Source organism: Blastocatellia bacterium (assembly GCA_035275065.1).
In the GTDB taxonomy this organism is placed as follows: domain Bacteria; phylum Acidobacteriota; class Blastocatellia; order UBA7656; family UBA7656; genus DATENM01.
Map to the genome: position 1 here is coordinate 57,672 of DATENM010000002.1, position 57,671 is coordinate 115,342.

Consider the following 57,671-nt stretch of genomic DNA (forward strand, 5'->3'; position numbering starts at 1 on the left):
GCCAAGCGGATTGACGCCGACATGATCGTCATTGGCCGGCACGGCGAAGGCGTCTTGAGCAACATCATCAGTGCCGTGCTCGGTCGTGTCGCCGAAGTCATCATTCGCAAATCGCCCTGCCCGGTCCTCGTCGTCCGCCGCGACCATAGGTGAAGGCAAAAGGCAAAAGTAAAAAGGCAAAAGGTCGGCAGGGGAATGCATAGATAGGATCGGGTACTTTCGCCGGTGCCTCTTCCTATCTATTGATCCGGCTCCACACTTTTGCCTTTTTACTTTTGCCTTTTGCCTTCTCTCAGCCTCTGATCTTCAACTTATAGATTGACCACGCGGCGCGGTTGTTGTGATTGGCTGTCGCCGTGATGCGCACGAAGCGGGCGCGCGCTGGCGTGAAGGCCGCCACCGAGCGGTCGCGTTCGCCCGCGCCTTCAAAGACCGTCTGCCAGCGGTTGCCGTCGGCGCTCACTTCGACGCGATAGCGGCCCGGAAAATCCCGTGGTTCCGGCTCGTGAACCTGGACGACGCGCGACACCGTGTATGTGCCGCCGAGGTCAACCTGCACCCACGCGCCCGCGTAATTCCCTGTCGTCGTCGTCGCTCGCGTCGTGTTGTTGTCGTCAACCACGGCGTTGATGTTCGTGATGCCTTGCGCGGTGATGCTGCGAATGGCGCGCGCCGTTAGCTTGTCGTCTTCCGTATCGGGCTTGCCCGGCGTTTCTTTGTTGTCGGGCTTCGGCGCAGTCTTCGGCGCGGGCTGCGAAGTCGGCGGCTGCGGGCTCGGAATCGTGCGCGCCTTCTGGCCTGGATCGATGCCGGCCGTCAGCTCGGCGATTGACCACTCCTGGTTGTACACGGTGTTTACCGCCGTGGCGGTGACGCGAATGAAGCGCCCGCGAATGGCCTCGAACTTGGCCTTGCTCTCGCCGCGCTGCCCCTCGCCTTGCCATGCCAGCATCCACGGGCCTTGCGCGCTGGTGCCGACTTCGACTTTGTAAGCGCCCGGCGCGTGCGTCGGCCAGCGCCCGTGATCCTGTGCGATGCCGATGATGTTCTGTTCACTGCCGACGTCAACCGTGAAGCTCAGGCCGACATAATCCTTGCGACCCGAAGTCGCCCGCGTGTCCACGCGCTCGTCGTTGGCGTTGGCCAGGTCGAGCAGGTCACCGGTAATCGCTGCCGGCCGCACCGCGCGCGACTGCACGGTCTGCTGCGCGGTAACGGGTGTGCCGAGCGCCGCGATCAACAGCGATGAAACGAATGACGCGATGAATCTTTTCATAGCCCTCCTCCTGATTTGCCGCCGGTCGTCGCCTGCGGCGCTGCTTGTCTCTTGAAGTGCGATGGTCTGCGCACGGTCTGCGTTGCTCAGGCGAGTTCGGAGCTGACGACGCACAATGGCGGTTATAGCCACCCGTTTCGTCACGCGTCTACAGAGGTCTACAGGTTGAATGTTAACATGGCCCGCCGCCCGCCGCCGAGCATCCGCGGCGCGCCGATAATAAGTCTTAAATTGACAGAGGGGGTCGGCTAATATACTTTTGGGGCAGTAGGCAGGCAGGCCCAATCGGGAGGGGATGAATGAGAAAGGCTTTTATCTGTGCGGCGCTCTCTGCGTTGATGGCCCTTGTGGCCTGTAAACCCGGTGGGGTTGGCGGACCGAGCGGCACACCAAACCCGCCGTTTGCCGGCGACCTGCCGCAGGACGCCTATGTCTTTCAGGGCGAGCCGGGTGTTTACGGCGGCCAACTGGTGCTTGATCTCAAGAACGACCCGGCGACTTTCAACATCATTAACATCACCGACGAGAACAGTGCTTACCTGCTCTATTATCATGTCTTCCGCTGGCTGATCGATTTCCGCAACGGCGGCGATCCGCCCGATTTCGACTCCGGGCTCTGCACCGGCTGGGAAAACTCGCCCGACCTCAAGCAATGGACTTTCCACCTGCGGCGCGGCGTCCGCTGGTCGGACGGCGAGCCGTTCAATGCCGACGACGTGATGTTCACCTGGGACGTCATCCGCGACCCGAACGTGCAAAGCGCAATCGCCGACGTCTTCAAGGAAGGCGCTGATGGCGGCCATCCGCTCTACCCGCAGCTCGATAAGCTCGACGACGTGACGGTGCGGTTTACATTGCACGCACCGAACGCGATGTTCCTTGACCAGATCGTCAACTTCTTCCCCATCCCGAAGCACAAGTGGGAGTCGGCCTGGCGCGCGGGCCGCTTCAATGAAGTGATGAAACTTACCGACAACCTCGACGACATCGTCTCGCTGGGGCCGTTCCGCTTGAAAGAGTACACGCCGGGACAGCGCGTCGTGCTCGAACGCAACCCGTACTTCTGGAAGGTTGATAAGAAGGGCCAGCGACTGCCCTACCTGGACCGCCTGGTCTTCCTCATCGCCAAAGACTTCACCACGGTGCAGGCGAAGTTCGAGGCCACCGAGATCGATATGCTGGCGCGCGTGCGCGCCGAAGATTACGCCCAGGTCAAGAAGTTCGAAAGCGCCGACATCGGCGTGCAGGACATCGGCGTCGTCCTCGACACCCAGTGGATCGTCTTCAATCAAAATAATCTCGACAACCCACAGACCCATAAACCTTACCTCGCGCCGTGGAAGCAGCGTCTCTTCCGCGACACGCGCTTCCGCCAGGCGGTCTCTTACGCCATTGACCGCGAGGGCCTGGCCAAGACGGTCTACGCGGGCCGCGCCGTGCCGCTCTATTCGTTTATCACGCCGGCGGACAAAATCTGGTACAGCGACGAGGTGATGAAGTACCCCTACGACCCGGAGCGCGCCCGCAGGATGCTGGCCGACATCGGCTTGAAGGACAATGACGGCGACGGCGTCCTCGAAGACGGTGAAGGGCACCGGCTCGAATTCAGCGTCATCACCAACTCCAGCAATTCGCAGCGCGTGCGCACGGCGGCGTTTATAGCCAAGAATCTCCAGGATATCGGCATCAAGCTCAACCCCGAATCGGTGACGCTCAACGCCGTCGTCACGGCCATGCAGTCAACGTTTAACTTTGACGCGCTGGAACTCGGCTGGCAGGGGGCTGTGCCCCCCGGCCCGACCAACACGAAAAACATCACCTTGTCGTCGGCGCTCAACCACGCCTGCTTCCCGAGCCAGCCCAAGCCGTCAACCGAATGGGAGGCGCGCATCGATCAGCTTGTGCATGAGATAGACGGCGAGCCGGACGCCGGCATACGCAAGCAGAAATTCGCCGAGGTGCAACGCATCTGGTCCGAGCAATTGCCGGAGATTAACCTGGTCGTGCAGGAAGAGGCAGTCGCTTTCAAGAAGAAGTTCGGCAACCTGCTGCCCTCGACCATGTCGCCGCGCGTTAGCTGGAACGCGGAAGAGATTTACATTAAGCGATGAAGTCAGGAGTCAGAAGTCAGGAGTCAGAATGAATTTAGAAGGCGCAGCAAGTGGACTCACTGCCGCCGACTTCCTTTTCCATTCTGTCTTCTGACTCCTGACTTCTGACTCCTGACCCCTGAAGTCCTATGCGCACCTTTCTCATCAGGCGCGGGCTCGCGGCGGTGCCGCTCATCCTCTTTGTGACCTTCTTCACAAAGGTGATGCTGGTACTGTCGCCGGGCAACTTCCTCGACGAGCTGCGCATGAAGCCGAACATCTCGCGCGACTACCTTGAGCGCATGGAGCAGAAGTACCACCTCGACAGCCGCAACGTCTTCGAGCGCTACTGGTACTGGCTGAAGCCGGCGCTCAAGGGCGACCTCGGCGATTCGTTTATCACCGCCGCGCCGGTGACGACGCTGATCGGCCAGCGCATGCTCAACACGCTGATGCTGACGGGGGCGGCGCTGGTCTTCTCATGGGCGCTGGCCATCCCGCTCGGCGTACTCGCCGGCGTCAACCGCAACCGCTGGGTGGACAGGCTGTGCAGCTTCATCTCGTTCTTCGGGCTATCGATCCCTAGCGTCTTCTTCTCGCTGCTGCTCATCTTGTTTGCCGTCAAGACCGGCTGGTTCCCGGCGGGCGGCATTCACGACCAGGTCAACTGGGACTACATGAATGGCTGGCAGCGCTTCACCGACACGCTGTGGCATCTGGTGCTACCGACCGTGGTGCTCGGCACGCTGGGGATGGCGCAGTACATGCGACAGATGCGCAGCGAGATGATCGAGACCTTATCGCAAGATTACATCCGCACGGCGCGCGCCAAGGGCCTGAGCCAACGCCGCATCGTCTTCCGCCATGCGCTCGGCAATGCCATCAACCCGCTGGTGACGCTGTTCGGGTTGTCGCTGGCTTACCTGCTGGCTGGGGCGCTGCTGACCGAATATGTTTTCGCCTGGCCGGGACTCGGCACGCTGGTGTATGAAGCATTACGCGACAAAGACGAGCCGCTGGTGATGGCGGCGGTGACCATGCTGGTGGTGATGCTGGTTGTCGGCAACTTGATCGCCGACTTGCTGCTCGCCGTCATTGACCCGCGCATCCGCGTCGAATAATCGCCATGCCCGACCGCCGCCAACTCGAAGAAGCCAGCCGCGAAGAAGCCGCCGAGCGCGCCCTCGACGCGCAGCCCGTGGTGATCGAGCGCGGGCCGGGCGAAGCCATCGTCGAGCCGCTGGCGCCGACGGCGCAGGGCCTGACCGACGCCTTCCATGAGCCGGCGGTGACGCGGGCGGCGCGCGGGCGGTCGCCTTCGCAGCTCATCTGGCTGAAGCTGCGCCGCAACCGCACGGCAATGTTCGGCCTCTACCTGCTCGCGGCGCTCTACCTGGCCGCCGTGCTGGCCGGCTTTCTTGCGCCATACAAGTATGACGACGCCGACCACGACCTGCCGTTCCACCCGCCGATGCTTACGCGCATTCACTTCTTCGACGATCAAGGCAAGCTCTCGCGCCCGTTCGTCTATGGCATTGCGCCGGTCGCCGGCCAGCATGCCGTCTATAACGAAGACCACAGCAAAAAGTACCCGCTGCGCCTGTTGGTCAAAGGCGACCGCTATCACATTCTCTGGCTGCTGCGCTCGGATGTGCATCTGTTCGGCGTCGAGCAGCCGGGGCGCTTCTTCCTCTTCGGCTCGGACCTCGTCGGCCAGGACATCTTCTCGCGCATCCTCTACGGCGCGCAGGTGTCGCTGTCCATCGGCCTGCTGGGCATCCTGATCTCGGCGAGCATCGGCATGATCGTCGGCGCCATCGCCGGCTACTTCGGCGGCGCCACCGACTTCCTGCTGATGCGCGGCGTCGAAGCCTTGCTCGCGGTGCCGAGCCTCTACTTCATCCTCATCATGCGCCAGATGTTCGGCGGCGGCCTGAGCAAGATGCAGCTCTACGCGATCATCGTCGTCATCCTGGCGTTCATCGACTCGGCAGCCGAGGCGCGGGTGATTCGCGGCATGGTGCTATCGCTTAAGGAGCAAGAGTACGTGCTGGCGGCGCGGGCGCTGGGCTTCACCGACGCGCGCATCATCACCCGCCACATCCTGCCGAACACGCTGTCGTTTGTGATCGTCACGGCGACGTTGTCCGTGCCGTTTTATATCCTCGGCGAAGTCGCGCTCTCATTCCTGGGCGTCGGCATACAAGAGCCGGAAGCGAGCTGGGGCAACATGCTGACTGCGGCGCAGAACCCGCGCTACCTGAGCGATTTCCCCTGGATGCTGGCGCCCGGCGTCTTCATCTTCATCGCCGTGATGGCGTGGAATTTTTTGGGCGACGGCCTGCGCGACGCCACCGACCCGCGCACCTTGAGCTAGAATGCGGTATTCTAGAACTTGACACTATGCAAGAACGACGGATCAATATCAGCAACCGCCTCGGGCTGCACGCGCGCGCCTCGGCGCGGCTCGTGCGCCGCGCCACCCAGTTCACCAGCCGCATCGAGCTAGAGCGCGACGACACAGGCCAGCGCGCCGACGGCAAATCGATCTTGAGTGTCCTTTTGCTTGCGGCGGCGCGCGGCACCTGGCTTATAATCCGGGCGGAAGGCGAAGATGAGGCGCGCGCCGCCGATGCGCTCGCCGAATTGGTAGAACAGAAGTTCGGAGAGGAGCTTTCGGATGGCGTCTTCTAGCCATCGCGATGTGCGGCTGCATGGCGTCGGCGCTTCGCCCGGCGTCGCCGAAGGCAGCGCGCTGCGCCTGGACGAGCGCGGGCGGCATCAGTTCTATTACCTCGACGTCTCGCCGACGCAGGCGCGCCGCGAAGTCCGCCGCCTGCACGAAGCCTTCGAGCAGGCGCGCGCCGAGCTGCTGGAGATCAAAGCCCGCCTGACCCACGAGCTCGGCTATGAACACTCCTTCATCCTCGACGCCCACCTGTTGATGCTCGAAGACGAGCGCTTGCTTGTCGAGATCGAAAACGAAATCGGCACGCGCCGCGTCAATGCCGAGTGGGCCGTGCGCTCGGTGATTGATCGCCTCGAAGAAGCCTACCGACAGGTCAATGACGCCTACCTGCGCGAGCGCACCTCGGACCTCGAAGACGTCGCTATGCGGCTGCTGATGATCCTTTCAGGCCGCGACAAGTTCGACCTCTCGGAGCTGGACGCGCCGGTCATCCTGGTCGCTAAAGACATCTGGCCTTCGACGGTCGCCGAGCTCGACTTTAACCGCGTCCTCGGCTTTGCGACCAACTCGGGCGGCATCACTTCGCATGCGGCCATCATCGCCCGCGCCTTAGGCATCCCGGCGGTCGTCGGCCTGCGCGACGTGACCCGCAGGGCGCGCACAGGCACGCCGCTCATCATCGATGGCGCGGCGGGCGAAGTCATCCTCAGGCCAAGCAAAGCGCTGGCCCGCAATTACGCCCGCCGCCAGCAGCAAGACAACGCCCGCCTGGCGCGCGAGAGCCAGGCGACCGAAGCGGCAGAGACCGCTGACGGCGTGCGCATCACCTTGCGCGCCAATGTCGAGCTGCCGGCGGAGATCGATGCGCTGGCGCGCTTCGGCGCCGAGGGCATCGGCTTGTATCGCTCGGAGTTCATCTTTCTGGCGGGACTGCCGCAGCTACCGGGCGAAGAAGAGCAGTACCAGATTTATCGCCGCCTGGCCGAGGCCACGGGCGATGCCGGCGCCAGCATTCGCGTCTTCGATCTCGGCGGCGACAAGCTGACGCTCGAGGGGTTTGAAGAGGAGATGAACCCGGCCCTCGGCCTGCGCGCCATTCGCCTGTCGCTGCGAGTTGAAGGGATTTTCCGCACGCAATTGCGCGCCATCCTGCGCGCCAACCTGCATGGCAAGCTGCGTGTCGTGCTGCCGCTGATCTCGACCATCTCTGAGCTGCGCGAGGCCAAGCGCATCATCTCTGAAGTCAAGCAGGAGATGGCCGAGGCCGGCATCGAGCACAACGCCACGCTGCCGATTGGCGTGATGATCGAAGTGCCGGCAGCCGCCTTGATGGCCGATCTGTTCGCTAAAGAGGCCGATTACCTGAGCGTCGGCACCAACGACCTGACCCAGTACATGCTGGCGGTTGATCGCGCCAACGAGAACGTCGCGCCCCTTTATCAGCCCTTACACCCGGCGATCCTGCGCGCCCTGGCGCACCTGGTGCGCGCCGCGGCGGCAGCGCCTGTGCCGCTCGAAGTCTGCGGCGAGATGGCCGGCGACCCGCTGCAAGCCGTGGCGCTGGTCGGCCTCGGCGTGCGCGTGCTGAGCCTGCTGCCCGCTTCGATCCCGCTGGTCAAGCGGGCCGTGCGCGCCGTCAGCCTTGAGCGCATCACGGCGCTGATGAAAGAAGCCCTGAAGCTGACAACGGCAGAGGAAGTCGAGCAGTTGCTCGTACGCGAGCTGCCGCGCCAGGCCCCGCAGTTCTTCGCCGCCTGGGCGTCGCCGTCTTAAAGGACGGTGCCGACGCGTCCCGCTCAGCCGCATTTCAATCCGCTATCAATCGCGTCTTCAATTCAAAGGCCACGACTGCGGCTAGAAAGACCTTCGTGTTCGGCGTTTCAATCCGCTATCAATCGCGTCTTCAATTCAAAGACGAAGTAGGAGGTCCGATCTTGAGAGAATTAGGCGTTTCAATCCGCTATCAATCGCGTCTTCAATTCAAAGGATAACGCAACTTCGCCACAGGGAGAAGCTCTCGGCCAGTTTCAATCCGCTATCAATCGCGTCTTCAATTCAAAGCACCTGATCTTTTGGTTAGCCCTAACGCTATGGTTGTTTCAATCCGCTATCAATCGCGTCTTCAATTCAAAGTCGCTCCAGGAACCCTTTGTACGCCAATAGCAGTATCTCGTTTCAATCCGCTATCAATCGCGTCTTCAATTCAAAGATGGCTGATTGGTGGCTTGATCACGACACTGTTTATGGTTTCAATCCGCTATCAATCGCGTCTTCAATTCAAAGTTCTGATCGCTCTTTTCGTTGTAAGTGTATTAGGCTGGGTTTCAATCCGCTATCAATCGCGTCTTCAATTCAAAGACCGCTCGAAGAAGGCGAACTTCGTTGTACTCAATGTGTTTCAATCCGCTATCAATCGCGTCTTCAATTCAAAGCAGTTCGGCGATCTGACCAACCGAGTCATCGGCCAAACAGTTTCAATCCGCTATCAATCGCGTCTTCAATTCAAAGCGCGCCTCGGGGAGGATGATGGGCGGCTGCGCCAATGGTTTCAATCCGCTATCAATCGCGTCTTCAATTCAAAGGCGAGTATGATGGCGGACATTGAGGAGCGGTTCCGGTTTCAATCCGCTATCAATCGCGTCTTCAATTCAAAGCTGGCGAACTGCGTAGCGAACTGGCGAAAATCTATCGTTTCAATCCGCTATCAATCGCGTCTTCAATTCAAAGCGTTACCGACCAAAGCGCGGTCGCGTGCGGAAACATCGCGTTTCAATCCGCTATCAATCGCGTCTTCAATTCAAAGAGCCAACAAATGGCTTCCTGACGAGCAAGGCAAGAGAAAGTTTCAATCCGCTATCAATCGCGTCTTCAATTCAAAGTGGGAGTCCCCACTGAGTTTCGCCGGTCAAGTTTACGTTTCAATCCGCTATCAATCGCGTCTTCAATTCAAAGCTCCTGATTAGCATCTTCATCTTCTTCGTCAACGCGGGTTTCAATCCGCTATCAATCGCGTCTTCAATTCAAAGCGAACGAAGAAGGTCTGGAACGGTCAATAAGGTTTTTGTTTCAATCCGCTATCAATCGCGTCTTCAATTCAAAGGCAAGGCTTCACCCGCGAGCAGGCGGAGGGTGAGTGGTTTCAATCCGCTATCAATCGCGTCTTCAATTCAAAGGGCGATTGGCAGTCTCTTCATTGGGGTAATCGTAATGTTTCAATCCGCTATCAATCGCGTCTTCAATTCAAAGGCAAGGCTTCACCCGCGAGCAGGCGGAGGGTGAGTGGTTTCAATCCGCTATCAATCGCGTCTTCAATTCAAAGGGACATGTACCTCGGGAATTTCAACCCTACGTTGACGGTTTCAATCCGCTATCAATCGCGTCTTCAATTCAAAGCCATTTTAGTTCGTTTACAGAAAGGCGGAGAATCACGTTTCAATCCGCTATCAATCGCGTCTTCAATTCAAAGTGAACGTGTTAGTTAATAGGTCACCTTAAGTGGCCTTTGTTTCAATCCGCTATCAATCGCGTCTTCAATTCAAAGGCCATCCGATTTCACGGATCGGCGTCGAGGTGAAGGCGTTTCAATCCGCTATCAATCGCGTCTTCAATTCAAAGAGACCACTATTCCCTTGCCTGACCACCCGCAGTACGGGTTTCAATCCGCTATCAATCGCGTCTTCAATTCAAAGGGCGATTGGCAGTCTCTTCATTGGGGTAATCGTAATGTTTCAATCCGCTATCAATCGCGTCTTCAATTCAAAGGGGGGCGAGCGCCAGAGGGGTGCTCATAACAGAGGCGGCGTTTCAATCCGCTATCAATCGCGTCTTCAATTCAAAGTGAGCCGGGAAAGGACGGGGTTTTCCTCGAAACAGCGTTTCAATCCGCTATCAATCGCGTCTTCAATTCAAAGTGGCGGAGACTGTCTCTGTCATTACAACACTCCCGTCATGTTTCAATCCGCTATCAATCGCGTCTTCAATTCAAAGTGGGTAATTGGTGGAACAATGGCGACCGAATCTTCGGTTTCAATCCGCTATCAATCGCGTCTTCAATTCAAAGCCCATAAGGCCGCCAGGCGCGCACGTCGACAGCGCAGTTTCAATCCGCTATCAATCGCGTCTTCAATTCAAAGTTCAATGAGAGGTAGATCCATAGCCATCACGGCCATGTTTCAATCCGCTATCAATCGCGTCTTCAATTCAAAGGCAATGAAGCAGGCGCAAGCTACGACGGCTGTCCCGGGTTTCAATCCGCTATCAATCGCGTCTTCAATTCAAAGGGAAGAAAAATGTCAAATTTCCAGTTCATTAACATTGTGTTTCAATCCGCTATCAATCGCGTCTTCAATTCAAAGACTACATCTTTCGCTTGGGAGGGCAAATGAAACTATGTTTCAATCCGCTATCAATCGCGTCTTCAATTCAAAGCTTGTGTTTGATTGGCTGCGGGAGTTCATTGGACCGTGTTTCAATCCGCTATCAATCGCGTCTTCAATTCAAAGACTCTGGTGCGGTATGGACACAGCCCCGCTGTGTATAAGTTTCAATCCGCTATCAATCGCGTCTTCAATTCAAAGCCACGGCGAAACTTCCGGAAATGAGTTTGATGGTAATGTTTCAATCCGCTATCAATCGCGTCTTCAATTCAAAGAGCGGGCCATTGGGGGCCTTTATTTTCAGTCGCTTACATGCCCATTTGGGCTAACCTCACAAATTTGGCCTCAAATCCGCTCGTTGAATCGTCAAAAATTATCGAGAAAACTATTCGATTATCAATGATCAGAACAATTAGCCACTTTGGGCTAACCTCCCCCCTTTTTTCGCTTCATGGGGGTTAGCCCAAACTGGTTTCAAGGTGCGCCTACTCTATGACGATTTGACAGTCATGTCAACGGCTTTCCGTAACCAGCTCGGTGGCTTGCAGGCTATGGCTGCGCCGCTCGTTGATCAGATAGCGTTGCGCCAGGCGATGCAATTCGCGCTCGACGAGTGGGGCCAACTGCTCCAGCGCCGCTGGATCGCCATCACTCCATGCCAGCAGCAGTTGGGTAATCGTATGAGAACCTGAGGCCATCGGATCGACTGCTTTCAGAATGAATGAATGATAGCCAAGATGAGCGAAATCTATCACACGTCCCCGCGCCGCTACTAAAAACGCCCCGCGCTAATTTTTTTTACTTCTCCTGGCGGGCTTTGCCCGCGCTTTCGCGCCTTAAGTAATGAGGCGCAAATTCGCCGCGCCGCAAAGTAGTGGTGAAGCCGATAGGAGGAGTTATGGACCCCCTGACCTCGACGACCATGCAAGAGAGTATGTATCGCATTATGCAGACGCTGATCGAATACCTGACGCTGGCGGTCGGCCTCGTCATTGCGCTGTTCGTCATCGTCTGTATCGTCAGCGCGCTGTGCGATCACCTGGCAGAGAAGACGCGGCTCGCACGGCGGCGTTCGCTATTGGCGCCGCCGCCGCTGAAGCCCGCGACTGAAGAGGTGCTGGCCGTGCTGAGCACTCTGGATGAGTCCGGCAATCGCGCGATCAACCGCGTCGCTCGCGCCTAGAGCAGTTTTAAATTGTGTGTGGCGCAATCTGTGAGAATCGTTCCCGCCGCTGACTTGCCTGAGGGCGCGGCGGACGCTAGAGTGTTTGAACGAGCAAGGGACACGCTCGATCAAAGGTCAGCCGATTCATTTGAGGTGATCCGCATGCCGTTGCCACGCACTCTCGGCGAGTTGAAATCATCCGAATATAACGAAGCGCGGGTGCGCCGCTCGTCAGTCAAAGACGAGATGCGCCGCAACCTGATCGCCCGGCTCGAACGCAATCAGCCGGTCTTTTCGGGCATCATCGGCTATGAAGATTCGGTCATCCCGCAGATCGTCAACGCCATTCTGTCGCGCCACAACTTCATCCTGCTCGGCCTGCGCGGTCAGGCCAAGAGCCGCATCTTGCGCGCGCTTGCCAACCTGCTCGATGAACAGATGCCGGCGGTCGCAGGCTGCGAGATCAACGACAACCCTTACCAGCCGCTGTGCAAGGCTTGCCGCCTGCTGATCGAAGAACACGGCGAGCAGACGCCCATCACCTTCGTGCCGCGCGGCAACCGCTACGTCGAAAAACTGGCGACGCCTGATGTCACCATTGCCGACCTGATCGGCGACCTCGATCCCATCAAGGCGGCGCGCGGCGGGCATCTTTTAGCCGACGAATTGACGATCCATTACGGCTTGCTGCCGCGCGCCAACCGCGGCATCTTTGCCATCAACGAACTGCCCGATCTGGCCAGCAAAGTGCAGGTCGGGTTGTTCAATATCATGCAGGAAGGCGACGTGCAGATTAAAGGCTACCCGGTGCGGCTGCCGCTCGATGTGCTGCTGGTCTTTTCGGCGAACCCCGAAGATTACACGGCGCGCGGCAAGATCATCACGCCGCTCAAAGACCGCATCGGCTCAGAGATCGTCACCCACTACCCGGCGACCGTCGAAGAGGGCATGGAGATTACCGGGCAGGAAGCCTGGACGGCGCGCGACAACAGCCAGGTCTTTGTGCCGGAGTTCATCGAGCGCGCCGTCGAAGAGATCGCCTTCGAGGCGCGCGCCGACCAGCGGGTTGACCGGCGCTCGGGGGTCAGCCAGCGGTTGCCGATCTCGGTCATTGAAAACGTCGTCTCGAACGCCGAGCGCCGCCGCCTGCTGGCGAGAGAGGCGCGCGCCGTGCCACGCATCAGCGACATCTACGCGGCGCTGCCGGCGATCACCGGCAAGCTCGAACTGGAGTACGAAGGCGAACAGAAGGGCGGCGCCGCCATTGCCCGCGAGCTGGTGCGCGCGGCGGTCGGCAAAGTCTTTGAAGCTTACTGCGGCCATCTCGATTGCTCGGAAGTTGTCGCCTGGTTCAACGGTGGCGGCACGCTACGCGTCGGCGACTCGGATAGCACGGCGCTCTGCCTGAAAGGCTTTCGGACGATTGACGGACTGCTGGAGGCCGCCGCCGAGTCGCACCTGGCCGACTCAGCGCAAGCTGACTCGATGGTCGCCGTCTGCGAATTGATCCTCGAAGGGCTGCATGCGCAAAAGAAGATCAGCCGCAGCGAAGAACGTGGCTACGCGGCAGTCAAACCGGAACCGCGCGGCTACGGCTACGAAAGCTTCAGCCGCTCGCGCAAAATCAATTAGGAGGCAGGAATCACATGGGAATCGCATGGCACGCACCGTATGAGATATTGAAGCCGGAGACGCGCGACATGGCGCGAGCGATTCATTCGCTGATGGAAGAGCTTGAAGCCATTGACTGGTACGGCCAGCGCGCCGACGTCAGCGATGACCCGGAATTGCGCGCCACCTTGCTGCATAACCAGGACGAAGAGAAAGAACACGCGGCGATGGTGCTGGAATGGATTCGCCGCCACGACCCGGCCTTTGATCGCTACTTGCGCGAGTACCTGTTCACGGCGGGCAACCTGCTCGCCATCGAGGAAGGCGGCCAGTCAGAACCGGCAGGCCACGCTGCCGCGCCGACAATCGCCGCGGTGCCGGCAGCCGCCGCGCCCGCGTCGGCGACGACCGCCGACGAATTCCCCCACACCTTTACGGTCGGCAGCCTGCGGCAGAAAAGATAGGAAGCAGGAAGCAGGAGCCAGGAGGCAGGTTGAGTTTCGCTCAGTACTGCCTACTGCCTACTGCCTACTGCCTACTGATTTCTATGCCTTTTACGAAGTACAGCAAATGGAGCGGCGTTGATTGGCAGTCGTTGAGCCTTGAAGATTTGCTCGACCGGCTGAGCGATTTTCTGCTCGAAAGCGGTTTCAACGATCCCTATTTCATGTATGGCAACGAGGGCGATGATTCGCTCGACGCCTTGCGCGAAGCCATCATGCGCGCGCTCATGGATGGCCTGCTCTCCGACGAAGAGCTAGAGGCATTGAGCGACGAACAGGGGCGGATAAACGCCGAGGCGATGAGTGAGCTGATTGATCGCCTGATCGAGCGCTTGATCGAAGAAGGCTATCTCAACCTCCGTGAGGAGCCGGGCGAGCAGCCGCCACCGTCGGGCTTCAGCAAGCAAGCCGGCAAGACCGACAAGCCCGTCGAGCAGAGCGTCAAGTTCGAGCTGCGCGACAAGGGGCTGGACTTTCTCGGCTTCAAATCGCTGCGGGACCTGCTCGCCTCGCTCGGCAAGTCGTCATTCGGCAGGCATGACACCAACCATCTGGCGACCGGCGTTGAAGCAAGCAGCGCGTCGAGACCTTACGAGTTCGGCGACACGCTCAACCTCGACGTCAATGCAACGCTGAAGTCGGCGATTCAGCGCGAGGGCCTCGGCGTGCCGCTCAACCTTGAGTACGCCGATTTAATGGTGCATCAGACCGAGTACCAAAGCTCGTGCGCCACCGTGCTGCTGCTCGATTGCTCGCACTCGATGATTCTCTATGGCGAAGACCGCTTCACGCCGGCCAAGCGCGTGGCGCTGGCGCTGACCCACTTGATGCGCACGCAGTTTCCGGGCGATAGCCTTCGCGTCGTGCTGTTTCATGATTCCGCCGAAGAGATTCCGCTGTCGCAGGTGGCCCGCGCCCAGGTCGGCCCCTATCACACCAATACCCGCGAAGGCTTAAGGCTGGCGCGCCGCATTCTGATGTCGCAACGCAAAGACATGCGGCAGATCATCATGATTACGGACGGCAAGCCGTCGGCGATGACTCTGGAAGACGGGCGCATTTATAAAAACCCGATGGGGCTTGACCCGCGCATCCTACAAGAAACTTTCAGAGAAGTCGCGCAGTGCCGCCGCGGCGGCATCATGATCAACACCTTCATGCTGGCGGACGATTATTACCTGGTTGACTTTGTTAAAAAGGTAACGGAGATCTGCCAGGGCAAAGCCTACTTCACGACGACCATGTCGCTCGGCCAGTACATCCTGATGGACTTCCTGCGCCGCCGCACCAAACACATTCATTAAGCCCTCGTTTGTCTTCGTTCCGATGATAAGAATTTATCTCGACTATAATGGCTTTCAGCGAGGGTTCGACGATCCGCAGCATGTGCGCATTCAAATGGAGGCGCTCGCCTGTCAGGAAATCTTTAACCGCGCGGCCCACGGCGAAGTTGAGCTGGTCTGGTCTTTCATGCATCAGGATGAAAGCTTGCAGTGTCCTTTCCCTGACCGCCAGCTTGAGGCTTTTCGGCTCGCCAGCCTATGCCGGGTTCGTATCGGTCCGGAAGAAGCGATTTATAATCTGGCTCAGTCCTACATTCAACAGGGCGCCGTGTCTGCTAAAGATGCGATCCATCTGGCCTGCGCGATTCATACCGGCGCAGAGGTTTTCTTGACCTGGGATGATAAACTATTGAAGCAAGCCGCACGGCTAGGGTTAACGATGCGCGTTCTGAATCCGGTGGACTTCATCAGGCAGCGAGGAGAATGATGGCCAGCACAGACCCAATGAGTGATGCGGAATTGCGAATGATCGGCATCGAAGCGTTGAACAAGGCGCTCGGCCCGGCGGCGGCGTTGCGCTTCCTGTCTCTCTTGCATCGCGACCCGACTGACTACGTCGAAATTTCACGCCGTCTATACGAGGGACAGTCTATTGACGATATATTCGCGCGCGCTAAAGAGAATTGGAAAGAGTGACCTATAATGCAGTCCATCCTGATGGACTTCCTGCGCCGCCGCACCAAACACATTCATTAAGCCGTCACCCTGGGAGCGCGGGCGTCTCGCCCGCAAGGCTTGCGATTCGTAGAGCAGCGGGCGAGACGCCCGCGCTCCCAGGGCGAATCAGTTGTAGCGCAGCCAGCGGCCGAGCTCGGCCAGGCTCGGGCGCTTGCCATACATCAGGATGCCGACGCGATAAATCTTTGCCGCCAGCCATACCGCGCCGAGGATCGTCACCACCATGATCGCCATCGACAACAGCACTTGCCAGAGCGGCGGGTTGATCACCGCGATGCGCAGCATCATCAGCGTCGGCGCGAAGAACGGAATCATCGATAAGGTCACCGCCAGCGGCCCATTCGGGTTCGCGACCACGGTCGTGAAGATCGTCATCGGAATGACAATAAGGATCGTTACAGGGAACTGCGCCTGCTGCGCTTCTTCTTCGCTGCCGACGGTGGCGCCGACCAGCGCGTACAGCGTCGCGTAGAGGAAGTAGCCGAGGACGAAGTAGATGACGAAGTAGACGAGCAGGATAGGCGGCAGGTGCGGCAGCGCCACGCCGCGCGAGGCGAAGATCGACAGGCCGACGGTCGAAAGCAAGGCGACGCTCGTGACCCAGATGCCGATCTGCGTCAGCCCGACCAGGCCGATGCCGATCAGCTTGCCGAGCATCATCTCGTGTGGCTTCACCGACGAGACGACGATTTCGACGATGCGCGATTGTTTCTCTTCGATGACCCCGCGCATCACGAACAGCCCGTAGAACAACACCGTCATGTACATGAAGAAGAGCATGACGAAGGCCACAACAAAGCCCGTGCCGCCATCTTCTTGCGCGCCGCCTTCCGAGGTCAGCTTCTTGGTGTCGAGTTCGAGCCGCCGCGTGATGCCCTTCGCCTTGTCGCCGCCGAGGCCGGCGCGGTCGAGCTTGCGCTCGATGACCGCCTGGTTGATGGCGGATTCCAACGAGCGCAGGCCGAAATCGCTGGTATTCTTCGAGCGGTATTCGGGCCGCGTCCCGTCGAGTAGGCCGGCGGGCAAAATCAAGTAGGCTTTATCTTCGTCCTTCTTGCCGCCCGCCGTGTAATCGTTTCGGATGATCTCGTCAATGTTATCGCTCGGGCTGACGGCGCGGCGCTCCAGCACGTAGTTTGTCAGCCGTGGCCCGCGGTCGCCCGCGTCGTCGCGGCCCGCGCCGGGCGTGTCGAGGCGATTCTTGATGGCGGGAAAGAGCTGTTCATCGCCGCTCTGATCGAGCACCACGACATGCCGCTCGCCGCCGCCGCGCGTCGCCAGCAAGCCCGGCAACAGCGCCAGCGCCAGCAACAACAAGGGGCTGGCAATCGTGCTGATGACAAAGGCGCGCGTGCGGACGCGCACCACGTATTCGCGCTTGATGATGGCCCAGGTTTTTTTCATAGCGCCTCCGCCTCGACGCGCCGGCTGGCCAGTTCCTGAGTGCCGGTGACGCTTTCGATGAAGATCTCGTTGAGCGACGGCTCGACCAGCTCGAAGCGATGGATACTGACGCCTGCGGCGACCGCCCGCCGCAGAATCTCCTGCGCGTCGGCGCCATCCTGCAAGAGAATCTCGCTGTAGCTGGCGTTGCGGTTGTGGCGCTTAACCAGATCGGGGGTGAGAAAATCGTCCGGCCCTTCGTAGTCGAGGATGACGGTGTTGCGGCCATAGCGCCGCTTGACTTCTTTCAGGCCGCCGCCGAGCACCTTGGTGGCGTGGTTAATCAGACAGATGTCATCGCACATCTGCTCGACCTGTTCCATCTGGTGTGTCGAGAAGATGACGGTTTTGCCTTGCTTCTTCAGATCGAGGATGGCCGCCTTGAGGACGCCGACGCTCACCGGGTCGAGGCCGGAAAACGGCTCGTCCAAAATCAGGATGTCGGGATCGTGAATGACGGTGGTGATGAACTGCACTTTCTGCTGCATGCCTTTCGAGAGGTCGGGCGGCTTCTTGCCCTTCCACGCCGACAGCTCCAGCCGGGCGAGCCATTCGTCGGCGCGCTGCGCAGCGGTGCGCGAGTCGAGTCCTTTGATGTTGCCGAAGAAGACCAGTTGATCGCCGACCGTCATCTTCTTGTAGAGGCCGCGCTCTTCCGGCAAGTAGCCGATGTGCGATTGCAGCTCGGCGTTCATGTGGCGGCCCATCACCAGCACTTCGCCTTCGTCGGGCGCGGTAATATTGACGATCATGCGAATCGAAGTCGTCTTGCCGGCGCCGTTCGGGCCAAGCAGCCCGAAGACGCTGCCCTGGCGCACCGCAAACGATAGGTCGCGGACCGCGACAAACTCATCAAAGCGTTTGGTCGCATCCTTCAGCTCGATCACGTTCATCCGTTATCCTCCAAGGGGTGGTCAGTCAGCTTGAATGAAGCCCGCAAGACGCGAGGGGAGCCAATCGTCTGACACATGCGAGATGCTTGAGCCGCCGACGTGCCTTCACACTTCGTTGGTGTCGCGGCTGGCCTGTCGGGCGCGAATCTTTTTTTCGTACTCGTCGAAATTGCGCGTCGTGTGCTCGGTGACGCTGCCGACGGACGAAGGCGGCGCGCTAAGTTGCGGCGGCGTGAATTCCTTCGCCGCATCCGTGCGCGAAGACGGCGCGCCCGCCGCGCTCGCCGGGTGGTAATAAATCTTCACCAGCCGGATCAGCAACCACACCAGCAGCGCGTCAATGCCGAGCCCCACGAGCGGGCCGAGAATCATCACCGGCAAGAACTCGCCCGGCGGGATGTTGCGCATCGCCATGTCCGAGGCCATGGCGAGCGGACCGATGATGCCAACCGTTGAAATGATGCCGATGATGAGTAGAAACGTGATGGTCAAGGCCATCGGGAATTTTCCCTGCACGGTCGCCTCTGCCGGCCCATTCAGATTCGCGCCGCACTGCTTGCAATACCGCAGCCCTTGAATTGATTCGGCGCCGCAATTTGGACAATACATATTCACCCCATCGATTGCCGAACATTCGGGCTATTGCTGCTCTCTGGCATCGCGGTATGCCGCTTCAAAATTGCGCGTCGTGTGCTCGGTGACGCTGCGGAAGGCCGGCGGCGGCGCGGCGACCTGCTGCGGGTTGGGCGCGCTCACACGCCCCGACTGTCGCCGGGCGCTGCTGTCCTGTTCCATCAGCTTGATCAACCGCGACAGCTGCCGGATCAGCATCCCGGCAATCAGCACGACCGCGGGCGAGCCAAACAAGTAGAGCGGCACGACGATCTCTTTGGGCGCCTGGAGAACGGTCAGCGGCACCGCAAGGCCGAACAACGTCAGCAGCGACACCAGGCTGAAGACCGCCACCGCCCAGAAGACGCCGGCCAGCCTTTTGCCGCTCATTCCCGGCGCTTCGCTCTTCTCGATGTCCCAGCCGTGTTCGGTCTGGCGGACGCGCTCGAAGTCAACGCCCGGCGTCGGCTGATACAGATTGCCGCCACAGCGCGTGCAATAGCGCAGCCCGGTCGTGTTGGCCGCGTCGCAGGTTGGACAATTCATGGCCGCCTCCAATTCACTTCGTAACCTTTTTTACAATCACCGCCGAAGCCATCGGCTATTCGCGGGCGTGCAGCTTGTCATAGATGCCCGGCTCGAAGTTGCGCGTCGTATGCTCGGTGACGCTGCCGACGGACGAGGGCGGCGCCGGCAACTGAACGAGCGGCGGCGCGGCGTGAATCGCCTTGTCGTTTTTAGCCGGCTGCCCCTGCGGTCGCGGCGCAACCAGATGGCCGAACAAACGCATGAGCATGGCAACGACGCCGGTGATGGTCAGCGTGCCGAAGATCAGCATCACGATGGCTACAGGTGTCGCGTTACCGGTGACGATCTCGCCGGGAAACCTCTGCCGCATCAGATCAAAGGCATGGGTAAAAACAATCCCTAGCCCGCCGAGCGTAATCGCCACGGTCGCCAGTGCCAGGGGCCAGGCGGCTACCGTCACTTTCGGAGCGGCGGGCGGCGCGGGCGCTTGCGGGGTTGGGGCTTCCAGGAGATTGGTGCCGCACTGTTTGCAGTATCTCAAGCCGTAAACGTGCTCAGCGGCGCAATTCGGACAAAACATGATGCCTCCGTGTCTGGCGGCCCGAGAACCTTGGCCGCTTATTTTCTTCGTTTGCATTATAACTGATTCTACGGAAGAACTCAGTTGGACTACGACGCACGGCGCTGACAGGTTCAGCCGACCTTTCCCCATTGCCATTTGCATTCGCCGGGTGCTAGATTGAAAGTCACTGTCATACTTCGATTTTTCGTCCGGAGGTCAACATCATGTCACAACCTGCGACCGCTTCTGAAACCGCGCCGCGCGCGCTCACTTCATTAACCGACGAAGAGCAATTATTCCGCCAGTCGGTCGGCGAATTTGCCACCAGCCAGCTGCGCCCGCTCGCCGCCGAGATGGACGAGCAGGGCAAGTTCTCGGCTGACCTCATCAAGCAGTTTTTCGACCTCGGCTTAATGGGCATCGCCATCCCCGAACAGTACGGCGGCCAGGGCGGCAACTTCTTCACCTCGATCATCGCCGTCGAAGAGTTGTCACGCGCCGACGCGTCGGCGGGCGTCATCGTTGACGTGCAGAACACCCTGGTCAACAACGCCCTGCTGATGTGGGCCAACGAAGACCAGAAGCGCCGCTACCTGCCGCGCCTGGCGACGGACACCGTCGGCGCTTACGCGCTCTCTGAGGCCGGTTCGGGCAGCGACGCCTTCGCGCTCGCGACAAAGGCCGAAGACAAAGGTGACCACTACCTGCTCAACGGGCGCAAGCTGTGGATCACCAACGGCGCCGAAGCCGGGCTGTTCATCGTCTTTGCCAACGTCGCGCCCGACAAAGGCTATCGCGGCATCACCGCTTTTCTGGTCGAGCGAGACTTCCCCGGTTTTTCGGTCGGCAAGAAAGAGAACAAGCTCGGCATCCGCGCCAGCTCGACTTGCGAGCTGATTCTGGAAGATTGCGCGGTTAAGAAAGAGAACATTCTCGGCGAAGTGGGGCGCGGCTATAAGATCGCCATCGAGACCTTGAACGAAGGGCGCATCGGCATCGGCGCGCAGATGGTCGGGCTGTCGGCGGGGGCGCTCGATTACGGCATCAACTATGTGAAAGAGCGCCGCCAGTTTGGCAAGGCGATTGGCGCATTTCAGGGCGTGCAGTTTCAGATCGCCCAGGTGGCCACCGAGCTTGAAGCGGCGCGCTTGATGGTCTACAACGCGGCGCGCATGAAAGACAGTGGCGAGAACTTCGTCATGCAGGCAGCGATGGCCAAGCTGTTTACCTCACAGGTCGCCGAGCGCGTCACCAGTCAGGTTGTCGAACTCTACGGCGGCTATGGCTACACGAAAGATTACCCGGCGGAGAAGTATTACCGCGATGCCAAGATCGGCAAGATTTACGAAGGCACCTCGAACATGCAGCTACAGACCATCGCCAAGCTGATCCTCGGCGACGTGTAAACCGAATCACCTTGCAACCCCGACGGCGCGCGGCCAAAGGCGGCGCGCCGTTGATCATTTCAGCGCAGCAGCGCGACGGGAAAGTCCTGGCCCTTTGACGAGCTGACCGGGTATTGCGCGACCGACTTGTACTTCTTTGACACCTCCGGCAACTGGTCTTCGATGTAGGCCAGCAAGCCGCGCACGGTGATGCTGCGATTGGCCGCGCCGACGACCGCTTCGCCTTTCAAGCCGTTTAACAGCACGTAGGTGAACAGGCCGTGATGCAGCTCATCGATCTCTGCCGCAAGCTGGCTCGCTCCTGACGCGGCGATGATGTGGACGCCGGCAGAGCGCGCCAGTTGCGCCAGACTCTTGCGGTCTTCGTAACCGCGGAACGACACCACCGCGCCGCCCGACCGGCAGGCGTCGAGTAACAGCAAAACCTTCTGCGAGCGAATCTTCACCAGCGCTTCATTGATCGCCGCCGACGAGATGCCGCCAGCGGTCAACTGCTCGTCGCGCTCGGGCTGCGTGATCTCGTGCGGGATGAAGTACCACTGATCGAGGCGGCTGTCGCCGTGGCCTGCGAAATAGATAATCACCACGTCTTCGGGCCGCGCCGTCTCGCTCAACCGCGCAAAGGCTTTGACGATGTTGGCGCGGCTGGCGTCGGCGTCGTACAGGCGAGTGATCTCGACTTCGCGGAACAATCGCCCGCCGCTCTGCTGAAAGTAAGCGGCGACGCCTTCGGCGTCCTGCACCGAGAAGTTCAAATTCAATGCCGGATTCTGATAGCGGCTGATGCCGACGACGAGCATGCGCAGCGCCGCCTGCTTTTCGGGCGCGGCCAGTTGCACGCTGATCTCGTCGGCGCGGCTTTCGGTGCGGTCGCGGCTGTAAGCGACGGCGCGCAGTGCGTTGCCGCCTTCGGCGAGCAAGACGCGGTAGGTCGCCGCCACCGTGCCGCGCGCCGCCGCCTTCAAGCCGCGATTGCCGGGATTGACGAGCTTGCCGTTCTGGTAGAGCCGCAAGTCTTCGGCGCCGCCGCCGGTGTCGCGCGCTTCGACCGTCACCTCGATCTCTTCGGCGGTGAAGCGCTCGTCTTTGCGCGGCGACGTGATGCGCACTTCGGGCGGCGTCGCGAAGCCCTTGGCGATGGTGTCCGCGGGCTTGGCGAGCGGTTCTTGCAAGGTCTGCGGCACGACCTGCGGCTTGAAGAAACGGTCGAAGAACTGGTCGAAGTCGAAGACCGTATCGGCCAATCGCCAGGCGACATACTGGCCGCCTTTGTCCGAGCCATCGTAATAGCCTTCCGGCGTGAAGGCGATCCAGTTGCCGTCCTTGAAAGCTAGCAAGGTGACTAAAGGCGTGCCGAGTTCGAGCGACCATATCTTCGTCGTCGTATCCCAGCTTCCCGACAACAGCCACTTACGGTCCGGGCTGAAGGCGAGCGACGAGACAGGGCTCGAATGGCCGGCGAGCGTGCGCACGAGGCTGCCGCTTGTCGTGTCCCACAGCTTGATGGTTTTATCGTAGCCGCCTGATGCCAGCAGCTTGCCGTCACCGCTGAAGGCCAGCGACAGCACGTCATAGGTGTGGCCTTCAGCCGTGCGCAGCAGCGCGCCGCTCGTGGCGTCCCACAGCTTGATCGTCTTATCGGCGCTGCCCGAAGCGATGACGCGGCCATCGGGGCTGAAGGCGACCGCATGCACCTGTGAGCCGTGACCATTGAGCGTGCGAATCAATGCGCCGCTCTCCGCGTCCCACTGCCGCACGGTCGTATCCACGCTGGCCGAGACAAGCTGGCGGCTATCGGGGCTAAAAGCGACCGACTCGACAAGACTGAAATGGCCGGTGAGCGTGCGCAGCAAGCGGCCCGAGGTCGCATCCCACAGCCGAATGCTGCGGTCTTCGCCGCCCGCCGCGATCCGTTTGCCGTCAGGGCTATAAGCGACCGAGCTGACCTCCGAGGTGTGGCCGGTGAGCGTGCGCAGCAGCTTGCCGGTTTCGACCTCCCAGAGCTTGACCGTCTTGTCCCAGCTTGCCGAAGCCAGGGTGCGGCCATCGGGGCTGAAGGCGACGGCGCTGACTTCCGACGCATGACCCGCGAGCGTCCGCACCAGGCGCACGTTCGGCGCGTCCCACAGCTTGACGGTCGCGCCGCTGGTTGCGGCAAGCGTGCGCCCGTCGGCGCTGTAAGCGATGCGGCGCACCTCTGAGGAACGGCCTTCGAGGGCGCGCAGTGGTTTGCCGCTGGCAGTCTCCCAGAGCGTCACGGCGCGATAGTTGGCGGCGGCGATGATCGAGCCGTCGTTGTTGAAGGCAATCGAGCTGACCGGATGGGCATGGCCGGCGAAGGTGCGCAGCGGCTTGCCGGTTTCGCTGTCCCAGAGGATGACGCTTTTGTCCTGACTGCCGGACGCCAGCGTTTTGCCATCTGTATGGAAGGCTACAGAGACTGCGCCGCTGGTGTGGCCGGTGAGCGTGCGCAGCAATTTGCCGCTTTCTGTCTCCCAGAGCTTGACCGTCTTATCGAGGCTCGCCGAGGCGATCATCTTGCCGTCACGGCTGAAGGCGACGGCGCGGACTTCTGCCGCGTGGTCTTCGAGGGTGCGGACGAGCGCCCCGGTCTCGGTGTTCCACAGCCTGACCGTCTTATCCGTCGTGCCGGCAATCATCTGGCCATCGGGGCTGAAGGCGACGGCGCGCACAGCTGACCGCGCTTCGATGGTGAGCAGCTCGTCGCCGCTCTTGACCTCCCAGACGATGATATTAGCGTCGCCGCTCGCCGAAGCCAGCTCGCGGCCATCGGGGCTGAAGGCGACGGCGAGGACTTCGGCCTCATGACCTGTGAGCGTGCGCAGCAGCTTGCCGGTTTCGACCTCCCAGAGCTTGACCGTCTTATCGAGGCTCGCCGAAGCGAGCGTCTTGCCATCGGGAGAAAAAGTAAGGCCGGCTACATCATCGAAATGGCCATCGAGGACGCGGCGCAGGCGGCCCGTCCCGGCTTCCCAGAGACGTATGGTCTGGTCTGCGCCGCCCGAAGCGATCAGCCGCCCGTCGGGGCTGAAGGCGACCGTGCGGATGTTGTCGAAGTGGCCGTTTTGAATAACCAGCTCAGGCTTCGGCGGTTGCAGCGCGGGCGTCGGCGGGCGCACAGGCGGGCGCACAGGCGGGCGGCGCTGGCGTTGCGCCGCCAAGTCGCCGGCCAGTAAAGCGGCAATTGCCGCGATCATAAAAAACAGCCCTACGGCTCGTCGCCAACCTCTCTTGGTCATCGCAAACTCCGCATCATTTCAGATTCAAATGGGAAGAAGACGGAAAGGATTACCTTGTGCGTTGCCCCTTGTTGCCTCCGGCCTCAGGTCATCGCTGGGGAAGACTAGCTGGCGCAAACTGCCTTGTCAATCAAGCCGCCTGAGCGCCGCGGTGGCAACTCACCCGCCCGTCAAAGGGCCATTGAGTTCTCGACATACATAGAGATGAGATAAACACAGAGACACAGAGACACGGAGGGACACAGAGAAGACTCCGTGCCTCTGTGCCTCCGTGTCTCTGTGTTTGTTTCTCATCCCTTTTTGCAGAACTCAATGGCCCTGCGCCTGTCAACTTCGGGTTTGCCTCTGACGCGCGAGCTGATTTACAATGATCTTCGATTTCGCTGCGTTCATTATCGTCGTCCACCTCGTTCAGTCTCGACCATCACCCATGATCTGTGCGAAGGACTTCTCCGCGAAGCCGCTTCACCACCGAGCGAGGTCGTATGTTGTATCGAGCCACCCGACGCGCCGTCACGCTGGCCTGCCTGTTGATTCTGCAACTGACTTTGATGCCGCCGGCTCCCCATGTCGATGAGGCAAAAGCCGCCGCGCTCGCGCAAAGCGCCGGCAGCCGCAACCTCTGGGCAGGGCCGTCCACGCTGGGAACGTTCGCGCAGCGCATGAAGGGCGGGCGCGTCGCCTGTGTCGAAGCCAGCTCGGAGCAGGCGCATCGCCTCAAAGACCGTGACGCCAACCTGCCATTGACCGCGCTCGCGGCGAACGCCGAGCCGCCGACGGGATTAAAGATCATCCTGCGCGGCACGGCGCAATTACAGGGCAACGCCGCAGCGCGTGCCGCCTTCGTGCGCGCCGCCGCCCGATGGGAACTGCTGGTGCGGACCCGCCTGACTGTCATCATCGATGTTGATTTCGGCCCGACTCTCTTCGGCCAGCCGTTCGACGCCGATGTCGTCAGCAGCGCCGATGCTCAGGTGATCGCGGGCAATGCGCTCTACACGGCGGCGCGCGCCGGCTTGCTCAGCGAAGCCTTCGCACAGGAAAAGCGCGCGCTGTTTAACCTGCTGCCCGCGAAAATGGTGCCGACCGACAGAGGCGAGTCTCAGGGGCTGGCGGCCTCGTCGGCGACGCTCCGCGGCCTGGGCTTGCTCGACCCGGTTGCCGACCCCGAGCGCGAGTCGGCTTACTTCGGCCCGCCGCCCGCCATCGGCTTGAATTCAAACTTCAGTTTTGATTTCGAATCCGGCGATGGCATCGAAGCCAACAAGCTCGACTTTGAAGCCCTGGCGCTGCATGCAATCGGCCATGTGCTGGGATTCGTTTCGGCGGTCGGCCAGCAAGAGATGAACGATGCGGCAGACACGCCGCCAACCGTCTGCGACCTGTTCCGGCTACGGCCCGAAGCGATCAAAGGTGACTTTGCCGCCGCCACGCGCATCCTCTCTTCGGGCGGCGAGCAGGGCTTTTACACGGGCGGCTCGATGCTGGCGCTGTCGAGCGGGCGGCCCGATGGCACAGGCGGCGATGGGCAGTCGCCATCGCACTGGAAGGATGAGCGGGCCACCGGGCAATCTCTCGGCGTGATGCGCCCGACGATTGCTGCCGGGGAATATCAAACGGTCACGGACAACGATCTCACGGCGCTTGAAGCGATTGGTTATCGAACCCAGAGCGTCGTCGATGTGACGACCGTCATCCCTTTGACCTCTGGGCAGCCGCAACCGGGAGGCATGACCGCGCCGCCGCCAAAACTGGGCGTCCTCAGTCATACGCAGTACGCGATTGTCGTCCCGGCGGGCGCGACTCAACTACAAATCGATTTAAGCGGCGACCAGGACGTTGATCTTTATGGGCGCTACGGCCAGCCGGTCGTGCTGCAAGGTCACAACCCGACAGTTGAATACCGGTCGGACACCGAATCCTACGTCGAAGCGATTACCATCACGCCGTTCAGTTCCCTGCCCCTGCGCCCCGGGGTTTATTACATCGCGGTGGCGAACTGGGGACCGGGCGATGCCAACTTCATGGTGACGGCGACGGTCACCGGCGGCGCTCCCGGCAATCAGAGTCATGCGCCGGCTATCTTCAACCTCGCGGCGCGGCTTGAAGGCGACGGTTTGCAGATTGATGTCGCGGCGCTGGATCGTGACGGTGACCTGGCGGCGGCAGAGGTCAGCCTCTTTGATGAAGTGGGCCGCATCGTTCGCCCACCCCTGACGCTGGCGATCAACGCAGAGGGCGCGGTGCCGGTCGCCTCTCAAGTGATCGTCAACGGTCTGGGCGCGCTGCCGACGGCGTGGCGCGCCAGTGTCGTTTTGATAGACCGCGCCGGCAACCGCGGCCCCGAAGCGGCGGTTGATTTCAACCGGCCCAATAGCGGCGCGTTGAGCGTGACGGCGGCTTCATTCAGCGGCGCGCAGTTGACCTTGAAAGCGCGCGGGATGGCCGAAGGCTTGGCCATAGAGATCAACGGTCGCATCGTCGCGCCGCCGCAAAAGATCAAGATCAAAGGCGGCGGCAACAAGCTGCTCATCACAGGCAATGCCAATCAGTTGGCGCTGCGCGCCGGGGCCAATCGCATCCGCGTGCGCAACACGAACGGCTGGTCAAACATTTTGATCTTCAATATGTGAGCCGCTTCATCGGCAACGTCTCAGCCCGACAAATCAGGCTGAGACGTTGCCGTCCGCCCAACCGCTGCTGCTTTTGTCAAAACCCCGCCGCAAAGGGTAAAATAAGTTTCGTGGCCAGATGAGCTTTTGCTCATCGGCTGCGAGGATTTCATATCCTTATTGAGGTATCCTGAATGATTCAAAGCCTGTTGAACCGCAAGGTCGAGAAGCGCCCCGACCGCGTCCGCCTCGAAGGCCGCATCCTCTTCCTTGCCGAAGACGCTGCCACCGTCCGCGCACAACTTGAAGGCACCGATTTAGACCCGTCACAGATTCCGCCGCTGCGCAACGACATCTCGACAGACGAGATCACTCCGGCTTACATCTGCTATCACTTCGACGAGCGCCTGGGGGAATTCGTCTACCTCGGGTTGAAATGCGGCGACGAGTTTCCCATCAAGCAAGGTGATGTCAAACGCGGCGGCTTCGTCGTTTCGGTCTCCGGCAAGCGGCGCGGCAAAGGGTCGAGCCGCGAGCAATCGCCTTATGCCGAAATCGCCGCCGGCCTGCGCTGTGTCATCGCCGAAAACATCGAGCGCATCTATCGGCAAAACTGCCAGAACCTCGGCCTGCTGACTTCGACCAATTTTGATCTCATCCGTCGCATCAAGGATGGCGAAGAGATTCCGCTCGCCGAGTTCACCGAGGGCGAAGACGAGATCACCCGGCAGATCATCGAATATGGCGGGCTGTTCCCATTCAACGTCGCCCGCTTGCAAGGCCATGTGCAGATTCCGCCGGTCACGACCGCAAGCCGGGCGATGACGCTGGCAGAAAAAATCTTTGCGCGCCACTTTGTCACAGACCTCTCGAAAGACGCCACCGGCGTCGAAGCGGTCAAGCCGGGCGACGCCGGCTTCGTGCGCACAGACATACGCTTCAGCCACGAGTACGTCACGCCGATGGCGGCCATCTTTTATGAGCAACTGGTCGGCGACGAGCCGGTCAACGATCCGGCGTCGGTCTACTTCTTTCAAGACCACCTGACTTTTCTCGACGACGTGATGCCGCCGGAGCGCAAGGCGATGGGCTTACTCGACCTCGCCCATGAGCTGATTCGCAAGCAGGCCGAGTTTGCAGGCAAGCAGGGCATACGCCTGCACGGCGGCTTGAAAGATCGCAAAGGCTCGGAAGCCATCTGCCACAGCTTGATCTTGCAAAACTACGCGCTGCCCGGTCAGGTCATCATCGGCAGTGATTCCCACACGCCGCACGCCGGCGCGATTGGCGCGGTCGCCTTCGGCGTCGGCACGACCGACGTCTTCAATTCGTGGATCACCAAAGACGTGCGCGTCCGCGTCCCCGAACAGGTGCGCGTGCGGGTCAGCGGTAGACGGCCCGACAACGTTACCGCCAAAGATTTCATGCTCGAAATCCTGCGCACAGACTTTGTCCGCAACGGCCAGGCCATCGGCAAGATCATCGAATACGCCGGCGAAGCGGTCGCCGAGTTGAGCATCGATGAGCGCGCCACCATGACCAACATGGCCGCCGAGGTCGGCGGCTTCACGGGCATCGTCGCCGCCGACAACAAGACGGTCGATTTCCTGGTCGAGCGCGGCCTGTCGCGCACTGAAGCCGAAGCGCTGTGCGCCGGCATGCAGAGTGACCCGCAGGCCGAATACGCGCTGACGATTGACATTGACGCCAGCCGCCTGCGCCCGATGATTGCCACACCGGGCGACCCCGGCAACGGCCTCTTTGTTGATGAGATGACTGATCCGGTGAAGATCGATATTGCTTACGGCGGCTCTTGCACGGCGGGCAAAAAGGAAGACATGGACATGTACGCTCGCGTCTTCCGCGAGGCGCTGGCTCAAGGCCGTCGCGTCCACGCCGACGTGCAGTGCTTCATCCAGTTCGGCTCGCAGGAAGTGCGTCGCTACGCCGAGCAGCAAGGTTACATCGACATATTCAATCAAGTGGGCGCGCAGATCATCGAGCCGAGCTGCGGCGCTTGCATCAACGCCGGGCCGGGCGTCAGCACCTTAAAGACGCAGGTAGTCATCAGCGCTCAGAACCGCAACTTTCCCGGCCGCAGCGGCCCCGGACAAATGTATCTCGCGTCACCTTATACGGTCGCCGCATCGGCCATCGCCGGCCAGATCACCGAGTTTCGCCCGGCGTCGGCAGCAACAACAAAGTGATTTTGGATTTTAGATTTTAGATTTTGGATTGAGCAACAGCCTGCCCTGCTTGTTGCTTCAGCTCAGCAATCTAAAATCCAAAATCCAAAATCCAAAATCGAGAGGTGTTATGGCTGTACAGCCGCAGATTGAAAAGTATCACGGGCTTGACCGCGAGGCGATGATTCGTATTTATCAGTTGATGTATACGTCGCGGCGCGTTGATGACAAAGAGATTCAGCTCAAGGCGCAGAATAAAATCTTCTTTCAAATCTCAGGCGCGGGGCACGAAGCCATCTTAGTCGCCGCCGGGCTGGCCTTGAAGCCGGGCTATGACTGGTTCTACCCCTACTATCGCGACCGCGCCCTCTGTCTGACGCTCGGCGTCACGGCGGAAGAGATGCTGAAGGGCGCGACCGGCGCGGCAGACGACCCGGCGTCGGGCGGGCGGCAGATGCCGAGTCACTGGGGCAGCACCAGGCTCAACATCGTCAGCCGCTCGTCGCCGACGGGGACGCAGTTCCTACAAGCCGTCGGCTGCGCCGAAGCCGACTATCGCGCCGCGCTGATCGGCAACACAGAAATGATCCGCGGCTATCAGGCGGACGGGGTCACTTATGTTTCTGCCGGCGACGGCACGACCAGCGAAGGCGAGTTCTTTGAATCGCTCAACTCGGCTTGCAATCTCAAGCTGCCCGTCCTCTACCTCATCGAAGACAACGGCTACGCCATCTCTGTGCCCGTCGAAGTGCAGACCGCCGGCGGCAAGATTTCCGAGCTGGTCAAAAACTTCCCGAACCTCTACCTCGAAGAGGTGGATGGCTGCGACCCGCTGGCCAGTTACGCGGCGATGAAGCGGGCGGTCGCCCACTGCCGCGAGCGGCGCGGCCCGGCGCTGGTTCATGCTCACGTGATCCGCCCGTATTCGCACTCGCTGTCGGACGACGAACGCCTCTACCGCCCCGAAGAAGAGCGCGCCGCCGAGGCCGAGCGCGATCCGCTGCGCACCTTCGCCGGCTACCTGATCGCCGAAGGGCTGTTGAGCGAAGACGAGCTTAAGCGCATCAAGCAGGAAGTAGACGCCGAGGTCAGCGCGGCAGCCGACGCCGCCGTGCAGGCGCCCGCGCCCGCCAAGGAGACGGCGACGCTCTACGTTTATTCGCCCGACGTCGATCCGACTTCGGCGGCCTTCGACACCGAAAGCGCCACGGTCGAAGGCGACCCGAAGACCATGCTCGATTTGATCAACGCCTGCCTGCTCGACGAGATGGCGCGCGACGAGCGAATCGTCGTCTTCGGCGAAGACGTTGCCGACGCCAGCCGCGAGCAGTACCTTGAGCGCGTCAAAGGCAAGGGCGGCGTCTTTAAGGTCACCTACAACTTGCAGCGCAAGTATGGCAGCGCCCGCGTCTTCAATTCGCCTCTTGCCGAGGCGACGATCATCGGGCGGGCGCTAGGCATGGCGACGCGCGGCATGAAGCCTGTGCCGGAGATACAGTTCTTCGATTACATCTGGCCGGCGATGCATCAACTGCGCAACGAAGTGTCGGTGCTGCGCTGGCGCTCGAATAACGCTTTCAAGTGCCCGATGGTGATTCGTGTCGCCTGCGGCGGTTACCTGAAGGGCGGCGCGATCTATCACAGCCAGTCGAGCGAGGTGCTGTTTACGCATACACCGGGCATCCGCGTCGTGATGCCGTCGAATGCGCTTGATGCCAATGGCTTGCTGCGCACCGCGATTCGCTCGGACGATCCGGTGATGTTCCTTGAGCACAAACACCTCTACCGTCAGACGCACAACAAGGGCGCTTACCCCGGCGCCGATTACATGGTGCCGTTCGGCAAGGCGAAAGTCGTGCGCGAAGGCTCGGACGTAACGATCATCACATTTGGCGCGACGGTCTTTCGCTCGATGGTCGCCGCCAAGAAGGCCGAAGAGGAGAACGGCGTCAGCGTCGAGGTGATTGACCTGCGCAGCCTGAGTCCCTTCGACATGGAGACGATCAGCCGCTCGGTGCGGAAGACCAGCAAAGCCATCGTCGTTTACGAAGACGCGCGCTCGTGGGGCTACGGCGCAGAGATCGCGGCGCGCATCGCCGACGAGTTGTTCGAAAACCTCGACGCGCCGGTGCGCCGCGTTGCGGCGACCGATACGTTCGTCGCTTATCATCCCGATTTAGAGGACGAGATTCTGCCGCAGGTGGATGACATTCTCGCAGCGATCATCGCCCAGGCCCGCTATTAATCCGCGAAGACAACCGAAGAAAGCAGAAACGGCAGCCACTCGCGTGAGTGGCTGCCGTTTCTTCGATATCGCGCCGCCCGGCTGAAAGCCGTATAATGAAGATCAAGTTGTTTTATATTTTTCAACAGGGTTATCTTCGGAGGCCGAACCATGACGAACTGGCAACAGAATCTCATCAACAATGGCGAACAGATCAACGCCTTGTTACGCAACACCCGGCGCATCGCCGTGCTGGGAATCAAGACCGAGCGGCAGGCGGGACAGCCGGCTTTCTATGTCCCCGACTACCTTCAGAAGGCTGGCTTTGAGGTCATCCCGGTGCCGGTCTACTACCCGGAGGTCACAGAGATTCTCGGGCAGAAAGTCTATCGGCGGCTGGCAGACGTGCCCGTCGAGCTGGATATGGTCAACGTCTTCCGGCGCAGCGAAGACATCGAGCCGCACATCGAAGACATCCTCGCGAAAGCGCCCCGCGCCGTCTGGTTTCAACTCGGCATCCGCAACGACCGGGCCGCCGAGCGGCTCGCCCGCGCCGGCATTCAAGTCGTGCAGGATCGCTGCATCATGGTAGATCATATGCGGCTCGGCAGATGACCGGGCGCAGCGAAGATTTGCCTTTGTGCAATCGAATGCCGGTTGTGATAAACTAGCGGGCCGTTGGATAGTCTTTCAGTTTCTCAGTTTGCAATGCATCCTAAACAGGCGGAGCCCCGTTAACCTCGCCGAATGATTTCGGCTTATCTGTGTAGGCTCCACCCATGCGGCGGGAGCTTAAGGAGACAAGTGTATGGCAGCAACAGTTATGCGGGTTGACGACAAAGCACAGGGCCGGGCGGCGGCGGGCTGGATCATCAGCCGCAAAGACGATCTCATCTGGTTCATCGGCAGCGTCGTAGCGAGCTACCTGTTTCTGGCGGCAAACCTGGCGCTGGTGAAACTGGGGATGTCGGTCATGCTGATGGTGTGGGTGTGGGCGCTCGGCTTCGATGGCCCGCATGTGTTCGGCACCGTCTCGCGCACCTACGCCGACAGCGACGAACGCCGCAAGCGCGCTCGCCTCTACTACGGCACCTTGTCGCTTTTCCTGCTCGGCCCTTCCATGCTGCTGCTCGACATGGCCTTGCGCACCAGCACCTTCGGCCCGGCCTTCTTCTTTTTCGCCTCGCTGTGGGCCTATTACCATCTGGTGAAGCAGCACTATGGCTTCATGATTCTTTACAAGAAGAAGAACCATGATCTGGCCGAAATCGATAACCTGATTGACCGCGCCTTCATCCTGCTTGGCATGACCTACCCGTTTGTGAGATTCCTCACACACAGCTACGCCGCCCGCGAGCGGCTGGAGGCGATGCGGTTGCCGGTCGAATCGGGGCCGGCCTGGTGGGTAGAAACTTTCGTCTTCTCGGCCTTCTTAATTTCGCTGGCGCTGTTCGTCGGACGCCAGGCGCAGCGGCTCTACCAGCGTCAGCCGATCAACCTGCCCAAGCTGTTGCTGCTGGCCGCCTGTATGCCCATGCACTGGATCGTGCTGCGGCTGCTTGAGCCGGTGCAGCCGGCTGCCGCCGGGGCGCTCTCCGCGGTCGCGACGCTGACGATCTATCACAACCTTCAGTACCATCGCATCATCTGGTTTCACAACCGCAACAAGTATGCGCGCGCCGGCGCGACAAGCTATGGCGCGGCTTCGGTCATCAGCAAGAACGTCTGGCGCTACATCGGCTTCGCGCTGCTGTTCGGCGCCGCTTATCACATCCCGCATTACACCGTGGTCAAGCCTGACAGCTTCTGGATGGCGTTCATCTGGGGCGGCGCTTTCACTCATTATTACCTCGACAGCAAGATCTGGCGCGTGCGCCGCGACAAACAGTTGAACGACAACTTGCAGATGAGCGACGCCCAGGCGCGCGCGTGAGCCGTGGAAGCCATCAGCCATGAAGTGCTTCAACCACGCCACGGCGGACGCCGTCGCGATCTGTAAGAACTGCAACAAGGCGATCTGCCATGCCTGCGCCATAGATGTCGGCAATGGCATCAGTTGTCGCGGCAGTTGCGAAGACGAAGTGCGCGCCGTCAACGCCCTGATCCAGCGCAACAAGACGACCTCGCAAAAGACCAGTTACGCCTACCAGCGCAACGCCATCGTCTGCGCCCTGCTCGGCGTCATCTTCGCTTACCTGAGCCTTGACGCTTATCAATCACAGCGCGCGCCGCTGCTGGTGGTCACCGCCGGTTCGGCGTTAATATTTTTCCTGGCGGCTTTCTTCAACTATTCGACGAGCCGGAAATTTATGCGCGGAGGCAATTGAAGCGGCGATGAAATTGCTGCTGGGAGTCTTGTTCGGCGCCCTGGTGCTGATCGTTTACGTGATGATCGAAAAGCGGCTCAACCAGCGGGCCTGCCCGGTCTGCGGCTTCACCATTTCAGCCGACGCCGCCAACGAGCCATGCCCGCGCTGTGACGCGCTGATTAATCCCGCCGGCTGACGCGGCGTCAAATGACCTATGACGATGATTCGCCGTCTGCTTGATCGCTGGCCGAGAATCGCTTTCATTTATCTGCCGCTGCTGATTATCGCGGCGGCCGCGACCGTCCTTGTCCGCGAGCAGCTTCAGCCCGATACCGAGAAAGCCATCCGCCTGGTGCGCGAGAGCAATTCGCGCAAAGAGAACTTCACCGTGCAGCAGTATCTTTACTCGACGGTCTTCTACCGCCAGCGCCAGGGCGAAGCGGTACAGATTGATGGCTGGCGCGCCACCGCGTCATCCGAGCCAACGAGCGCCATCGTCGTCCAGTTCAGCTATCGCGATGGCGGCGGCGCGCACGTGGCGACATGGGCCGCCGACGTGAAAGCCGGTCAGGCAACGCCGCTCGACGATACGGCGCGCGAGCTGTCGTGGCATTGACCGGAGCGTTTCAGGTGCATTCGACATGACGATCTTCCCTTTGACCGGCAAACGTTTTCGCGGCTGGCTGCGCCTCGGGCTTTGCGCCGCCGCACTCTTCGGCGTCTGGGCCATCGCCTGCTCGAAGAAGACCACCGGCGACTGGCCGGCCATCAAACGCATGGTGCGTGACAAGTTTCCCGACGTGCCGCAGATGACGACCGATGATCTGAGCCGGCATCTGGCGGCGGATGCCAGGCCGCCCATCCTGCTCGATGCGCGCGGCGACGAAGAATACGCGGTCAGTCACCTGCCGAATGCGAGACTGGCGACTTCCGAACAGCAGGGACTCGCGGCGCTTGCCGATGCCGGCAAAGATCAACTGATCGTCGCTTACTGCTCGGTCGGTTATCGCTCGTCGGCGCTCGCCGAGAAACTGATCAAGCGCGGCTACACGAACGTGCATAACCTCGAAGGCTCGATCTTCGAGTGGGCCAACGAAGGCCGCCCGGTTGTTCAAGACGAGCGGCAGGTGAAGGCCGTTCATCCGTATGACAAATCCTGGGGCGGACTGCTCAACCGCGATCTGTGGTGCTTTTCGCCGGAAGCCGCAAAGTAGGGCTCACGCCAAATCACCAGGGCGATTTTCAATCGGGTGATGATTGCATGCTCGGTGGCGCTCGACGGCCTTCAGGGGGCGTTGAAGTCGTACCGCGCGAACCTCTGGACTGCGGCCAGTTCCTGCCTGCTCGCCGGGCCTCCGTTGGGAGCGTAGCCGACGCGGGCCATGGCTGCCGCCAGCTCCTTGCGGAGCCGGTCGAGTGCAGCGACCACCTCTCTCTCGGTCAGATTCCAGCTCTCGGGAATCCGACCCGGCTCGGGCACCGGCTCCCCATTCCGCCAGCTCACGAGGTTGATGTCCTCGCCGGGGTCCTGACCCAGGTAGTAAAGCTCCCACTGGTCGGGCTCGAACTCCTGCGCGTCGGTCGACGTGGCATCGGCGCGCCGCCCATCGATGTACCTGACCAGCTTCCACGCCGCCTCACAGTAAGCATAAACGTGGTTGGGCTGAGCGATGGGACCTTCCGTCGTCTGCTGTTTGCCCTGCGCGATGGCGTCCTTGACGATCTTCAGGTAGTTCACAAACGTCGCCGGCAGGCTGCTGCGGTCTGTCGGCAAGGTGATGTCGTCCTGGGTCACGAACAGGACACCTGCCGGCTCGTTGTTCCCTGTTGATGCCGGCTCGCCGTTGATCGCGAGGCTGAGGTCGCGGCCTGGAAGCTCGTACACCTCGTGGCCCAGAATGAGCGACTTGAGCGCCGACTGTTTGGCCTCGTGGTAGCCCGCAAACCCCAGCAGCGTGGGGGCGAGGTCGATGTGGCTGGTGACGAAGTCGATGTCGCGCATCCGATCTGGCTCAGGGTTGACCAGCGAACTCGATACGATGAACGGCACGTGGATAGTCTCGCGATAGGCGTTGTGCCATTTCTCGACCTGACCGCCGTGGGCACCGCCCATCTCGCCGTGGTCAGAGGTGAAGATGACGATGGTATTGTCCAGAAGGCCGTTTCGCTCAAGGGTGGCCAGGACTTTGTCGATCTCCAGATTGACCAGGTACTGAAAGTAAACATAGGCTTGTAGGTGAGCCAGCATCCACTCTTGGGCGCGCGCGGCGGACTTGTAGGGAAGCGGGGCCGCCTGCCAGAGCTGCTGCGGCCACTGGGCCAGGAACCCCTGACTGATCTTGAAAGAAGCCTCGTATTGACAGGTGGGCTTCGTCTTTAGATCGCTGTTCCAGTTCGGCGAGAGCACACTGTTGTCTTGTGGGAAGCCTTGAGGATTGAGCCCCACCTGGTACGTCCCCCCGGCGGGCGGCGCGCTCCTGTCGCCCTGCTGCGGGATCGGCGCCGGGGCCCGGAGCAGCGCGCCGATCCGTTCGAAGGCGTCATCCGAGGCGTTGCCGTTATCCTTAGCCGGCAAAGGCTGGGCACCCCCGAGCCAGGGGAGCGGCCAGCCCGTAATATCGTGCGGGTTGACGAAGGCGGCCACCGCAAACCAGGGCGTCTGGTCCGAGGTGGCGTTCGTGTTGTTGTAGATGTTCCGGACGTTAGTCTCGTAGCCGAGCGCCTTGCGATTGAAAAAGGTGTTGGCCACGTCGGCAAAGCCAATGTCGCGAAAGATGCCCAGGTTACCCGGCCCGCCGCCCTGGCTGCTCGGCCACGACGTCGCCCAATCGCTGAAGCCCCACTCCTCCAGGCTGGGGACCGGCGGCGTCGTGAAGTCGTGACGGCCAAAATAGTGCGTGGTGTAGCCGGCGGCGCGGAACCAGTCGCCGATAGTAGGAACCTGATTGTTGGGCAACCAGGGGAAGCCGGGATCGTAGTCCTGCTTGAACATGCCCGCCGTCTGCGTGACCAGGTGCCGGCTAGGGTACTGGCCTGTGATCAGCGTCGCCCGACTGGGAACGCAGGCCGACGACGCGATGTGGTGCCGGGCCAGGCGGACGCTGTGGCGGCGAAGACGGCGGAAGGCAGGGAAGAAGGGGAGGAACGGGTTATCGTCCTGCATGTCGGGGTCGAAGCTCAGGACCTGATTGAGTGCTTCCAGCCTGGGGGTGAGGTTAGGCTGGCTGGGCGGCATGCGCATCTGGTCCACGAGAATAAAGAGGATGTTCGGTTTATCTGCCATCATCATCTCCTGATAAAGTTTTCACAGGTGGTTTCAGCTATAGGCATCCATATTCTTTAGCTTGAGAGTGCCTGGGATATGTCAGGGCGCAAGATATATCACAATTGATTTAGGAAATAAAGTACGAGTCCATGCCTCGCGCGCCGCCCCTGCCTGACGGTTGCCAATTACTCTTGTCCTGACTGCGACGTGGCTGTCGATGATCTGTATTCATGTTTTTATCTGAGCAAATTAGGTACTAAGATAGTGATGTGCCCTGGCGCGTTAGTGGCTAAGACGATATGCGTTTGCAAACCGTTATAGGAGGCGAGACAGCCGTATGCAAGTAGGCGACGTGCGATCCTGGCAGCGAACCTTCACGGAAGAAGACATCCGCCTGTTCAGCCGCGTATCGGGTGACGAAGGCGTGCATCACATGGAGTATGACGCGCAGGGCCGCTTGATGGCGCACGGGCTGCTGACGGCGACGCTGCCGACAAAGGTCGGCGGCGACATGAATTTCATCGCCCGCGAGCTCTGCTTTCAATTCCTGCGCCCGGTCTTCGCCGGCGACACCGTGACCTGCGAGGTGACGATTACCGAGTTGCAAACCGAAGAGCGTTTCATCCGCCAATCTTCAACTTTTCTCTGCCGCAACCAGCACGGCAAAGAAGTCATGACCGGCCACGCGCACGGCATCATCCGCCAGCCGGCAGACCGTTGACTCGCCCGCTGTGGCGTTCCCTTCGAAAACAAAAAGAGCGCGCCGGGGGTTGGTTCCCGGCGCGCTCTTCAGGTCGGCTCTTAAAAATCAGGCGTGCGCTTCGCCGCTCTCGAAGTTCGCTTCGGTGCCGGCGCCGACCGGTTCGGTCTCTGCCGGCGCGTGCGGCGCGCCTTCGCTTGGCGGCATCAGCGTTTGCGACAAGGCTTCATCAATGCGCTCGACGAAGACGATTTCGAGATCGCCCCGCGCCTCTTCGGGCACGTCCTTCAGGTCGGGGCGGTTGCGTATGGGCAAGACGACGCGCTTCATGCCGGCGCGCCGCGCCGCCAGCACTTTGCCCTTGATGCCGCCGACGGGAAAGACCAGGCCGCTCAGCGTGATCTCGCCGGTCATCGCCGTGTTGCCGCGCACAGGGCGGCCCGAGCATAGCGACGCCAGCGCCGAGACAATCGCCACGCCTGCCGAGGGGCCGTCTTTCGGTATCGCGCCCGCCGGGACGTGAACGTGGACGCCGTTCTTCTCGAAAACTTCGCGGGCGTTGATGCCGAGCTCAAAGCCATGCGACCACAGGTAGCTATGCGCCGCGCGCGCCGATTCCTGCATCACCTCGCCGAGCTGACCCGTAAGCGTCAGCCCCTTCGAGCCGGGCAGCAAGGTCGCTTCGATGAACAGCACTTCGCCGCCCATCTCGGTCACCGCAAGCCCTGTGGCAACGCCCGGCGGCAAGTTCTCGCGGCCCATCTCGCGGAAGAAGCGCTCGGGGCCGAGATAAGCTTCCAGGTCTTCGGGCTTGATCGTAAAGACGTCGCCCTGGCCTTGCGCCACCTTCAACGCCACCTTGCGCGCCAGCCGTCCGATGGTGCGCTCAAGCTGGCGCACGCCGGCCTCGCGTGTGTAGAGCGCGGTCAGCGCCTGTATCGCCTCGTCGGTAATTTGCAGTTGCTCGACCGCCAGGCCCGCTTCTTTGATCTGGCGCGGCGCCAGGTAGCGGCGGGCGATGTGCAGCTTCTCTTCCTCGCTGTAGCCGGCCAGTTGGATAACCTCCATGCGGTCGCGCAGGGCCGGCGGGATCGGCGCCAGCGAGTTGGCCGTGGCGATGAACATCACCTTCGTCAGATCGAACGGCAGGTCGAGGTAATGATCGCGGAAGGTGTTGTTCTGCGCCGGGTCTAAAATCTCAAGCAACGCCGACGCCGGGTCGCCGCGAAAATCCATGCCGAGCTTGTCGACTTCGTCGAGCATCATCACCGGGTTATTCACGCCGGCGCGGCGCAAGGCTTGAATGATGCGGCCCGGCATCGCGCCGATGTAAGTGCGGCGGTGACCGCGCAGCTCGGCTTCGTCACGCATGCCGCCTAGCGACATGCGTTCGAACTTGCGGCCCATCGCGCGGGCGATGGACTGTCCGAGACTGGTCTTGCCGACGCCGGGCGGGCCGACGAAGCACAGGATGGGCGCTTTGGTTTGCGGGTTCAGCTTGATGACCGCCAGATGTTCGAGGATGCGTTCCTTGATGTCTTCCAGATCATAGTGATCCTCATCAAGAATCGCCTTCGCCTTGTTCAAGTCGAGATCATCTTCGGTGCTCTTGTTCCAGGGCAGGTCGAGCACCCATTCGAGATAGGTGCGAATGACATGGTAATCGGGCGCGGCGGCGGGCAGGCGTTCGAGCCGCTTGAGCTCGCGCTCGGCCTCCTTGCGCACGTCTTCGGGAAGGTCGGCTTTCTCGACGCGCTCGCGCAGCAGGGCGGCTTCGGCCTGCTCAGGCTCGGTCTCGCCGAGCTCTTTTTGAATCTGCTTCATCTGCTCGCGCAGGATGTAATCGCGCTGCGCCTTGCCGACTTCTTCCTGCGCCTGGTTGCTGATCTTGCTGCGAATGTCGAGAACTTCGACCTCGTGCGCCAGGTACGAATGCATCAGCCGCAGCAGCTCGCCTTCGGTGTTGGCTTCGAGCAACGCCTGTTCCTGCTCGACGCCGAGGTCAAGCATCGAGCCGAGGAAGTAAGCCAAACGCACGGCGTCTTCCGACTGCACGATGATGTTGCGAATCTCCTGCGGCACATTCGGCAGCAGCGTCAGCGCCCGCTGAATCAGCGCCTGAATGTTGCGCTGCAAGGCTTCGACTTCGGGCGTCTGCTCTCTGATGGGCTCGGGCAGAATCTCGACGCGCGCTTTGAAATAAGGCTCCTGTTCGGTAAAGCCGATGACGCGAAAGCGCTCCTGCCCCTGGACGATCAGATGCAGCACGTCTTCCTGACCCGGCGCCCGCATCATGCGATTGATGACGACGAGGGTGCCGACTTGATAAAGGGTGCCGGCGGTCGGCTCGGCGTCCTGGTCGCCGCGCTGGGCGATGACGCCGAGCAGCTTTTCTTCGGTCGCCAGCGCCGCCTCTGCGGCGCGCAACGACAGGGGCCGCCCGACCGTCAGCGGCGAGATGCCCGACGGGAAGACAACCGTGCCACGCAGCGGCAGGATCGGCAATTCGAGGGTTTGCGGTTCTTGCGGTCTTTCAATATTCTCTGACATTCCTCTTTCCTCGGAAGTCAGCAGTCAGCAGTCAGCAGTCAGAATGAAAACGAAGGTCGGCGGCAGTGAGCACACTGGTCGCGCCTCCCTGCTCATTCTGACTACTGGCTCCCGACTTCTGACTTTTCTACGTTGCAATCAATGTGGAGGATGACCCAGCCGTCGGCGGCTTCGCTGCGTATCTCGGACTGCGACAGGTCGCAGGGGATTTTGATAACGCGCTCAAAGCGGCTATAGGTGATCTCTAGCTGGTAATAGCTCCACCCTTCGGTCATTACCGAATCGCGCCGGACGCCGCGCACCACGAGGGCGTTGTCGATCTGCAACACCTGAATGTCTTCGGGGCGGACGCCCGCAAGGTCAAACTTGATCTTCCAGCCATCAGGGGTCTTGTAGATATCAACTGAAGGCTGCCACAACGGGCCGCTCGGTCGGCGATAGCTGCTTTCGTCCCTGATGCGCTCGATGAAAATTTTTCCGGTCTTTGCCATGATGAGCCTGCCCTAGCGGTCGTTTTCTTTCGGTTCATTGCGCGAGCTCAGCGTCGCATCGATCAGGCCATACTCGATGGCCTGTAGCGGACTGAGGATGAAATCACGCTCGACGTCCTCGTCGATCTTCGCGAATGGCTGCCCGGTGGCGTCGGCGAGAATCTGCGACAGCACCGCCCGCATGCGCAACATCTCTTCGGCGTGGATGCGAATGTCGGTCGCCTGGCCGCCGATGCGACCCACCGAGGGCTGATGAATCAGGATGCGCGCATTCGGCAGCGCGAAGCGCTTCCCTTTGGTCCCGGCGGCGAGCAGCAAAGCCGCCATCGAGGCCGCTTGCCCCATGCAGATGGTCACCACGTCCGGCTTAATGAAGCGCATGGTGTCGTAGATGGCCAGCCCCCCCGACACCGAGCCGCCGGGGCTGTTGATGTAGATCGAGATGTCGCGGTCGGGGTCTTCCGATTCCAGAAAGAGCAGTTCGGCGACGACCAGATTGGCGATCTCTTCGACAATCGGCGTGCCGATGAAGATGATGTTTTCCTTGAGCAGCCGCGAGTAGATGTCGTAATGACGCTCGCCTCTGCTCGATGTCTCGATGACGGTCGGTACTAGAGCCATAGTCTCCTTAGGAATCAGTGACGAGTGATGAGTTGAAAGTGGGGCGTGAATGCCCGTTCCCTGCTCATCCGCATCACACATCACTCTCAACTCATCACTTCTTAAAATCGCAGCACCGCGCCGACGCCGGTGCCGGCGAGCTTGTCTGCCGCCGGGCCGGAAACGATCTGCACCTTGCCGGCCTGCTCGATGACGCGGTGCGAGGCGCGATTGATCAGGTCGGGCGCCGCCTTCAAATCGCCGCCGCAGAAGGCGCACTGCGAATCGCCATCAACGACCAGAACGTGACAGGCATTACATTCCTTGCCTTCCAGCCGATAATCGCGGGCGACGACCATGCGATAGACGCGCTGCTCTTGAATGGCCGCCAGCGTGTCGCCGATGCCGAGCACGGCGCGGTCGCCTTTCATCGCCGCCGTAATCATCGATTCGACGAGCCGCGCTTCATCTTCGCCTTCGCTCTGCTGCTGCACCTTATGCAGCTCGTTCGACAACCGCTCGTAGCTGGCATCGAGCGGCACCGCAATCGTCCCGATGATCATCTGCTCCAGCCGCTTCGGCAGTTGATTGGCCAGCGTCGAAGTCGCTTCGACCGGGCCGCCGATGACCAGCCGCGACAGGCCCAGGCGATCCACCACGCCGGTCAGCTCGTCAATGACGCGATGCACATGGGCGCGGACATGCTCGTCATGGTCGCGCTGCATCTGGGTCTGCGACATGATGTGATCGGTGCCGGTCGTCGCGTGCTTGTTCGGCACGTCCGATAGCACTTCCGTGTGCTGTTGCATGCCGCTGGCGTCTACCGTAAGCACGCGGGCGCGCTGCTTATCGATCAAGACGACCGCATAGCGGTCGTGGTCTTCGAGCAATTCGAGCAGCGGGCGCAGCCAGGGCTTTTGTGACCAGCGGATGCCGGTCGGCACCGCCACCTGAAGGTCACGTTGCCACCAGAAGTCGCGCTTCGAGTCGCTGAAGATGACCAGCCCTTTGCCACGCGCCGAGTAATCGGCGAGGAACGCCAGCGCCCGCTTGCTTTCGGCGTCGAGGCGCTCGCGGTGGTCGAGCTTCTCGTCTTCGGCCATCTGGCGGAAGAGGTTTTCGACCTGGGTGATGAAGCCGCGATTCAAGTTCGCGGCGTTCGACTGGTCAACATTCACATACAGGCTAAGAATGCAGGAATCAGGACCAGAGGGGTGCTGCTGCAACTGGCGTATGTCGTCGTAAGAGATCATTCCCATCCTCCTTGTTCTGCGTTGGACTCAGGCTACGAGCGCCGGCGCAATCGAAATTGATCGTGCTAGCCGCGCGCAGTCACCGCGCCGGCGACGCGAGCATCGAGTAAGAGCCGGTCGAGGGAAATCGCTCTCCCCCGGTCAAGGTTAGCGTCCGGCGCGTCCTCTGCCATTAGCAAGAAAGTCGCGCGCCGCTCTCCGCTTTTGTCACCGGCGATGCGCTTAATCAGCGCCTCGTCCAGGCGCGCGGGCGAGTAAGTCAGGAGCTCGGGATTGCGCTCTCGATAACGGGCGCAGGCGGCGCGGCTTGACCAGACGGGTATGCGTGGCTGCCCGTTGGTCTCGCGGGTGAAGAGGTCGCCGTTTGCGCGTCGCATCACAAGCATCTCAGCCATGCGATTCTGACCTCCTGCCACGGGCTCGTCAACCGCGCGTACTTCAATCATAGCACAGCGAGGGGAAGGAGCCAGCAGGCCGTTAGCAGTAAGCATCCGTGCTACGGCCCATCTGCATCAATGCCGCCCCTGCATTGCCCCTGCTCAGCCCGTGGCGTTCAGCTACTCTGAGCTGCCCGCGGCTTCCTGCTTCCTGTCCCCTGACTCAGCCGCCAGCGGCTTGCTCTGAAAGGTGATCGCGCCGTTGGCAAGATCGGCAATCACCACCGAGTTGTCTTTCGCTTCGCCCTTCAAGATCGCCCGCGACAACGGCGTTTCGATCTCGCGTTGAATCGCGCGCTTCAACGGGCGCGCGCCGTAGACCGGGTCGAACCCGGCTTCGGCCAGATGCTCTTTCGCCCGCTCCGTGAGCTTCAGCTTGATGCGCCGCTCGCCGAGCCGCCCGCGCAAGCGTTCAAGCTGAATATCGATGATCTTCTTCAGGTCGGCTCTCGTCAGCGCGTGGAAGACGATGATTTCGTCAACCCGGTTCAAGAACTCAGGCCGGAAGTGATGCCGCAACGCTTCCAGCACGCTGTCCTTCATCTCTTCGTACTGCTCGCCTTCGAGCCTGCCGCTGTATTCGAGAATCAAGTGGCTGCCGATATTCGACGTCATGATGATGATCGCGTGCTTGAAGTTCACCACGCGCCCCTGGCCATCCGTCAGCCGCCCGTCGTCGAGAATTTGCAGCAGCACGCCGAAGACATCGGCGTGCGCCTTCTCGATCTCGTCAAAGAGAATCACCGAGTAAGGCCGGCGGCGCACCGCTTCAGTCAACTGCCCGCCTTCTTCGTAACCGACATATCCGGGCGGCGCGCCGATCAAGCGCGCCACGGTGTGCTTCTCTTGATACTCGGACATGTCTATGCGGATCATGGCGTGCTCGTCGTCGAAGAGAAAGCCCGCCAGCGCCCGCGCCAGCTCGGTCTTGCCGACGCCCGTAGGCCCCAGGAAGATGAACGAGCCGATGGGCCGGTTCGGGTCTTTCAGGCCGGAGCGCGCGCGGATCACCGCGTCGGATACGGCGCTAACGGCTTCGTCCTGGCCGACGACGCGCTCGTGCAGGTGTTCTTCGAGCGACAGCAGTTTTTGTAACTCGCCTTCCAATAGCTTTGAGACGGGGATGCCGGTCCAGCGGCTGACGACTTCGGCGATGTCTTCTTCGTCCACCTCTTCTTTCAACAGCCTGCCGCGCGCCTGCTTGTTCTCCAAGCCCTCCTGATACTCGCGCAGTTGCTGTTCGAGCTGCGTCAGCTTGCCGTACTGAAGCTCGGCGGCGCGGTTGAGGTCGTATTCGCGCTGCGCCTTTTCGATTTCAATCTTCGTCTGCTCGATCTCTGCGCGCAGGGTGCGCAGCTTCTGCACGGACTCTTTCTCGGCCTGCCACTGCGCCGACATCTGGTCGGCCTCGGCGCGCAGATCGGCCAGCTCCTTTTCGAGCTTTTCGAGCCGTCGCTGCGATGCCTCGTCGGTCTCCTTCTTCAGCGCCTCGCGCTCGATCTCAAGCTGCATGATGCGGCGCGATTTCTCGTCCAGCTCCGCCGGCATCGAATCGATCTCGGTGCGCAGCTTGGCCGCCGCTTCGTCAACCAGGTCAATCGCCTTGTCGGGCAGGAAGCGGTCAGAGATGTAACGCTCCGACAGCACCGCCGCCGCCACCAGCGCCGAATCCTTGATGCGCACGCCGTGATGCAGCTCGTAGCGCTCGCGCAGACCGCGCAAAATCGAGATCGTGTCTTCGACCGTCGGCTGGTCAACGATCACCGGCTGAAAGCGCCGTTCGAGCGCCGCGTCTTTTTCGACATGCTTGCGGTACTCGTCCAGCGTCGTCGCGCCGATGCAATGCAGCTCGCCGCGCGCCAGCATCGGCTTGAGCAAGTTCGAGGCGTCCATCGAGCCTTCCGCCGCGCCGGCCCCGACAATCGTGTGCATCTCGTCAATGAAAAGAATGATCTCGCCTTCGCGCGCCTGAATCTCTTTCAGCACCGCTTTCAAGCGCTCTTCAAACTCGCCGCGATACTTGGCGCCCGCCACCAGCGCGCCCATGTCGAGCGAGACGATCTTTTTATTTTTCAAGCTCTCCGGCACGTCGCCGCGAATGATGCGCTGCGCCAGGCCCTCGACGATGGCGGTCTTGCCGACGCCCGGCTCGCCGATCAGCACGGGGTTGTTCTTGGTGCGCCGCGAAAGCACTTGAATGACGCGGCGAATCTCGTCGTCGCGCCCGATGACCGGGTCGAGCTTACCCTGCGCGGCGGCTTTCGTCAGGTCGCGCCCGTAGCGTTCCAGCGCCTCGTAGGTAGTCTCAGGATTCTGCGAGGTGATGCGCTGATGGCCGCGCACTTCGACCAGCGCCTTCTCGATGCGGTCGCGGGTCGCGCCGGCAGTCTTTAAGGCACGCGATGCCGCGCCGCCTTCGTCAATGATGGCCAGCAACAGATGCTCGACCGAGATGTAATCGTCCTTGAGCTTCTTCGCCTCGTCTTCGGCGGCGACAAAGACTTTGTTCAGGCGCGCCGTGATATAGACCTGATCCACAGGCCCCGACGGGCCGCTGACTTTCGGCAAACGGTCCACTTCGCGCTCGATGGCCGCATGCAGCGGCTCGATGTTGACTCCGGCGCGCGTCAGCACCGAAGGCACCAGCCCGCCCTGCTGTTCGAGCAAGGCGAGCAGCAAATGCTCAATCTCGATCTGCTGATTGCTGTAGCGCGTCGCCAGAGTCTGGGCGGCGCGCACCGCCTCTGCCGCTTTCTCTGTAAATCGGTTGATATCCATGATTCCCTCACTCAGTGACAAGTGACGAGTGACAAGTGACAAGATGGCTGCACGCCACGCTTAGTCTTGTTCCTCTCTTGTCACTTGTCACTCGTCACTTGTCACCCTCTCGATGTCATCCTCTCGGCTTGAACTGACTGGCCGAGGTCAGCTCTTGATAGAGCTGCTTCTCGCGCTCGTTCGGGTGGGTCGGCACGACGATCTTCAAACGGACGTAGAGGTCGCCGCGCCCGCCACCGCGTTTGTTCAAGCCCTGCCCGCGCAGCCGCAAACGCTGACCGCTCTGCGAGCCGGCGGGGACTTTCATTTCCGCCTTGCCGTCAATCGTCGGCACTTCAATCGTCGCGCCAAGCACGGCTTCAGACGCCGTCAACGGCACGTCCGTGGTTAAATCGTCGCCCGTCACCGTAAAGGCCGGATGCGGCTTGAGCTGTAGCCGGACAAAGAGGTCGCCGGCCTCACCGCCGCCGGCGCCGGGCTGCCCTTGCTTCGGCAGCTTGATGACCGAGCCGGCGCGCGCCCCCGGCGGGATGTTCACTTCAATCGTCTTCGGGCTTAACACCTGCCCCGTGCCTCTGCACGCCGTACAGACGACGCCGCTCGACATGCCTGTGCCGTTGCAGGTCGGGCAGGCGCGCACCGCTTGCAAGGTGATGCGGTGCCGCCCGCCGCGATGCGCGTCTTCAAGCGCAATCTCCATTTCGGCTTCGGCGTCCTGGCCGCGCGCCCGCCCGCGTGGGCGCGCCCGGCGTGGGTCGGCGGGACCAGCCTCACGGCTGCCGCCAAAGAGCATTTCAAAGAAATCGCTAAACGCGCCGCCGCCCGCCCCTGCGCCTTGTGCGCCCGCCGCGCCGCCGAAAATGTCGCGCAGGTTGCCGAAATCAACATTCACCTGGCCCCAACCCGGCGGCGGCGTAAACTCGGCGCCGTCGCGCCAGTTCGCCCCAAGCTGATCGTAACGCTTGCGCTTTTCGGGGTCGGAGAGGACTTCGTTAGCCTCGTTGATCTCCTTGAACCTTTCTTCGGCGGCTTTGTCTCCAGGGTTCAAATCCGGGTGGTGCTTGCGTGCCAGCTTGCGATACGCCTGGCGTATCTGATCCTCGCTGGCCTCGCGTTTCACTCCCAGAATCTCGTAATAATCTTTAAATCTCACCGCTCTTTTGCCTCAATCCCCCTGCGAACTGCCAGCCTTGATGCTGTGTTATCTTGCTTGTTCAAACTGAAATTTGCATCAATAACAGCATAAAATATGAGTCTATTATTGTCAAGTTTATCAAAAAGAAAAGTCGGCTGGCGGCAAGGATTCGCATTGCGGCCTCTCAGATAAGGATTGAAGGCAAGAATGGTTCCGCGCCTTTACGAGCGCCAAACGGGCCGGGGAGGCATCGAGGGCCGGGCTTACAGGTTAAAGCGAAACGCCTGACGCCCCAAGTGACTTTCAAAGCAAACGGGCGCAAGCGGTCGCAAAAAAAATGGGCCGACCCTTGAGAGTCAGCCCATCCAGCTCGTTTTTTTGTCTTTCCCTTAACGCAGCGTGATCTGACGTATGCGTTGATTCTCTGTATCCACGACATAGAGGATGCCGTGCAGACGGTCTATGGCCAGGCCGCGCGGGTTGTCGAAATACGAATCCGCACCGGTGCCATCGCGGAAGCGCTCGGCCCCTTTGCCGGCCAGCGAGGTCACATTGCCTTGCGTGTCAACGCGGCGAATGTCGTTGTTGAGCACTTCCGAGACATACACTGTCCCGTCCGTATCCACCGCCAGGCCGATGGGCTGATTGAAGCTCGCTTCGCCCCGCGGGCCGTCGTCCTGCCCGGCGGCGCCGCTGCCGGCCAGCGTGCCGACGCGCCGCGTCGTCAGGTCAATGCGGCGGACGCGGTGATTGTTGGTGTCGGCGACATACAGCGTCTGACCGTCGAGCGATAAGGCCAGCCCGGTCGGCGTGTTGAAGCGCGTATTCGGCCCGATGCCGTCGGCAAAGCCCGGCACGCCGTTGCCGGCGAGCGTTTCGACCTGGCCATCGTGAATGCGGCGAATCGCATGGTTAGCCGCGTCTGCGACGTAGATCGAGCCGTCCGGCCCAATCACCATATCGTCGGGCAAGCGGTAGGCCGCGCCGATCAGTGGTCCGTCGTGGAAGCCATCCAGGCCAATCTTCGTGCTGTTGAACGCCTTCTGTCGGTCGGCGCTGCCGATCTCGCGGTAATCGCCTGAGAAGGTGTCAACCGTGATCGTGCTTCCCGAGCGGCGGATGCGGCGGATGACATTGTTGCCGTTTTCGCTGACGTAGACGGTGCCGTCGGCAGCGACAACGACGCCATTCGGGTACGAGAAGGTCGGCGCGTCGGTCGTGTCTGCCGAATCCTTATAGCCTTCTTTACCGGTGCCGGCCAACGTGCAGACTTCGCCGGTCGCCGGGTTCAGCGTGCGGATGACATGGTTCTGCTGATCCGTGATGTAGAGCAAGCCATCCGGCCCCAGCGCGATGCGGCGCGGGCGGCGGAACATCGCCGTCGCTGCTGACACGCAGGCGTCCGTGTTAAAGCCTTCGCGCGCCACGCCGGCAAAGGTCGTCACCGTCACATCGGGCACCACCTGGAAGGTGAAGGTGCTGGTTACGACATCGCCCTTCTTGACCTGCACGGTGTGCGTGCCGGGGGCGGCGAGCAGATCGCTGCTGATCACGACGGTCAAGCGGCGTTTGGTCAGGCCCTTGATCTTCGCCTCCTGTCCGTCGATGAGCGCCGTGGTCCCTTCGCCGAAGTTGTCGCCGACAATATCAATCGTCGCGCGGTCTTCGCCGACGCGAACGCGCAGCGGCGCCACCGTAAAGATGAAGGGATCGTCCGACGGGCTGACCGGCAGAATCTCGTCTTCCGACTGTACGCCCTGCTGTTCGACGCGCACGATCAACTCGCCGGGTTGCGCCACCAGGTTGCCCGGCAGCGTCGCTTCGAGGTGTCCTTTTCTCGGCGTCGTCGGCAGCGCCACGCCGTTGACGACAATCTGCGCGTCGTCGTCGAAGACGCCGAAGACCTTCAGCAAGACGTCTTCGGTGCCGACCTCAAGGCGGGACGGTTCGAGGGCATTGATCCGCGGGGCGCGCGGCACGATGAAAAAGATTTCGGTGTTTGAATACTCGCCCTGTTTATTGACGACCGTGATGGGGATGCGTGCCGGCACGTTATTGAATTTCTGCGGGACGATGAATTGCAAGCGGGTATCGTTGATGATGTCGAAGTTGACCGACTTGCCGCCGACGAGGACCTTGGTCACTTTGTCCAGCCCCTGGCCGGTAAGAAACGGCGCGATGACGCCGTTGGCGCCTTCCTGCACAGAGTTGATCGGCAGGCGGATGAAAAACTCAGTGGTCGGATCAACCACCGTCAGCGTCGCCGTCTGGCTGCTCTGGCCATCCGGGTTGCGCACGAAAAAGCTGTGCGTGCCGGGTGCGGCGACCACCGAAGCATCGACTTCGGCAACGATCACTTTCTTGCTGACGACGCGGCTCGAAGCGAGCGGCTGGCCGTCAAGCACGATGACCGAGCCGTCAACGAAGCCGTGTCCTTCGATGCGCACCGTAAAGGTCGGCGCCCCCGTGCTGATCGTGTCGGGGCCGAGCTTATTCAATTCCGGCGCATCGGCTGCCTGCACGGTGGCGCGGCGGCTGATCTCAGGCAATAGCAGCATTGACAGCGTCAAGGCGATTGCCAGCGAATAGATGACTGCTTTTCTCATTCTCCCAATCTCCTTACTACGTTGGCGCAAGCCGACCGAATCAACCGGGCGATAATTGGCTGATGGATTCGGAGAGACACGGGCCGCGCTTTAAATCCCCTACCCTCTTGTTCGATTGCGGGTTCGCCCTACGATAGAAGTCGTGGCGAGCGAAATCTTGCAACAGAAAACCTGCAAAGACCGGCAGGCAAAGCTTGAATCACATTGGTTCATCAGTGCGCCTTGAGAGGTCTGACAGCGACTTAAAATTATACCGACCCGCTGACAGATTCCACAAGCACAATGTCACAAAGGCCGTCCGCCGGCTTGGCCAAGCACCGCGCCGGCTGGTTAGAATGCTATTTTCGACAAAGGAGGCGACGGCGATGAAGATCAAGCGATTGGGGCGAACCGGGCTGAAAGTCACCGAAATCTGTCTCGGCACCATGACGTTCGGCCACCAATGCGACGAGCCGACATCGTTTGCCATCATGGACGAAGCCGCCGCGCGCGGCGTCAACTTCATTGACACGGCGGACGTTTACCCTGTGCCGGTGGCGCTCGACAGCGTCGGACGCACCGAAGAGATCGTCGGGCGCTGGCTTGCAGGCAAGCGCGACAATTTCATCCTGGCGACCAAATGCCGTCACCCGATGGGCAAGCGCCCGAATGACGCGGGGCTGTCGCGCAAGCACATCCTCGACGCCATCGAAGCGAGCCTGCGGCGCTTGCAGACCGATTACGTTGATCTCTATCAAGTCCACGCGCCCGATCCCGACACGCCGATTGATGAAACGCTCAGCGCCCTGGACGCCATCGTGCAGAGCGGCAAAGCGCGTTACGTCGGCTGCTCGAACTTCAAGGCCTGGGAGCTGGCGAAAGCGCTGTGGACGAGCGAGCGGCTGGGGGTGGCGCGCTTTGATTCGGCGCAGCCGCGCTACAATCTGTTGTCGCGCGACATCGAGGCCGAGCTGTTGCCGCTCTGCGTGGATCAAGGCGTCGGGGTGATCGTCTACAACCCGCTGGCCGGCGGCCTGCTCACCGGCAAGCATCACCGCGACGCGCCGCCCGCCGCCAACACGCGCTTCGCGGTGGCCGGCCGTATGTACCGCGAGCGTTACTGGAACGACGCCAACTTTGCGGCGGTCGAGCGCCTGCAAGGATTCTTCGCCGCGCGCGGCAAGGCGCTCACGCACGCGGCGATTGCCTGGGTCTTGCGGCAGCCGGGCGTCACCTCGGCCATCCTCGGCGCCACCAGCGCCGCGCAGCTCCGCGATTCGCTGCAAGCCATCGCTACAGAGCTGGACGACGAAGAGATGCAACAGCTCGGCGATGTCTGGTACGATCTGCCGAAACCCGCGCCGCCTTCTCAGAAATAATCGGGGCGTCTTTGAGCATGCAGCTCCGTTAGGAGCGCCATGTTTATAGTTACCGATGCATTCAATGGTACAAGCTCCGTAGGGGCGGAATGTTGACATTGCGCCCCTACGGAGCTTGCTTCTTTTTCCTGCCTGCAACTATAAACATCACGTCCCTACGGGACTTCTCAGAAAGCCTCTAAGGAGCCGTTGATGCAAAAAATCGCTCGACTGGTTTGTCTGGCGCTCGCGTTGTTTGTCGTCGGGCCGCTCGTCCACGCGCAGGAGCGCGCCCGCGAGGTCACCATTCTCTACACCAACGACTTTCACAGCGCCTTCGACCCGATCCCGGCTTACTGGCTTGCCGGGTCGCCGCGACTCGGCGGCGCGGCGCACCTGGCGGCGCTCGTCAATCAAGTGCGCCGCCGCGACGAGACGGTCTTCCTCTTCGACACCGGCGATATGTTCACAGGCATGCTGTCGAACCTGACGCGCGGCGAGGCGCTGATGGAGATGATGATCAGCATGCGCTACGACGCCATGGCGATTGGCAATCATGAATTCGATTACGGCGCGGCGAATTTCGAGAAGCAAATGTACCGCGTGCCATTTCCCGTGCTCGGCGCCAACATCTTTTACAAAGGCACGACGCACCGCTACAGCCGCCCCTATACGATCATCGAGCGCGACGGCATACGGCTTGGCGTCATCGGCATCATCGGCGAAGACGCGCGCAGCGTCGCTTTGCCATCGGGCATCACCAATCTCGACTTTGCCGATCCCCTCCCCATCGTTCGCGAGCTGGTCAAAGAGCTAAAGCCGCAGGTTGACCTGATCGTCGTGCTGGCCCACCAGGGCAAGACCGGGCCGCAGCAGACCGACGCCGAAGCGCGCCCCGATGTGCAGCGCGATTTCGACGAAGACATACGGCTGTGCGGCGAGGTCGAAGGCATCGATGTATTCGTCGGCGGCCACGCGCACCGCGGCATCGAGCAGCCTTACGTTCATCCAAAGACCGGCACATTGATCGTGCAGACCTATGGCTACGGCACGCGCCTCGGTTATCTGAAGCTCAAGCTGCAAGACCACAAAGTCATCTCGCACACCGGCGAGCTGCTGAAGGTGTGGAGCGACAAGCTGCCGGCGGACAAGGAAGTCGCCGCCAAGCTGGCCCGCTACAAACAGCAGGTCGCGCCGCAGATCGGCCAGGTCGTCGGCCACCTGAAAGCGCGACTGGTGCGCGATTACAATCGTGAATCGTCGCTCGGCGATTTCGTCACCGACGTCATTCGCGAAGCCAGCGGCGCAGACATCGGGTTGCAGAACGCCGGCGGCATTCGCGCCGACCTCCCGGCTGGCGCAGTGACCAAAGGCCACGTGCTCGACGCGCTGCCGTTCGTCAACGCCCTGACCGTGTGCGAGATGAGCGGCGCACAACTCCGCGACATTCTGGAGCAGGGCTTATCGCTTGAGCGCGGCTTGATTCAAGTCTCCGGTCTGCGCGTGGTCTACGATCTGAGCAAGCCCATTGGCCATCGCTTGATCGAGTTGCAGTTCAATGGCGCACCGGTTGAGGATCAGAAAACCTATCGCGTCGCCACGAGCAGTTTTCTCGCCGAAGGCGGCGACCTCTATCAAACTTTCTTGCAGACCAAACAGACGGATAGCGGAAAGATGCTTTCTGAAACCGTGATGGAGTATCTCGAAAAGCATGGCGAAATTGCGCCGCCGAAGATGGGCCGCCTGATTCCCGCGGCGCGGTGAGCGACGCGTCGCGTTTCAGTCGCCGCTGTCGGCGGCTTCTTTGAGCTTGCGCTTGGCGAGCTGCTGACGCACGCCCTGTGTGTAGAGCTTGGCGAATTCGAGGATCGACAGTTTCTGCGGCGCGCCTTCGTAATAAAACGTGCAGGCGTTGCCGACCTCGCGTTGCAGCAGTTTCAAGTCCGTGGGGTCGAGCGGGAACTTCAGACAGGCTTGCGGCGCGGCGGGCGTCGTGTAGATGGCGCAGCGCGTGTTGAACGGCCCTTCATCAATGAAGAAGGGGCACTGGAATTGAATCTTGCAGCACAGCCCACAGCGGTTGCACTCGCCGCGCTGGTAAGCTTTATAACGATAGAGCAGGTTGTCGGGCAGGAAGTTGGATAGAATCGTGCGCCGCAACGCCCCCCAGGTGTGGATCGAAAACGGCGCGCGGATGACTTTCTTGATAACGGCGCGGAACATCTGGCCGTACATCCAGCGGCGCGATGGAACTTCAGGCGGCAGGGCAAACTCCTTTGCCGCGGGCACGGAGATGTTGGTGAAAACGTGAAGCACGCGCCCGCCCTGCGGTTTTTCCTCAGCCATTATAAATCCTCATAAAGCGATTAAGATGATCGAATGCGCGTCCAGATGATGATTCAAGATTTGAACTCGCGGGAATCTAGTCAAGTACTTGAAATGTGCAAGCGCTGTTCCGACCGGAACAGTCATACTAGCACCAAGATTCAGGCTCCGGCAAACATAAGTCAGCTCTGGTAATTCGTCCGGCGACGCGCGGCAGGCGGCCTTGTTCGATCTTCATTTCGCGCTTATGCTGTTTCGGTACATCCGGCCCGCGGAGCAAACAGCCATGCCGACACCGAGATTTTGCAGCGAATGTGGCGCGGCCTTGCCGGCTGCGCGCCGCCTGACACTTGCTTGGGCGCATTGCGCCGCCTGCGCGCCGCGCTTTCGCGCCCGGCGCGCCCTTACTCTCACCAGCCTGTTGCTGCTGGTTGTCTTTGCGTTCGGCAGCGGGCGCTACCTCGCCCCGCAACGCACGGTTTATCTAATCGGCACGCCGATTGAGCCGCTGGCCAGCGCCGAGCCGGACGCGCGAGCGACCGCCAGCACTTCACCCTCCACACGCGAAGCGCGCGCGGCGAGCGCAACAGACGAAGTCGTGACGATTTGCGGAGCGCCGACAAAATCGGGCAAGCCATGTCAGCGCAAGGTGAAGGGTGGCGGCTACTGCTATCAGCACCGCGACAAGTACGGGCAGAAGAAGTCCGGCGCGCCGCCGCAATGAGCTTAATGCGCAATGCGCTTAAAGTGAGGCGACGCGCCGCTGAAGCTCGCGGGCAATCCCCGCCGCGTCGGCGTCGCGCGCAAACGTCATCGGCTCGCTGATGGTCACACGCACTTCGCCGGGGCGCGCAAAGTAGCGGCGCGAGGTTTTCATTTCGTATAAGCCATCCAACCTGATCGGCACGACCGGCACGCCGAGATCGGTAGCCAGCAACCCGATGCCTTCCATAAACGGCTTCAACTCGCCGTCCGGCGTGCGCCGGCCTTCGGGAAAGACCAGCACGCTCATGCCGCGGTCCATCGCTTCGCCGGCAAACGCGAAGCTGCGCCGGAAGCCGCTCTTCTGCGGCAGCGGAAACACATTGAACAACGACACGACGAGAAAGTATTGCGCGTAACCGAGCAGCCGCCGCGCCAGGCGTGTGCCGCGTGGCGGGCGGCGCCAGTTGCGCAGTTTCTCGCCTTCCATCGCAATCAATAGCCGCGAGCGATAGCGCGCCGGCAGCGCATATTGAATCAACGACTGGTCAATCATCGAAACGTGATTCGCCACAAACAGCAGCGGCCCGCGCGCCTCTTTCAGTTGTGCGCGGCCCACGACGCGGGCGCGGCTCATCAGCCAGATGATCGGCATCATGACGAGATAAAAGACCGCGGCGCGAATCCAGGTTACGGGGAATCGGCGCGGCCATTTCGGGTACGGGTATTCCACCGCTTCGCCGCCCACGCCTTCGCGGACCATGCGCTCAATGTCGCCAAGGGTAGTCGCGGCGGTGAATGCCGCTTCGTCAAGATCAACCTGATAGTGATCTTCCAGGGCGCTCAACAGCTCGACGCGGCCCAGCGAATCGAGCTTCAAATCCGCCGCCAGATTGGCCGATGCCTCGACCTGCCCGACGGCTTCGCCGCTGACCCGCGCCACCTGCTGAAGAATGAAGCCGGGTGTTGAGTGTTGGGTGTTGGGCGTCGGATGACGCGGTGAGTCATTGCCCTGCCCCGACCCTTTCCCGACACCCGACACCTGACACCCAACACCCAGTCTTTCGAGTACGAGCGGCTTGCGAATCTTCTTCGTCGGCGTCAGCGGGAATTCCGGCTCGGGCCAGATCGCCCAGCGGCGCAGGCGTTGATGCTGGGCGAGTTGCTGGTTGGCGCGAGCGACGATGGCCGCCGGGTCTGCCGTTTCGTCGTTCATAATCAACACCGCCAGCGGCTCAGGGCCTTGCGGCGTCTCAATGCCGATGACGGCGCTGTCGCGAATCTCCGGCTGCGCGACGAGCGCCGCTTCGAGGTCGTCGGGATAGATGTTCAGGCCAGCCGCCGTGACGATCACGTCTTTCTTGCGGCCTTTGAAGTAGAGGTTGCCCGCCGCGTCCAACTCGCCGACATCGCCTGTGCGCAGCCAGCCTTCCTCATTCGTAGCCGAACGGAGATCGCCGCCCCAGTAGCCGGGCGACACATTGTCGCCGCGCACCAGGATTTCACCGCTGTCGTCGAGCTTCATCTGCTGGCCGGGCATCGTCTTGCCAATCGAGCCGCGCCCCATCTTAAACGGGTGATTGACGCTGATCAGCGCCGCCGTCTCGGTCATGCCATACCCTTGAACGACCGCGTAGCCGAGCCGCCGCCAGAACCCTTCGGTCTGCTGATTGAGCGCCGCGCCGCCGACGACGAAGGCCCAGAACTTCCAGCCGAATTGCCGGTGGACGCGGCGGAACAGCCACCAGCGCTTCAAGAAATGGGCGCGCTCGGCGGCTTCGAGCAGATTGTAAAACGCATCACTTTCGCCGCGCGCCGCGTAGTCGCGCTCGATCTTCTGGCGCAAGGAATCGAGAAAGCGCGGCACCGTAACGACGACCGAGATGCGCTGCTTCTTAATGGCGGCAATGATCTCCGATGGGTTGAGCGAGTCTTGAAAGTAGACTTCGCCGCCGAGGAGTTGCGGCACGAAGATGCCCATGAACTGGCCGAAGACGTGACTGAGCGGCAGCAGATCGAGAAAGCGAATCGGGTGAAAAGGTCGCTCCCACTTCAGGTACTTATCGATCTCGCGCTCAAGAGGACGGAGGTTCGCCAGCAGATTGCGCTGCGTGATGATGACGCCTTTCGGCTCGGCGGTCGTCCCCGAGGTGAAGATGATTTCGGCGATGTCGTCTTCGGAAATGTCAGCGCGCGCGAAAGGCGTCGCTTCGTGATGGGCGACAGCGGCGGCCAGCTCATCGAGCCGGAGCCGTGGCAGGTCAAGCCGGCATTCGCCGCTGTGGACAAGCAATCGAGCATTCACTTGCTGCTGCACGCGGGCGACGAAATCGGGCGCGCTTTCAACATCGAGCGGCACGACGATGACGCCGCGCGCCACGCAGCCGAAGAAAGCCGCCACCCACTCGGCGCAGTTGTCGCCCCAGAGCAAGATGCGCTCGCCTTTCTGAATGCCGCGCCGCTCAAGCTCGCGCGCGAACTGAAAGGCGACCTCGCGCAATCGCTGATAAGACCAGCGCTCGGTGCGCAGGCCGCGCCGGTGCGCGAAGGCCGTTTCATTGCCGCGCCCGGCAGCGTCTTCGAGAAAGCTGATGAGATTCGTTCGCATGGTCTTTGCTGTCGCGCGTCGCCCCTGGGAGCGCGGGCGTCCCGCCCGCCAGTCTTCCGCAGGCGCGATACAGCGGGCAAGATGCCCGCGCTCCCAGGCTGCTCATCCCTCTTTATGATAAGCCGCGCGGTGGCGCGCGGCCATCGCTGTTGTGACACTTGCGCGAGGTGCCACGCCGGCAATTTGTCGCGCCTTCCGCCGCTATTGTAAGATGGATGATTAGCAGGGCTGCTGATGCCCGCGTGCTCGCCGCATGGTTCAATCATCAATCCGCGCTTGCTTCAACACGCATGAAGAAATCGCTTCTGAAATGGCTGCAAATCATTTCGTTCATGGCGGGCCTGGCGCTGTTCGCTTATCTCATCCGGCAGACCGGCGTCGATAACATCGTGCATTACCTGGCGATGATGGGCTGGGGCTTTGCCGCAATCCTTGCGCTGTCAGCCGCGCGCAACCTGCTGCGCGCCGCGTCGTGGTATTACGCGATTGACCCGCCGCATCGGCAAATCACTTTCTGGTCGCTGATGAACGCGATGCTGGCGGGCGAAGCCATCAAGTACCTGACGGCGACAGGCCCCTTGTTGGGCGAGCCGGCGAAGGCGGCAATGGTGCGCCGCGAAGTGCCGCTCGTCGAGGGCTTCTCGTCGGTGATCGTCGAGAACCTGATCTACAACCTCACGGTCTTTCTGGTGATGCTCGGCGGGCTGCCGGCGCTCGCCTGGTTGATTGACGTGCCGCACCGCTTACAGGTCGCCGCCTGGCTGTTCGCCGCAACCTTGCTTGCGGCCATCGGCTTCGTCTGGCTGGCGGTGCGCGGGCGCTGGTTCATCCTGGCGCGCATGCTCGAACAACTGCGGCGGCTGACGGCGCGCCGCCTGACCGCCGGGCAGGAGAGTCGGTCGTTGCGTTTGGTCACGGCCATCGCCCGCGTCCGCGAAGTCGAGGCGAACGTCTATGCATTTTATGAGCAAAGGCGCGGCGCCTTCTTCGGCATCTTTGTCGTCAATCTGCTGGCCCACTTGATTAACGTCATCGAAGTCTGCCTGATCCTCGCGCTAATGGACTTGCCGGCGTCGCTGGCTGCCGGCTTTGTCGTCGAGGCGGTGACGAAAGTAATC

General features: G+C 61.1%; 45 protein-coding genes, 1 pseudogene and 1 CRISPR repeat array (2 of these 47 cut by a window edge). Of the genes and pseudogenes, 27 read left to right on the plus strand and 19 right to left on the minus strand.

Going from position 1 to position 57,671, the window contains the following annotated elements; translation table 11 throughout:
* Window positions 1-153, plus strand: the final stretch of a protein-coding gene (locus VJ464_00800) for a universal stress protein (protein ID HKQ03639.1). The gene continues 315 nt to the left of window position 1, outside the view; the window shows 153 of its 468 coding nt (coding positions 316-468); its start codon lies beyond the left edge, outside the window; its stop codon occupies window positions 151-153.
* A gap of 139 nt (window positions 154-292) precedes the next feature.
* On the opposite strand, the gene VJ464_00805 is transcribed toward VJ464_00800, so the two are convergent.
* Window positions 293-1,276 carry a discoidin domain-containing protein gene (locus VJ464_00805; GenBank protein ID HKQ03640.1) on the minus strand — a complete coding sequence of 328 codons (984 nt, stop codon included), beginning with the start codon at window positions 1,274-1,276 and terminating at the stop codon, window positions 293-295.
* A gap of 299 nt (window positions 1,277-1,575) precedes the next feature.
* Between VJ464_00805 and VJ464_00810 the strand changes: the two genes are divergently transcribed.
* The 5 genes from VJ464_00810 (at window position 1,576) to ptsP (ending at window position 7,828) form a co-directional block, all read left to right on the plus strand.
* Window positions 1,576-3,387, plus strand: coding sequence for an ABC transporter substrate-binding protein (locus VJ464_00810; GenBank protein HKQ03641.1), 1,812 nt, complete (start codon window positions 1,576-1,578; stop codon window positions 3,385-3,387).
* Between the two features lie 128 nt (window positions 3,388-3,515).
* A complete protein-coding gene (locus VJ464_00815) occupies window positions 3,516-4,487 on the plus strand; it encodes an ABC transporter permease (GenBank protein HKQ03642.1) in 972 nt (323 codons plus the stop codon).
* Window positions 4,488-4,492: 5 nt separating this feature from the next.
* Window positions 4,493-5,743 carry an ABC transporter permease gene (locus VJ464_00820; protein HKQ03643.1) on the plus strand — a complete coding sequence of 417 codons (1,251 nt, stop codon included), beginning with the start codon at window positions 4,493-4,495 and terminating at the stop codon, window positions 5,741-5,743.
* A gap of 26 nt (window positions 5,744-5,769) precedes the next feature.
* Entirely contained in the window at window positions 5,770-6,060 is a 291-nt protein-coding gene (locus tag VJ464_00825) for an HPr family phosphocarrier protein (GenBank protein ID HKQ03644.1), read from the plus strand.
* Complete coding sequence (gene ptsP, locus VJ464_00830) at window positions 6,047-7,828, plus strand: phosphoenolpyruvate--protein phosphotransferase (protein HKQ03645.1); 1,782 nt, start codon at window positions 6,047-6,049, stop codon at window positions 7,826-7,828. Before VJ464_00825 ends, ptsP begins: the two co-directional genes overlap by 14 nt.
* 31 nt (window positions 7,829-7,859) lie before the next feature.
* Window positions 7,860-10,706: a CRISPR direct-repeat array (repeat unit 37 nt; unit sequence GTTTCAATCCGCTATCAATCGCGTCTTCAATTCAAAG).
* A 237-nt stretch (window positions 10,707-10,943) separates the two neighbouring features.
* On the opposite strand, the gene VJ464_00835 is transcribed toward ptsP, so the two are convergent.
* Window positions 10,944-11,129, minus strand: a complete 186-nt coding sequence (locus VJ464_00835; GenBank protein ID HKQ03646.1) for an ECF-type sigma factor — start codon at window positions 11,127-11,129, stop codon at window positions 10,944-10,946.
* Between the two features lie 200 nt (window positions 11,130-11,329).
* On the opposite strand from VJ464_00835, the gene VJ464_00840 reads away from it, so the two are divergent.
* The 6 genes and pseudogenes from VJ464_00840 (at window position 11,330) to VJ464_00865 (ending at window position 15,689) form a co-directional block, all read left to right on the plus strand.
* The gene (locus tag VJ464_00840) at window positions 11,330-11,614 is read left to right on the plus strand and encodes a hypothetical protein (GenBank protein ID HKQ03647.1); all 285 of its coding nucleotides are present in this window, start codon (window positions 11,330-11,332) and stop codon (window positions 11,612-11,614) included.
* Window positions 11,615-11,758: 144 nt separating this feature from the next.
* The gene (locus VJ464_00845; GenBank protein ID HKQ03648.1) at window positions 11,759-13,228 is read left to right on the plus strand and encodes a magnesium chelatase; all 1,470 of its coding nucleotides are present in this window, start codon (window positions 11,759-11,761) and stop codon (window positions 13,226-13,228) included.
* A 14-nt stretch (window positions 13,229-13,242) separates the two neighbouring features.
* A pseudogene (locus VJ464_00850) lies at window positions 13,243-13,503 on the plus strand (ferritin).
* Between the two features lie 251 nt (window positions 13,504-13,754).
* Entirely contained in the window at window positions 13,755-15,014 is a 1,260-nt protein-coding gene (locus tag VJ464_00855; protein ID HKQ03649.1) for a VWA domain-containing protein, read from the plus strand.
* A 22-nt stretch (window positions 15,015-15,036) separates the two neighbouring features.
* On the plus strand, window positions 15,037-15,480 hold the full coding sequence (locus tag VJ464_00860) for a PIN domain-containing protein (GenBank protein ID HKQ03650.1): 444 nt from the start codon (window positions 15,037-15,039) through the stop codon (window positions 15,478-15,480).
* A complete protein-coding gene (locus VJ464_00865; GenBank protein ID HKQ03651.1) occupies window positions 15,477-15,689 on the plus strand; it encodes a hypothetical protein in 213 nt (70 codons plus the stop codon). The genes VJ464_00860 and VJ464_00865 overlap by 4 nt, the downstream gene beginning before the upstream one ends.
* Before the next feature lie 147 nt (window positions 15,690-15,836).
* Here the strand turns inward: VJ464_00865 and VJ464_00870 are convergent, their stop codons facing one another.
* From VJ464_00870 to VJ464_00890, 5 genes are all read right to left on the minus strand, one after another.
* Window positions 15,837-17,135, minus strand: a complete 1,299-nt coding sequence (locus VJ464_00870; protein HKQ03652.1) for an ABC transporter permease — start codon at window positions 17,133-17,135, stop codon at window positions 15,837-15,839.
* Window positions 17,132-18,067: an ATP-binding cassette domain-containing protein gene (locus VJ464_00875; GenBank protein ID HKQ03653.1), complete on the minus strand. Its 936-nt coding sequence runs from the start codon at window positions 18,065-18,067 to the stop codon at window positions 17,132-17,134. Before VJ464_00875 ends, VJ464_00870 begins: the two co-directional genes overlap by 4 nt.
* 105 nt (window positions 18,068-18,172) lie before the next feature.
* Entirely contained in the window at window positions 18,173-18,676 is a 504-nt protein-coding gene (locus VJ464_00880) for a zinc ribbon domain-containing protein (GenBank protein ID HKQ03654.1), read from the minus strand.
* Between the two features lie 30 nt (window positions 18,677-18,706).
* Window positions 18,707-19,225 (minus strand): hypothetical protein, encoded by a 519-nt coding sequence (locus VJ464_00885; protein HKQ03655.1) that lies wholly within the window; start codon window positions 19,223-19,225, stop codon window positions 18,707-18,709.
* A gap of 55 nt (window positions 19,226-19,280) precedes the next feature.
* Window positions 19,281-19,787, minus strand: a complete 507-nt coding sequence (locus VJ464_00890) for a hypothetical protein (GenBank protein HKQ03656.1) — start codon at window positions 19,785-19,787, stop codon at window positions 19,281-19,283.
* Between the two features lie 206 nt (window positions 19,788-19,993).
* Between VJ464_00890 and VJ464_00895 the strand changes: the two genes are divergently transcribed.
* Complete coding sequence (locus tag VJ464_00895) at window positions 19,994-21,175, plus strand: acyl-CoA dehydrogenase (protein HKQ03657.1); 1,182 nt, start codon at window positions 19,994-19,996, stop codon at window positions 21,173-21,175.
* Window positions 21,176-21,234: 59 nt separating this feature from the next.
* On the opposite strand, the gene VJ464_00900 is transcribed toward VJ464_00895, so the two are convergent.
* Window positions 21,235-24,435 carry a caspase family protein gene (locus tag VJ464_00900; GenBank protein HKQ03658.1) on the minus strand — a complete coding sequence of 1,067 codons (3,201 nt, stop codon included), beginning with the start codon at window positions 24,433-24,435 and terminating at the stop codon, window positions 21,235-21,237.
* 485 nt (window positions 24,436-24,920) lie between these two features.
* On the opposite strand from VJ464_00900, the gene VJ464_00905 reads away from it, so the two are divergent.
* The 9 genes from VJ464_00905 (at window position 24,921) to VJ464_00945 (ending at window position 34,980) form a co-directional block, all read left to right on the plus strand.
* Entirely contained in the window at window positions 24,921-27,068 is a 2,148-nt protein-coding gene (locus tag VJ464_00905; GenBank protein ID HKQ03659.1) for an NF038122 family metalloprotease, read from the plus strand.
* 173 nt (window positions 27,069-27,241) lie between these two features.
* On the plus strand, window positions 27,242-29,254 hold the full coding sequence (locus tag VJ464_00910) for an aconitase family protein (protein ID HKQ03660.1): 2,013 nt from the start codon (window positions 27,242-27,244) through the stop codon (window positions 29,252-29,254).
* A gap of 109 nt (window positions 29,255-29,363) precedes the next feature.
* Window positions 29,364-31,478 carry a dehydrogenase E1 component subunit alpha/beta gene (locus VJ464_00915; GenBank protein ID HKQ03661.1) on the plus strand — a complete coding sequence of 705 codons (2,115 nt, stop codon included), beginning with the start codon at window positions 29,364-29,366 and terminating at the stop codon, window positions 31,476-31,478.
* Between the two features lie 150 nt (window positions 31,479-31,628).
* Window positions 31,629-32,072 (plus strand): CoA-binding protein, encoded by a 444-nt coding sequence (locus tag VJ464_00920; GenBank protein HKQ03662.1) that lies wholly within the window; start codon window positions 31,629-31,631, stop codon window positions 32,070-32,072.
* 193 nt (window positions 32,073-32,265) lie between these two features.
* Window positions 32,266-33,390 (plus strand): hypothetical protein, encoded by a 1,125-nt coding sequence (locus tag VJ464_00925; GenBank protein HKQ03663.1) that lies wholly within the window; start codon window positions 32,266-32,268, stop codon window positions 33,388-33,390.
* Window positions 33,391-33,409: 19 nt separating this feature from the next.
* Window positions 33,410-33,784: a hypothetical protein gene (locus VJ464_00930; protein ID HKQ03664.1), complete on the plus strand. Its 375-nt coding sequence runs from the start codon at window positions 33,410-33,412 to the stop codon at window positions 33,782-33,784.
* Between the two features lie 7 nt (window positions 33,785-33,791).
* Entirely contained in the window at window positions 33,792-33,962 is a 171-nt protein-coding gene (locus VJ464_00935) for a hypothetical protein (GenBank protein HKQ03665.1), read from the plus strand.
* 18 nt (window positions 33,963-33,980) lie between these two features.
* Window positions 33,981-34,382 (plus strand): hypothetical protein, encoded by a 402-nt coding sequence (locus VJ464_00940; protein ID HKQ03666.1) that lies wholly within the window; start codon window positions 33,981-33,983, stop codon window positions 34,380-34,382.
* 25 nt (window positions 34,383-34,407) lie between these two features.
* Window positions 34,408-34,980 (plus strand): rhodanese-like domain-containing protein, encoded by a 573-nt coding sequence (locus tag VJ464_00945; protein HKQ03667.1) that lies wholly within the window; start codon window positions 34,408-34,410, stop codon window positions 34,978-34,980.
* A 71-nt stretch (window positions 34,981-35,051) separates the two neighbouring features.
* Here the strand turns inward: VJ464_00945 and VJ464_00950 are convergent, their stop codons facing one another.
* Window positions 35,052-37,049, minus strand: a complete 1,998-nt coding sequence (locus tag VJ464_00950) for a sulfatase-like hydrolase/transferase (protein HKQ03668.1) — start codon at window positions 37,047-37,049, stop codon at window positions 35,052-35,054.
* A 319-nt stretch (window positions 37,050-37,368) separates the two neighbouring features.
* Here VJ464_00950 and VJ464_00955 point away from each other — a divergent pair, with 319 nt between their 5' ends.
* On the plus strand, window positions 37,369-37,752 hold the full coding sequence (locus tag VJ464_00955) for a MaoC family dehydratase (protein ID HKQ03669.1): 384 nt from the start codon (window positions 37,369-37,371) through the stop codon (window positions 37,750-37,752).
* Between the two features lie 87 nt (window positions 37,753-37,839).
* Here the strand turns inward: VJ464_00955 and lon are convergent, their stop codons facing one another.
* The 8 genes from lon to VJ464_00995 form a co-directional block, all read right to left on the minus strand.
* Window positions 37,840-40,281 (minus strand): endopeptidase La, encoded by a 2,442-nt coding sequence (lon, locus tag VJ464_00960; protein HKQ03670.1) that lies wholly within the window; start codon window positions 40,279-40,281, stop codon window positions 37,840-37,842.
* Window positions 40,282-40,382: 101 nt separating this feature from the next.
* On the minus strand, window positions 40,383-40,772 hold the full coding sequence (locus tag VJ464_00965; GenBank protein ID HKQ03671.1) for an Hsp20/alpha crystallin family protein: 390 nt from the start codon (window positions 40,770-40,772) through the stop codon (window positions 40,383-40,385).
* A 12-nt stretch (window positions 40,773-40,784) separates the two neighbouring features.
* A complete protein-coding gene (locus tag VJ464_00970; protein HKQ03672.1) occupies window positions 40,785-41,393 on the minus strand; it encodes an ATP-dependent Clp protease proteolytic subunit in 609 nt (202 codons plus the stop codon).
* Window positions 41,394-41,494: 101 nt separating this feature from the next.
* Window positions 41,495-42,625 carry a hypothetical protein gene (locus VJ464_00975; GenBank protein ID HKQ03673.1) on the minus strand — a complete coding sequence of 377 codons (1,131 nt, stop codon included), beginning with the start codon at window positions 42,623-42,625 and terminating at the stop codon, window positions 41,495-41,497.
* A gap of 65 nt (window positions 42,626-42,690) precedes the next feature.
* Window positions 42,691-43,020, minus strand: coding sequence for a hypothetical protein (locus VJ464_00980; GenBank protein HKQ03674.1), 330 nt, complete (start codon window positions 43,018-43,020; stop codon window positions 42,691-42,693).
* A 162-nt stretch (window positions 43,021-43,182) separates the two neighbouring features.
* A complete protein-coding gene (gene clpB / locus VJ464_00985) occupies window positions 43,183-45,840 on the minus strand; it encodes an ATP-dependent chaperone ClpB (GenBank protein HKQ03675.1) in 2,658 nt (885 codons plus the stop codon).
* Between the two features lie 115 nt (window positions 45,841-45,955).
* Window positions 45,956-46,993, minus strand: a complete 1,038-nt coding sequence (locus tag VJ464_00990; protein ID HKQ03676.1) for a J domain-containing protein — start codon at window positions 46,991-46,993, stop codon at window positions 45,956-45,958.
* A 371-nt stretch (window positions 46,994-47,364) separates the two neighbouring features.
* The gene (locus VJ464_00995; protein ID HKQ03677.1) at window positions 47,365-49,581 is read right to left on the minus strand and encodes an IPT/TIG domain-containing protein; all 2,217 of its coding nucleotides are present in this window, start codon (window positions 49,579-49,581) and stop codon (window positions 47,365-47,367) included.
* 365 nt (window positions 49,582-49,946) lie between these two features.
* Here VJ464_00995 and VJ464_01000 point away from each other — a divergent pair, with 365 nt between their 5' ends.
* Together VJ464_01000 and VJ464_01005 are read left to right on the plus strand one after the other, a co-directional pair.
* Window positions 49,947-50,939 (plus strand): aldo/keto reductase, encoded by a 993-nt coding sequence (locus tag VJ464_01000; GenBank protein HKQ03678.1) that lies wholly within the window; start codon window positions 49,947-49,949, stop codon window positions 50,937-50,939.
* Window positions 50,940-51,131: 192 nt separating this feature from the next.
* Window positions 51,132-52,682 carry a bifunctional UDP-sugar hydrolase/5'-nucleotidase gene (locus tag VJ464_01005; protein HKQ03679.1) on the plus strand — a complete coding sequence of 517 codons (1,551 nt, stop codon included), beginning with the start codon at window positions 51,132-51,134 and terminating at the stop codon, window positions 52,680-52,682.
* 15 nt (window positions 52,683-52,697) lie between these two features.
* Here the strand turns inward: VJ464_01005 and VJ464_01010 are convergent, their stop codons facing one another.
* On the minus strand, window positions 52,698-53,264 hold the full coding sequence (locus tag VJ464_01010; protein ID HKQ03680.1) for a hypothetical protein: 567 nt from the start codon (window positions 53,262-53,264) through the stop codon (window positions 52,698-52,700).
* A gap of 265 nt (window positions 53,265-53,529) precedes the next feature.
* Here VJ464_01010 and VJ464_01015 point away from each other — a divergent pair, with 265 nt between their 5' ends.
* Window positions 53,530-53,967, plus strand: a complete 438-nt coding sequence (locus tag VJ464_01015; protein ID HKQ03681.1) for a hypothetical protein — start codon at window positions 53,530-53,532, stop codon at window positions 53,965-53,967.
* Window positions 53,968-53,985: 18 nt separating this feature from the next.
* Here VJ464_01015 and VJ464_01020 read toward each other — a convergent pair whose 3' ends face one another.
* Complete coding sequence (locus VJ464_01020; protein HKQ03682.1) at window positions 53,986-56,553, minus strand: AMP-binding protein; 2,568 nt, start codon at window positions 56,551-56,553, stop codon at window positions 53,986-53,988.
* 215 nt (window positions 56,554-56,768) lie between these two features.
* On the opposite strand from VJ464_01020, the gene VJ464_01025 reads away from it, so the two are divergent.
* Window positions 56,769-57,671, plus strand: the 5' portion of a protein-coding gene (locus VJ464_01025) for a lysylphosphatidylglycerol synthase transmembrane domain-containing protein (GenBank protein HKQ03683.1). The gene runs 201 nt beyond the window's last position; only the first 903 of its 1,104 coding nucleotides appear in the window; its start codon is at window positions 56,769-56,771; the stop codon falls past the right edge of the window.

Excerpts from the sequence above, each read along its gene's own strand:
- VJ464_00805 (HKQ03640.1), bottom strand. The coding sequence starts at position 1,276 with ATGAAAAGATTCATCGCGTCATTCGTTTCATCGCTGTTGATCGCGGCG.
- VJ464_00810 (HKQ03641.1), top strand. The coding sequence starts at position 1,576 with ATGAGAAAGGCTTTTATCTGTGCGGCGCTCTCTGCGTTGATGGCCCTT.
- VJ464_00815 (HKQ03642.1), top strand. The coding sequence starts at position 3,516 with ATGCGCACCTTTCTCATCAGGCGCGGGCTCGCGGCGGTGCCGCTCATC.
- VJ464_00820 (HKQ03643.1), top strand. The coding sequence starts at position 4,493 with ATGCCCGACCGCCGCCAACTCGAAGAAGCCAGCCGCGAAGAAGCCGCC.
- VJ464_00825 (HKQ03644.1), top strand. The coding sequence starts at position 5,770 with ATGCAAGAACGACGGATCAATATCAGCAACCGCCTCGGGCTGCACGCG.
- ptsP (HKQ03645.1), top strand. The coding sequence starts at position 6,047 with ATGGCGTCTTCTAGCCATCGCGATGTGCGGCTGCATGGCGTCGGCGCT.
- VJ464_00835 (HKQ03646.1), bottom strand. The coding sequence starts at position 11,129 with ATGGCCTCAGGTTCTCATACGATTACCCAACTGCTGCTGGCATGGAGT.
- VJ464_00840 (HKQ03647.1), top strand. The coding sequence starts at position 11,330 with ATGGACCCCCTGACCTCGACGACCATGCAAGAGAGTATGTATCGCATT.
- VJ464_00845 (HKQ03648.1), top strand. The coding sequence starts at position 11,759 with ATGCCGTTGCCACGCACTCTCGGCGAGTTGAAATCATCCGAATATAAC.
- VJ464_00855 (HKQ03649.1), top strand. The coding sequence starts at position 13,755 with ATGCCTTTTACGAAGTACAGCAAATGGAGCGGCGTTGATTGGCAGTCG.
- VJ464_00860 (HKQ03650.1), top strand. The coding sequence starts at position 15,037 with ATGATAAGAATTTATCTCGACTATAATGGCTTTCAGCGAGGGTTCGAC.
- VJ464_00865 (HKQ03651.1), top strand. The coding sequence starts at position 15,477 with ATGATGGCCAGCACAGACCCAATGAGTGATGCGGAATTGCGAATGATC.
- VJ464_00870 (HKQ03652.1), bottom strand. The coding sequence starts at position 17,135 with ATGAAAAAAACCTGGGCCATCATCAAGCGCGAATACGTGGTGCGCGTC.
- VJ464_00875 (HKQ03653.1), bottom strand. The coding sequence starts at position 18,067 with ATGAACGTGATCGAGCTGAAGGATGCGACCAAACGCTTTGATGAGTTT.
- VJ464_00880 (HKQ03654.1), bottom strand. The coding sequence starts at position 18,676 with ATGTATTGTCCAAATTGCGGCGCCGAATCAATTCAAGGGCTGCGGTAT.
- VJ464_00885 (HKQ03655.1), bottom strand. The coding sequence starts at position 19,225 with ATGAATTGTCCAACCTGCGACGCGGCCAACACGACCGGGCTGCGCTAT.
- VJ464_00890 (HKQ03656.1), bottom strand. The coding sequence starts at position 19,787 with ATGTTTTGTCCGAATTGCGCCGCTGAGCACGTTTACGGCTTGAGATAC.
- VJ464_00895 (HKQ03657.1), top strand. The coding sequence starts at position 19,994 with ATGTCACAACCTGCGACCGCTTCTGAAACCGCGCCGCGCGCGCTCACT.
- VJ464_00900 (HKQ03658.1), bottom strand. The coding sequence starts at position 24,435 with ATGACCAAGAGAGGTTGGCGACGAGCCGTAGGGCTGTTTTTTATGATC.
- VJ464_00905 (HKQ03659.1), top strand. The coding sequence starts at position 24,921 with ATGTTGTATCGAGCCACCCGACGCGCCGTCACGCTGGCCTGCCTGTTG.
- VJ464_00910 (HKQ03660.1), top strand. The coding sequence starts at position 27,242 with ATGATTCAAAGCCTGTTGAACCGCAAGGTCGAGAAGCGCCCCGACCGC.
- VJ464_00915 (HKQ03661.1), top strand. The coding sequence starts at position 29,364 with ATGGCTGTACAGCCGCAGATTGAAAAGTATCACGGGCTTGACCGCGAG.
- VJ464_00920 (HKQ03662.1), top strand. The coding sequence starts at position 31,629 with ATGACGAACTGGCAACAGAATCTCATCAACAATGGCGAACAGATCAAC.
- VJ464_00925 (HKQ03663.1), top strand. The coding sequence starts at position 32,266 with ATGGCAGCAACAGTTATGCGGGTTGACGACAAAGCACAGGGCCGGGCG.
- VJ464_00930 (HKQ03664.1), top strand. The coding sequence starts at position 33,410 with ATGAAGTGCTTCAACCACGCCACGGCGGACGCCGTCGCGATCTGTAAG.
- VJ464_00935 (HKQ03665.1), top strand. The coding sequence starts at position 33,792 with ATGAAATTGCTGCTGGGAGTCTTGTTCGGCGCCCTGGTGCTGATCGTT.
- VJ464_00940 (HKQ03666.1), top strand. The coding sequence starts at position 33,981 with ATGACGATGATTCGCCGTCTGCTTGATCGCTGGCCGAGAATCGCTTTC.
- VJ464_00945 (HKQ03667.1), top strand. The coding sequence starts at position 34,408 with ATGACGATCTTCCCTTTGACCGGCAAACGTTTTCGCGGCTGGCTGCGC.
- VJ464_00950 (HKQ03668.1), bottom strand. The coding sequence starts at position 37,049 with ATGGCAGATAAACCGAACATCCTCTTTATTCTCGTGGACCAGATGCGC.
- VJ464_00955 (HKQ03669.1), top strand. The coding sequence starts at position 37,369 with ATGCAAGTAGGCGACGTGCGATCCTGGCAGCGAACCTTCACGGAAGAA.
- lon (HKQ03670.1), bottom strand. The coding sequence starts at position 40,281 with ATGTCAGAGAATATTGAAAGACCGCAAGAACCGCAAACCCTCGAATTG.
- VJ464_00965 (HKQ03671.1), bottom strand. The coding sequence starts at position 40,772 with ATGGCAAAGACCGGAAAAATTTTCATCGAGCGCATCAGGGACGAAAGC.
- VJ464_00970 (HKQ03672.1), bottom strand. The coding sequence starts at position 41,393 with ATGGCTCTAGTACCGACCGTCATCGAGACATCGAGCAGAGGCGAGCGT.
- VJ464_00975 (HKQ03673.1), bottom strand. The coding sequence starts at position 42,625 with ATGATCTCTTACGACGACATACGCCAGTTGCAGCAGCACCCCTCTGGT.
- VJ464_00980 (HKQ03674.1), bottom strand. The coding sequence starts at position 43,020 with ATGGCTGAGATGCTTGTGATGCGACGCGCAAACGGCGACCTCTTCACC.
- clpB (HKQ03675.1), bottom strand. The coding sequence starts at position 45,840 with ATGGATATCAACCGATTTACAGAGAAAGCGGCAGAGGCGGTGCGCGCC.
- VJ464_00995 (HKQ03677.1), bottom strand. The coding sequence starts at position 49,581 with ATGAGAAAAGCAGTCATCTATTCGCTGGCAATCGCCTTGACGCTGTCA.
- VJ464_01000 (HKQ03678.1), top strand. The coding sequence starts at position 49,947 with ATGAAGATCAAGCGATTGGGGCGAACCGGGCTGAAAGTCACCGAAATC.
- VJ464_01005 (HKQ03679.1), top strand. The coding sequence starts at position 51,132 with ATGCAAAAAATCGCTCGACTGGTTTGTCTGGCGCTCGCGTTGTTTGTC.
- VJ464_01010 (HKQ03680.1), bottom strand. The coding sequence starts at position 53,264 with ATGGCTGAGGAAAAACCGCAGGGCGGGCGCGTGCTTCACGTTTTCACC.
- VJ464_01015 (HKQ03681.1), top strand. The coding sequence starts at position 53,530 with ATGCCGACACCGAGATTTTGCAGCGAATGTGGCGCGGCCTTGCCGGCT.
- VJ464_01020 (HKQ03682.1), bottom strand. The coding sequence starts at position 56,553 with ATGCGAACGAATCTCATCAGCTTTCTCGAAGACGCTGCCGGGCGCGGC.